The following is a 57,671-nucleotide window of genomic DNA, read 5'->3' on the forward strand; positions in this document are numbered from 1 at the left end:
ATCTCGCCTTTTTCAACCTGGCCTACCACCGCCAATTTAAAGGCCAGGGAATAATCTCGCTGACTCCTCCGCCTCTTCGTGTTCATAACACCCTCCACAATTTCCAGTGAGAAGGTGTAAACCTTATTCAGGACGGGTCAATGCCAACAAAAAAGCCGGAGGGGATAACCTCTCCGGCTTTTTCATGCCCGTATCGGCAACATCAGTACTTATTCTGCCTTTGAGAACAGGTGCGTGACGGTACTGAAGCCGCTCGCAATCCGGTTCTTCTCGCCCTGGTTCTTGCGACCTTTGGCCACATACAGGGGCAGCATTTCACCATACAGGCTGGTACTGATGGTTCTCTGCTCATCCTCAAGACGATCCCGGCGCAGCGTAATGCCGTACTTGCGCAGTTTGGGCTCCAGTTCGTCTGCCCGCCGGAGCAGATCTCGGCGGGTCATCTGATAGGCGTGTTCACACACCATACGGCGACTCTGGAAGCTGAACACGTTTGAGAAAAACAGCTTGGCATCATCCCGGGTAGGTTCAAACAGCAGTATGTCCTTATCGGGATAATCACGGGTATATTGAGCAATACCCGACTGCATACGGGAATAAACCATGGTCCGGAACATCTGGGACAACAGATTCGGCATTCCGGAACGGGTGAGCTCTCCCGGCTTCATGGTACCGGCGCGCACTGCGGCGCTGGCATCGATGGGCACCTGGGGGTTGACCGCCAACACCAGATCCGCACCATCTTCAAAGGCGACAGAGGCATGCAGCCCCTTTCTCAGAGTGCCATCCACGTAATAGCGACCATCAATTTCGACCGGTACGTACAGACCTGGCGACGAGGTGCTGGCTTGAACCGCCCGGGATATCGGGACGTGATCGTACCCGGGCGCCCCAAAGCAGACAGCCTCCGTGCTCTCCACGTCTGCAGCAACCACATACAGGCTGCGCTTGAGCTGGCGAAAATCATTGGTGCGGCCAAGCATGGTGAAGGCGCGTTTCAGGTACTCGTGCAACCCCTCGTTATCAAAAAGTCCGGCCGGTGCCGCCTGGGCCAGAATGGTCATGGCTTCGAGCAGGCTCTGATCGTAAGGGTTGTTCACGAACCGGCTAACCGCCGTTGAAAGCAGGCCCGGCACGGCGAGCAGCCGGCGCCCGATCTCACGCAAGGCAGGACGATAGAAGACCTCAGGATGGAACGGATGAACCTCAGCTTCGTTCCGTACGAAGATGCGGCAAAGCTGGGCCGTGGTCATCTGGTTTGCCAGGTTGGCAGCCACAAAAGAGCCAGCGTTTACGCCTACATAGACATCGATATTATTAAAATCGAGACCATCCAGAGCTTCGTCCAGAGCCCGCAGGGCACCGATCTCGTAAATGCCACCCAGAGGGCCACCACCGCCAAGGGCGAGGCCGATTCTCGGTGCTGGCTTGAGCTCGGTCGCTGTCTTCATTGCCTGTCCTTATCGGAGACTGCTGCAGGATTTCAGTTATCCAACAACCTAACAAGGGAATTTAGAGTGCGCACACTATAACCCTCACAATGCTCAGGAAACGGCCTGTTCTGCCAGTGCTGCTGACGAGGTACGGGCTGGACGCAAGTAGCGACCAAACCCGGCATTGCGTAACGCCAGATCAACACAGCTCTTGATGACATGGGGCGAATCCAGCAACAACACATCTTCCAACAGTTGAATGGCCCATTCCCGCCCCACGCTGCGGATTACGGACTTCACTTTTGGCAAACTGGCCGCGTTCATCGACAGGGAGTCATAGCCCATGGCCATCAGCAACAGAGCGCCGCCCGGATCGCCCGCCAGTTCGCCACAGATACCCACCGGCTTGCCCACCGAATGGGCATCCTGCGCCACCCGCACCAGTGCCTGAAGCACCGCCGGATGATAGGAGTGATAAAGCTGCGCTACCCGAGGATTGTTGCGATCTACGGCCAACAAGTATTGGGTCAGATCGTTGGAGCCCACTGACAGGAAATCCACCCGCTCGGCCAGCTCACGAATCTGGTAAACCGCGGCCGGGATTTCCACCATCACACCCACCTTGGGCATATGGATGTCGTAACCTTCCTCACGGACTTCGTGATAGACCCGATAGATCAGGTGCAGGGACTCCTCCACCTCAGAGATATTGCTGATCATCGGTAACATGATCTGCAGGTTGTTCAAGCCTTCGCTGGCCTTGAGCATGGCCCGCACCTGAACCAGGAAGATCTCGGGGTGGTCCAGCGTTACCCGGATACCGCGCCAGCCCAGGAACGGGTTTTCTTCCTGAATGGGGAAATAGGTCAGCGCCTTGTCACCGCCAATATCGAGGGTTCGCATGGTGACCGGATTGGGGGCAAAGGCCTCCAGCTGTTCCCGGTAGTATTCCCTCTGCTCCTGCTCGGACGGGAACCGGTCCTTGATCATGAATGGCACTTCGGTGCGGTACAGGCCGATACCCTCGGCACCATGGGAAAGAGAGCGCACAACGTCGGTCATCAAACCGGTGTTTACCAGCAGGGAGACCCGGTGACCATCTGTGGTCTCGCAGGGCTTGTCACGCAGCGCTTCAAGGCCCCGAACCAGCTCGTCTTCTTCGTCGCAGATAGCCTGAAAAAAGGTCCGGAGATCGGCCGAGGGAGACGCGAAAATCTGCCCCTCGAAACCGTCAACAACCAGCTCCCGGCCGTCGAGCTGGTTAACCGGGATATCCACCAGCCCCATTACGGTGGGAACACCCATGGCCCTGGCCAGGATGGCCACATGGGAATTGCTGGACCCCTTAACGGAAACCAGGCCGACCAGCTGCCCTTTGGGCACTTCACCGAGCATGGCCGGTGTCAGCTCTTCACTGACCAGTACGGTGCGTTCGGGATATTCCAGATGTTTCTGTTCACCTTCCTGAAGGTGCGAGAGCAGCCGGCGGCCCAGATCACGGATGTCGACCGCGCGCTCTTGCAGGTACAGATCATCCATCATCTCGAAATGACGAACATACTGCTGAACCACCTGTTTCAAGGCGCCCTGAGCCCAAACGCCTTCCCGGATTCGATTCGCCACCTCACCCGGTAGCGCCTCATCTCCCAGCATCCGCAGGTAAACATCGAACAACGCCTGCTCTTCCGGCCGGAGCTGGGACGCCAGGCGGTTGGCAACGCGTTCGATATCTTCCCGCACCGCCGAAACAGCTGAACGAAAGAGCTCGAGCTCCTGGCCAATGTCTTCGGTCGGCTTTTCCGGAACCACGTCCAGATCGGCAGCAGGATAAACCACCACGCCCGTTCCAATGGCGACACCCGGCGCGCCGGGAACACCACTAAAACTCACATCCCGCGCTTCCTCACCCGTCAGCGACAGGCCACTGATGGCCCCTGTCGCCTCGCTGTGGGCAATCACACCTGCCAATTGAGCTGAAACCGTGACCAGAAAAGCTTCTTCACCTTCATCGAAGCAACGGGAACTCTCCCGCTGCTGCACCACCAGCACGCCCATTACCCGGCGATGGTGGATAATCGGCACCCCCAGAAACGAGCGAAAGCGCTCCTCACCGGTTTCCGGGAAGTAACGATAGCGCGGGTGGGATGGTGCATCCTCAAGATTGATGGGTTCTTCACGTGAACCCACGAGACCCACCAGACCCTCGGAATAGGCCAGGCTGACCTGGCCCACGGAGTCTTTGTAAAGGCCTTCAGTGGCCATCAGGATATAGCGATTGGAGGCGGGATCCAGCAGATAAACCGAGCAGACTTCTGTGCCCATGGCCTTTTGCACCCGCGATACAATGATTTCCAACGCCTCCTGGAGATCGCGGGCGCTGTTTACCTCTTGTACTAGACTTCGCAGGATGCTCAGCATGGAGTCAGTCCGTCATTTCTGATGTTCCTTCATACGCCGTGGGTTCTCGGCCCGGTGCCACTGCTCCATGTTATGAAACAGTCTTGGAGCCAGCTCCCTCAACGCGCGCCTGTATACTTCTCGTTTGAATGAAACCACCTGCCCCAACGGATACCAGTAGCTCACCCACTGCCAGCCGTCGAATTCCGGTGAATCCGTGCCATCCACGCGTACGTGCGCGTCTGGCGATAACATCCTCAGCAGGAACCATTTCTGTTTTTGCCCCACGCATACGGGGTGCGAGTTATGGCGTACCATCCTCCTCGGAAGCCGGTAACGCAGCCAGCCCCGGGTGCAGCTGATGATTTCCACATCGCTGGCACACAGGCCGATTTCCTCTCCAAGCTCCCGGTAGAGTGCATCCTCGGGGGTTTCGTTGTGCTTGATCCCACCCTGAGGAAACTGCCAGGAGTCCTGCCCTATTCGCCTTGCCCAGAGAACTTCTCCCCTGTGGTTGGCCAGAATGATTCCGACGTTGGGTCTGAAACCGTCTGAGTCGATCACGGCACAGTCCTCGTAGTAGTCGGCTGCCGGTTATTTTTTAACCGGCGAAAATTGTCCAAGTTGCTCTCATTCTTACAGAAACCCAAGACTTCGGCAAACGGAGCTGTTGGCGGCACGTTACTGGCGTGCCGTGGTAGACTGTCGCCTTTGCCATAAGGCCTGTACGGATGGGAGGGGAAGGCTTGACGCTCGCGATTTTTGATCTGGATAACACTTTGCTGGCCGGGGACAGCGACCACGCCTGGGGCGAATTCCTGGTGGAAGAGGGCATGGTGGATGCGGAGGAGTACAAGCGGGCCAACGACCGCTTCTATCAGGAATATCTGAATGGAGAGCTGGATGTTTTCCATTACCAGCGCTTTGTACTGGCCCCCCTCACCCGCCACAATCTGGAAGAGCTTGAAGGCTGGCGGGCTGCTTTCATGGCCAAGAAGGTGCAGCCGATGATGCTGGACAAGGCGGTGAAGTTACTCGCGGATCATCGCGAGCGGGGCCACACGCTGATGATCATTACGGCAACCAGCCGTTTTATTACCGAACCTATTGCCGAAATGCTGGGAGTGGATCATTTGATTGCCACTGAGCCAGAGCTGGTGAACGGGAAATTCACGGGTGAAGTGGCGGGCACACCGAGTTTTCAGGAGGGCAAGGTGGAGCGGCTGAATGACTGGCTGACTGCCCACGGCGAGAGCCTTGAGGGCGCCTGGTTCTACAGCGATTCCCACAATGATTTGCCGCTGTTGCGGAAGGTGGATAATCCCGTGGCGGTGGACCCGGACCCTACCCTGGAGAAAACGGCAATTGAGAATGGCTGGGCGGTGATGTCTTTGCGGGATTGATCTGGGCTGGTGCTACCGGACCGGCCTGGGGCAGGGAGGGTTCTTCCGGGATACGCTGTGAATACATCCATGTACGCTCGACAAAATCATCCATGATTTTGACGATCCCGGAAGAACCCTCCCTACCCAAGGCCTAAGCTTTTATCGGGTCTGGCAACTCACAGAAATCCAGTCAACGACCGCACAAAGCAGGACTTGATATAGTCCGTCTCCGGAATGCCCGGTACGATCGGATGATCCGGCGCCTGGTGACCCTGTTCCAGCAACTGCACAAACCGATCGATCTTACGTCCGCTGCTACGAATAATATCGATCAGCTTTTCCTGGGAAAGGTGCATGGAACAGGAGGCCGACACCAATAGTCCGTCGCGCTCCAGCAGCCGGAGCCCCAATTGATTCAACCGGGCATAAGCCTGCTCACCGGCTTTCTGGTCCCGGCGGCGGGGAATCAGTGCGGGCGGGTCCAGCACCACGATGTCGAATTTTTCCTTTTCGTCCGCCAGGGCTTTCAGGGCATCAAAGGCATCGCCTTCAATGGTATCCACGTTTTCCAGCCCATTCAGTTTGGCGTTGTGGTGTACCGCATCTACAGCGGCTGAGGATGCATCCACACAGGTCACCTGGGATGCGCCGGCGCAAGCGGCCTGAATGCCCCAACCGCCCACGTAACTGAATACATCGAGAACTTTTTTGCCGGGCGCGTAGGCTTGCAGGCGCTGTCGATTCATGCGGTGGTCGTAGAACCAGCCGGTTTTCTGGCCGCCCGCCAGGGGCACTTCAAAGCGGGCGCCGTTTTCTTCCACCACCACAGTGTCGGCTTCCGGACCGTGGGCAAACTCCACGTAAGTATCCAGCCCTTCTACTTTGCGCATTTTGCCATCGTTCTTCAGCACGATGATGCGGGCATGAGCCAGGCGCTGGACGGCACGGACAATAGCCTCCTTCATCTGCTCCATGCCGGCGGTGGAGATCTGCACTACGACGACATCATCGAACCGGTCTACTACCAGGCCAGAAAGACCATCGCTGTCGCCGAATACCCAGCGATAGAAGGGTTTATCAAACAATCGCTCCCTCAGACTCAGGGCCGCCTCCATGCGATCAGTCAGCCGCTTGGGCGTCATGCCGTGAGCAGCATCACGACTGATCAAACGACCGCAGATCAGGGCATGGGGATTCACAAACGCCACCCCCATCGGTTTGTCGTTCGATGCCCGAACCTGCACCTGCGCGCCGGGCTGAAACTCCGTCAGCGGGCTGCGGCGGGTATCCACCTCGTTGCTGTACACCCACAAGTGACCGGCCCGGAGACGACGTTCTGCGCCTTTGCGCAGGTAGAGAACGGGAAAATCCATCAACGATTATTCCTCAGCGGCCACGTGTTCAGCGTAGGCAGCCGCATCCATGAGGCCCTCCAGCTCGCCTTCGTCGGCCAGCTTTACCTTGAACATCCAGCCATCGCCGTAGGGGTCTTCGTTCACGATTTCCGGCTCGTCTTCCAGCTTTTCATTGATCTCGATGACCTCGCCGGTTACCGGGCTGAAAACGTCTGAGGCGGATTTCACGGATTCTGCCACGCCGGCTTCTTCGCCGCCGTTTACCGTTGCGCCCGTTTCCGGCACACCGATGTAGACCACGTCTCCCAGCTGCTCCTGGGCAAAATCGGTGATGCCCACGGTGGCGGTGCCGTCAGCGTCAACGCGCACCCACTGGTGAGTTTCGATGTACTTCAGATCAGAAGGGATTTCACTCATGATTTGTGTGTCCTGTGATAATTTTCCGCGCAGTTTAACCGAAGAGACTAGTTCCAGCGAATGCTGCGGGCCAGCTTCACGAACGCGTTCAGATAATCCACCGCCTCGTCACGCTCCCGGAAACCCAGAAAAATCTGTTTGGGCATACCTTGTTGACCGAGTTTCAGGGCTCTGATGGGCATGTTCCGGGCATAGTCATCCACCAGCCAGCGTGGTAACGCACTCACCCCTCGCCCTGCAGCAACCATCTGCAACATGATATCGGTGGTCTCAATGGTCTTATGGCGTGCCGGTGCGGTATGCGCCGGCAGAAAAAACCGCGTGAAGATGTCCAGACGCTCTACTGCCACCGGATAAGTAATCAGCGTTTCTTTTTCGAGTTGATGCGGCTCTACCCATTTTTCATCGGCAAGCGAATGATCTTCCGACACCACCAACACCTGTTCATAATCGAACACGGGCTCAAAACGTACACCGGGCTTATGCAACGGGTCCGGGGTAACCAGCAAGTCGATATCATGACCAAACAACGCGCCCATGCCGCCGAACTGGAACTCCTGTTTCACATCCACATCGACATCCGGCCACTGCTGCAAGTAAGGGCCTACTACTTTCAGAAGCCATTGATAGCAGGGGTGACACTCCATGCCAACTCGCAAGCTGCCGCGCTGACCTTGGGCAATCTGGTGAATCTGCATCTCAGCGTGTTCAAACTGCGGCAGCAACCGGTTGGCCAATGCCAGCAACTGAACGCCAGCTTGGGTAAAACGCAACTGGCGCCCCTCGCGGAGCCAGACCGGCGTGCCCAGTTGCTGCTCCAGCTTGCGAATAGCATGGGACAGCGCCGACTGAGTGAGGTGTAGCTGTTCCGCCGCCGCCGTCAGTGAACCCTGGCGCTCCACGGCTCGCATAATCTCCAGATGGTGCCGCTCGACCATGGCCTCTCCGTGAATTTTTCTCATGATTTGGTGAAATAATACCATTTTTATTCATGTAAAAGCCCGCTTAACCTTGAGACCTCATTCAACGCACAAGATTCAAGGACTCGATCATGGCAACCACACATAACCTCGGTTTCCCCCGTATCGGTGGCCAGCGCGAACTGAAATTCGCGCTGGAAGACTATTGGGGCGGCCGGCAAACCGAACAGGAACTGGCCATTACGGCGGCCGATCTGCGCCGGCGCCACTGGCAGCAACAGGCCGGGCTCGACTATGTGCCGGTGGGCGACTTTTCCCTTTACGACCAGGTGCTGGATATGTCCGTCACTCTGGGAAACCTCCCCATCCGGGCCGCCAGCAAAGAAGGCTCGGAGCTGGATGCTTACTTCCGTGCCGCACGTGGCCGGGGTGCCAATGATAGCCCCTGCTGTGCCACTGCCGCTGGCGAGATGACCAAGTGGTTTGACACCAACTACCACTATATTGTGCCGGAGCTGACAGCTGACACTCACTTTGAACTCAATCCGGAACGACTGTTAACACAACTGTCCGAAGCACGGAAACAGGGACTCAACGCAAAACCCGTGATTATCGGCCCGGTGACCTATCTCTGGCTGGGAAAAACCTCGGATGGAAGCAATCCTCTGGATTTGCTGGAGCGCCTGCTACCGGTGTACTCCCAACTCCTGGAAGCCCTGGCGGATGCCGGTGCGGAATGGGTTCAGATTGACGAACCTGCCCTGGTCACGGATCTGGACGCCAACTGGCGCTATGCCTTCAATCTGGCTTACCACCAGCTCAAAGCGAACCGCCCGAAACTGCTATTAGCCACCTATTTCGGCGAGCTCAGGGACAATCTTCAACTGGCGTGCGAATTGCCCGTTGCAGGCCTGCACATTGATGCTATCAGCGCCCCGGCTGAAGTCAGTCGCGTGGCGGACTGGCTACCTAGCCACAAGGTGCTTTCGCTCGGGGTGGTCAATGGTCGCAACATCTGGAAATCGGATCTGAACAGCACTCTGGGCTGGTTGGAGCCCCTGAACGAAAAACTGGGCCAACGTCTGTGGCTGGCACCGTCCTGCTCGCTCCTGCATGTCCCTGTCGACCTCTCCCGGGAACAGGAGCTTGATAGCGACATCCGCAACTGGCTGGCGTTTGCGGTTCAGAAACTCGACGAACTGCAGATTCTTGCCAGAGCACTGAACGAGGGCCGCAGCAGCGTGCGCGCCGAGCTGGCAGACAATCAATTGGCCATTGATAGCCGCCGAAACTCCCATCGCGTGACCAATCCGGAGGTTCGAAAGGCCGTTGCAGCCGCCACATCTGAGCTTGGCAATCGCCAGAGCCCCTACCCTCAGCGAATCGCCCGCCAGCGGGAGAGACTAAACCTGCCCGCCTTCCCGACCACGACTATCGGATCTTTCCCACAAACCCGCGAGATTCGACAGGCGCGGCTGCAATTCCGTAAGGGCGAGCTGAGCGAACAGGCTTACATCGAACAAATGCGAGCAGAAATTGTTCGCTGCGTGGAAGCGCAGGAAAAGCTCGGACTGGATGTTCTGGTACACGGCGAACCGGAACGTAACGACATGGTGGAATACTTTGGCGAGCAACTGGACGGCTATGCCTTCACGCGCTTCGGCTGGGTTCAGTCTTACGGTTCGCGCTGCGTGAAACCGCCGATTCTGTTTGGCGATATCCGCCGACCCCAGGCCATGACCGTGGAATGGATCCGCTATGCCCAGTCGCTGACGGACAAACCAGTGAAAGGGATGCTGACCGGCCCGGTGACGATTCTGAACTGGTCTTTCGTGCGGGATGATCAGCCTCGCAAGGATTCCTGCCTGCAACTGGCCCTGGCGATTCGCGAGGAGGTTCAGGATCTGGAACAAGCCGGCGTGAACATCATCCAGATCGACGAAGCCGCTCTGCGCGAGGGCCTGCCGCTGAGACAGTCGGACTGGGCAACGTATCTGGAGTGGGCGATCAACAGCTTCCGCATCGCCGCCAACGGCGTGGATGACAGCACCCAGATCCATACCCATATGTGCTACTCGGAGTTCAACGACATCATCGAAGCCATTGCCCGTATGGATGCCGATGTCATCACCATCGAGACCTCACGGTCAGACATGGAACTGCTGGATGCTTTCCGGAGCTTTGAATACCCCAACGACATTGGACCGGGCGTATACGACATTCATTCGCCCAACATTCCGGACAAGGAACACATCATCAACCTGATGACTCTGGCGGCTGAACGTATCCCCGCAGAACGGCTGTGGATTAACCCGGACTGCGGCCTGAAAACGCGGAAATGGGAAGAAGTGACGCCGGCACTGGAAACCATGGTGGCGGCAGCGAGGGAGCTCAGAAACTAGATTTTACAAACTGCAATCTGCGGGTGCGGCCAGGAAAACGCACCCGCAGATTTAGCGGTGCGACTACCACTTGTCGAGCTGCAGGCCATGCTCTTCCAGGTAATCGCCATGCTCTTCCAGATAAGATGCTGTGGCACTGGCAAAGTCATCGGGGTCACCATCAACCTCAGTGGCTGATACACGCATCACCTCCACTGCGTTACTTCGCTGGCTCATCATCCACATTACGACCTGGCCGCCGGGGGCCAGCCCAAGTACCAGTGAGCTCCGAGGCCTCAAGCCGGTTGTTCCGTCCGGATATGAGTGTGCGGCTGGCTTACGCATCTTGTCTTGAAGACCCTCCGGAACACGAATCAACGAGAAATAGAATTTTTGCTCTGCAAATGAAAACCAATGAAGGGCGATCAGGCTGGGGAAGGGAGACATTTCGCCACCGCCAACCCGGCGGGGGCCAAATTCCCCAATCCAGCAACAAGAAACTGAACCAACAGGGTACCACCAGCTCCTTTCACCAGGTTTTTCCAATTGCAGATGCACAACCCGCATCTGGTATTGCTTAGGTGCGGCGACACCAATGTATAGCGGAGACTCGTCTTTCGTCCAAGTGGAGCAGCCGGCAATAGCAAAGGCTAGTGCGAGCATTAATGCAATCCTTAGCAATCTACACATTACGAAATCTCTCAATTGTTGGGATGGATGGTTCGCTTTCCAGAGTCTGCCGGCGCATTTGGGCTAAAGTGTCGTCCGAGACGAAAAGTGGCTACGAGGCCCTTCACCATTGTTCGAAGGGGATTATAGTTCGCTGAATAGTGAGTATATCGCTGACGAATCAGTGCGCGCTGCTCTGTGCTTAGCGAAGGGCTGTCGGAACCGGAGGCAACCTGATCAAGAATTGTTTCAGCAATTGACTCCAAATCCTCTGGCAATTTTGCCCCGTCGCTACTATTGATATCACGGAATGGGACACCGGCTTCCTTTGCCAGTTCACACATTACTTTTAACGCTATAAGTGAATACTCTCCCCGAACCTCACGAATCATTCGCAACGCCAATTCAACCCGACCGTCAGGCGCCGGATGAGATGAGACTTTTTTGTAGATTCCCAAGTAGGAATCCGCCTCAGCGCCAAACCCAGCGGTCGCTGAGTCATATCTTTCGGACAATTGATCTGGTGAACTACGCTCTCCAACCCAGCCTTCTGAGACAATTGTCGACCTGAGTTCCTCCAGATTATCCCACTGCATAGTCTGTTCCGGCCAACGATGCCGACTGGTTGGAATCAAATGGTATGGGGTCAGGAGGACATCCTCGCGTTGCGCATCTGGATAACCTCCTCCGATATCTGAATGTACACCAGGCAAAGATATTTCACGGAATGCCTCTGGCAGACTCCCATCAGCATTACGTAGGCTATTCAGGGAAAAGTTTTTCCTGACTTCGTCGGCGGCAACAATATGCACAGCGCGCTCAACATGTGCCGGGTCGAGGGAGACCCTTACAGGTTCATTCAGACTATTGCCGGGCGCAAAATCCAGCAATAACGGATTCACGATAGCCGCAACCGTATCGAATAGCCCAACAAAGCGAATTTTTGTTTCTTCAGGCCAATCAATACCCTCTTTTCGAAATGCCTCACCCAGCGCCCCACTCTGCCCCTTCTGTATTTCGTATACGGCATGACGCGCGGATGCCGCTCCGCGACTAAATCCGAACAAATCAACCTTCAGAACTCTAATCTGTCCAGGAAGCTCCAGCTCACTAACTCGGTTCGCAGCATTGGCGAAAACATCGCGAACCTGACTAACTATACCCGTCTCACCCATTCCTGAAATCGATCCAACCAGCGAATCACCTTCGCCAGTTTTAGTACCAATTCCAGGTGCATAGACCCATAGCCGATGGATTACTCGATTCCCAGACTTATCTTTAGTTTCGGCATAATGAGTAGCCAGTTTCGCCACATTACTCGGCGCATTGCCATAACTCCCACCCATTGCCAGAGACAATCGATACTCACACTCCTCCAGGGAAATATCGCCGCGCTCAAAGGCCTCAACGCACTCGGTCGCCACGCGCTCCTCCAGTTCCCTGGAGTTTTCAGCATTGTTGAGGGTGCCATCAGTAAAGATGCCGATTTCGAGATGGATTTCCGGAGGTGCTTCGGTGGTGGAAGATTCGGTCGTCTTGGTCAATGAAGACACAGGCAAGACGTTATTCGAAAATAAACTGGCTGCGCCGCCGGGTTGAACGTCTTGCCGCAAAGCCTGCTCGCGCTGTTTAAGACGATACTCCATGGCGAAAGAGCCTGAAGGCAGGCTTCCCACACCCATACTGCCCTGAGCACTCAAATCTCCCGGAGTAATACCGTGCTGATTCAGAGCGTTTACTCCGGCGATGATTTCGGGATCGACTCCGGCCTCTGTCACTTGCCAACGACCCTCGCCTCTCTCCCCCTCACGCCAACGCACGACGGGTGAGGATGGTGCTCCATCAATACTGTCAAAAACCAGAAGAAGTCGCCCATCCCGTATTTCCCGGAGGACATTTTCGATATGCGTATTGCGCTGTTCCTTAAACGCACGTGCTCCCAGACCGTAAGTTGCCGGCCGTCCAAGCAGACGCTCAAGGTTCAGGTTGGGGTCGTTCTGAATAAAACTGCGGGCTTTCTCTAAGGCAAAGAAGGGCGATTCCAGCCCTGGCAGATCTGCAGCCTGCAGATCCTGAGGTTGTATGATTTTCATTGTGTGTCATCCGTTGACGGGTGCTGATCTTCCCTGTGAAATCCCCTTCACAGGGTTGTCATATTATCAAAGCCGTCAACGTAAACCGTGATCTGCCTTCAGTCAGGCCCGAATCAGTACCCGGTACTCTTCTCATCCAGGTCAAACTCGAAACTGTCCGCTCGGCGGACTTCCGTTTTGAAGCATCCCGAGGGGTCAAGTTCCAGCCAGCGATAGCCGGGGGCCAAAGGCTCCACGGCGAAGTCGCTGGAGCCTGTGGCGAACTGGATGCAGGTGGAGGGTGTGGCCAGCAGGCAAGCACCGTTGCGCTGCTGTTCAAGCTCTTGATGGATATGGCCCCACAGCACTACCCGAACCTGCGGATGCCGGTCAATCACCTGCCAGAAGGCCTCCCGGTTTTTGAGCCCGATTTTTTCCATCCAGTCTGAGCCGATATCCACCGGGTGGTGGTGCAGGCTAACCACAGCAGGCATCTCTGGTTGCTCGGACAAAGCCCTGTCGAGAAAACTCAGCTCATCGGCCGAAAGCTCTCCAAACACCTTGCTGTGTACCGAGGAATCGAGCATGACAAACTGCCAGCCGCCCTGGATCCATTGTTTCTGATCAGAGCCGGACTCCGCCGCAATGGAAGATAAGAGCGCGGAATCGTCATGATTGCCAGCAATCCAGAGCGAGGGGCAATCAAACGCCTTCAGTTGTTCAGCGAAATAGCGATACGCCTCCGGCGATGCATCCTGGGTGAGATCTCCGGTGGCAAGAATCAGGTCGGGCTGGCCGTGATTGCGAAGCACTTCGTCAATCACCGCCGCCAGGCTGTCACGGGTGTTGACTCCCAGCAAGGCGCCATCCGCAGACGCCATCAGGTGCGGATCGGTAAGCTGCAACACATTGAGTGGGCGCGCCGTTGTGGGTTTGGTCATGCCAGGCCTGTTCTGTTTTCTGCAAGCAGTTGATAATCCAGACAAGTGTACGATGGCTTAGTTCAGATTGATTGTTCACGAATGGAAGGTGGATCACATTCTGACCAGCGGCACGCTATATTTTGCAGTATTTGACAACCCTGCCACAGGTCCGACAACCGGCTTTATAGACTTTCGGCGAACTGAGAAACCGTTCAGAGATGAGGGTTTTCAATCGATGCCTTCGCCCGCAGACCAGGCTGCATGCTCCATCGGCAGGTGCCCGAAACGCAGGCAGTAGTCCAGCCAATCGGCCAGGAAGCCGTTCACCTGAACCTTTTCATCCGGGTGATGCATAAACCGGTTCGGATAGTCATTCACGGGCGCAATCTGTCGCTGCCGGTAGCAGCTGATTACTTCGGCCATCAGGGCGTCGTGGTATACGCGCACTGTCATCCGCGGGTTATTCAGCCACCGACCACTATTGTGAACTTGTTCCAGCAACAGGGTTTCGGTGAATCTGGCCGTCTGCAGTACTTCAATCCGCACCCGGCCCAGGTACTGGTTCTCCCGGTGCAGTTCGAACTCACATACGGGCTTGCCATCCACCTCAAGCTGGCGCAGCTTGCGCAGGCGCTGATAGTTGCCGTCGCAGAGTGCCCCCAACTGGCGCAGGTCCGGCACATACTGCCTGGGCCGTTTTACCCACTCCGTCATGCTTGCCACTCCCGCCGCAAACGCTCCCGGTTCAGTTGCAGCCACTGGATGGCAATAATCGCGGCGGCGTTATTGATGCGGCCATCAGCAATCATGGCAAAGCATTCATCCGCTGACACCACGTGGCTGAGAATGTCCTCGTGCTCATGTTCCATACCGAAAACACCACCAGCCTCGGCGGTGCTGATCTGACCGCAATACAGGTGGATCATTTCCGTGGTACCGCCTGGGGACACCAGGTAATCGCAGATCTTGTCCAGGCGACTGAAACTCAGCCCAGCCTCTTCCTGACCTTCTCGCTGGGCCACCTCTTCCGGACTCTCACCATCCTCGTTCATGCCAGCAACAAGTTCCAGTAACCAGGGGGACTGGTTACGGTGGAGCGCCCCCAAACGAAACTGCTCCAGAAGTACAACCTCGTCGCGCGCCGGGTCGTATGGAAGCACGCAGGTGGCATCACCCCGGATAAACAGTTCCCGGGTAAAGACGGGCATGTCGCGACCATCGAAGCGCGGATGCGTCAGCCAGAGTTTGTCCATTCGGAAGAAGCCCTGGAACACGGTTTCACGTTTTTCGACTTTGACGTCGCTGGCGTTGAACTGGAATGGTTTTGGCATTACTTCACCCGGTTGCGCATTCGGCCTTGAACGATAGCCGGAGCCACGGCGGGGTGCAAGTTAACACCCCGCCAGGCTCGGATTCACGCCATCATGGAACCAAGTGAATGCGGGTCAGATCTTGTCGTAGATCTTGCTGCCCGATTCCACAAACTCCCGTGATTTCGCCTGCATACCGGCATCAATCGCCGACACCTCATCGATACCGTGCTCTGCCGCGTAATCCCGGACCTCCTGGGAGATTTTCATGGAGCAGAACTTGGGGCCACACATGGAGCAGAAATGCGCCACCTTGGCCGATTCCTTGGGAAGGGTTTCGTCGTGGTAGGCGCGGGCGGTGTCCGGGTCCAGGCCGAGGTTGAACTGGTCTTCCCAGCGGAACTCGAAGCGGGCCTTGGACAGCGCGTTGTCGCGGATCTGGGCGCCTGGGTGGCCTTTGGCGAGATCGGCAGCGTGGGCGGCGATTTTGTAGGTGATGATGCCGGTTTTTACGTCGTCTTTGTTGGGCAGGCCCAGATGCTCTTTCGGGGTGACGTAGCAGAGCATGGCGCAGCCATACCAGCCGATCATCGCCGCGCCGATGCCGGAGGTGATGTGGTCATAGCCCGGGGCAATATCCGTGGTCAACGGGCCGAGGGTGTAGAACGGCGCCTCGTCGCAGCATTCCAGCTGCTTATCCATGTTTTCTTTGATCAGGTGCATGGGCACGTGGCCGGGGCCTTCGATCATGCACTGGACGTCGTGTTTCCAGGCAATTTTGGTCAGCTCACCCAGGGTTTCCAGTTCGCCGAACTGGGCTGCGTCGTTGGCGTCGGCGATGGAGCCGGGGCGCAGGCCGTCGCCAAGGCTGAAAGAGACATCGTAGGCTTTCATGATTTCGCAGATGTCTTCGAAATGCTCATACAGGAAGCTTTCTTTGTGGTGCGCCAGGCACCACTTGGCCATGATGGAACCACCCCGGGAAACGATGCCGGTGGTGCGTTTGGCGGTGAGGGGCACGTGGTGTAAACGAACACCCGCGTGGATGGTGAAGTAATCCACGCCTTGCTCGGCTTGTTCGACCAGGGTGTCCCGGAAGATTTCCCAGGTCAGGTCTTCCGCAACGCCGCCCACCTTTTCCAGCGCCTGATAGATAGGCACGGTGCCGATGGGAACCGGGGAGTTGCGGATGATCCATTCGCGGGTTTCGTGGATGTTCTTGCCGGTAGACAGGTCCATCACCGTATCGGAACCCCAGCGGATCCCCCAGGTCAGTTTTTCTACTTCGTCTTCGATGGACGAGGTCACCGCCGAGTTGCCGATGTTGCCGTTGATTTTCACCAAAAAGTTGCGACCGATGATCATCGGCTCGGTTTCCGGGTGGTTGATGTTGGCGGGAATGATGGCTCGGCCGCGGGCCACTTCGTCCCGAACAAACTCGGGAGTGATTTCAGGCGGCAGGTTAGCACCGAAGGACTGGCCGGGGTGCTGGTCCGCCAGCAAGCCGTTGGCCCGGGCTTCCTGCAGTTTCATGTTTTCCCGGATGGCAACGTATTCCATCTCCGGTGTAATGATGCCCTGGCGAGCATAGTGCATCTGGGATACGTTTCGTCCGGGCTTGGCGCGCAGTGGCTTTCGCTCGTCCATAAACCGAAGGGGATCAAGCTGAGGGTCTTTCATGCGGCGGCGGGTGAATTCGGAGGTGTAGCCGTCCAGTTGCTCTACATCGCCCCGTTCGGCAATCCAGGCGGCACGAACCGGCGGCAAGCCCTTACGCAGATCAATAGTGGCTTCCGGGTCTGTGTAGGGCCCGGAGGTGTCGTACACCACCACTGGCGGGTTCTTTTCGCCACCCATTTCAGTGGGGGTGTCGCCCACGGTAATTTCCCGCATTGGCACCCGCAGATCAGGTCGGCTACCCTGCACGTATATTTTTCGTGAGCTTGGTAATGGTTTGATTGCTGCGGAGTCTACTTTTGCGGAGTCGCTGAGGTATGCTGGTAAGTCCGTCATGAAATGCTCCCGGTTGCTCTTGTGGTATCGGGTCGCGTATGACGGAGTTGCGACAAATAGCCCTACAGGCATGGTGTCGCGGTTCATCTGGCCTTAATCCCTACGCCGGTATTATCCGGATCAGGTCGCGGGTTCTGCGTTGCAATCTCAGCCGATCGCCAGTTTATGGCGAATCAGCACCCCGTCAAGACGCGATTCTGAATTGGTTTGCCCACAAAATACGTGGACTTAGCAAGTCTAGAGACGGGAACGATTATTGTCCATAATGGTCAACCAATACCTTTGGGTCATTGCCGGGCAGATTCCCGGAGTCAGTATTTCAGGAGAACCAATGAAAAAACGTTTACTTCCAGGATTGATCACCCTGCTCGCAGCCCAGCCTGCGCTTGCTCTGGATCTGATGGAAACCTACGAGAAAGCCCTGTCTTATGACTCCGGCATTGCCTCTGCCATGGCACAGTTCCAGGCACAGCAGGCAACCAGCGATGTCAGCAAGAGCGCCCTGCTGCCCAAAATCTCGGCGGTTGGGTCAGCAAGCTACACACGTTTCGAGCCCAGGAATATACCCGGGGGGGCAAACGCCGATGAGCTGACGCGGCAACTCTTCTCGGGAGACAGTTATCGAACCTACCGCTACGGCGTCGAGCTGACCCAGCCACTGTTCCGGGCTCAAGACTGGTTCAGCTACGAAGCCAGCCAATTCCAGGCCGAGGCGGCCGAGGCCCAGTACAACCTGGCCCAGCAACAACTGATTCTGGATGTGGCAACCGCCTACTTCGATGTCCTGCGCGCCAAGGACACCGTCACAACCGCAAAAGCGACTGAAACGGCCATCCAGCGCCAGTACGAACAGGCCCGGGAACGGTTTGACGTGGGGCTCATTGCCGTCACCGAAGTCTATGAAGCGCGTGCCAGCTACGACGATGCCAGGAGCCAGCGCATCGCCGCCGACAACGACCTGAATGTGGCCAGGGAACAACTGGCCCGGTTAACCGGAGAATATCCGGACGCCATGGAAAATCTCAGGCAGAATTTTCCGCTCGGGCGCCCGGAGCCCATGGATCCGACTTCGTGGGAAGCAACCGCGGTGGAGCAAAACTGGTCTATTCAGGCGGCCCTGAGGCAACTCAATGCCAGCGAAGCCAGCCTGAAAGCGGCAAAGTCCGGTCATTTGCCAACCCTTGAGCTGAGCGCCTCCTACCAGGAAACCAGTCTGGAGAACGCCCTTTTTACCCAGCAGGAGCGCAGCCAGTCCGTTGCCTCACTGTCACTGACCATCCCGCTCTACACGGGCGGCGGCACCCAGGCCGGCGCCCGGGAACAGCGTTCGCTGGTCACCGCCGCCGAACAGGACCTGAATACGGTGCGCCGGGATGTACAGGTGAACACCCGCAGCCTGTTCCTGACCGTGAACAACAACGTGGAGACAGCCTCTGCCCTTGAGCAAACCATCATCTCCCGCCGCAGTGCACTGGATGCAACCCGCGCCGGCTATGATGTAGGTACCCGGAACATTGTGGAAGTGCTGGATGCAGAACGTGCGTACTACGTGGCGCTGCGGGATTACGCCAACGCCCGCTATGACTACGTGATCAACACCCTGCAACTGAAGCAGGCGGCAGGCACCCTGAGCCCGCAGGATCTGATTGACCTGAACAACTGGCTCAGCGAAGGCGCACGGGGCATTGAAGCCCTGGCCGAAGAAGGAAAGACACTGGACGATCCGGTGCAGTAAGTCGGGCAGCTTGCAGAATATTCCGGGTGCCAGTGCGGCACCCGGAGTTACAACCGCTCCGTAATACCCTCCACGACCTTATCCAGCGCACCCCGGTTCTTGTTGACCACCGCCAGAGCCCGCTCACCGTATGCCTTCAGCGCCTCCGGGTCGTCTATCAGTGAACAGATCGCCCGCGCCAGCTCATCCGCATTTTCGACCAGCTGGACACCCTGATCATCCAGTAAGCGCTGATAGATTGTCTCGAAATTAAACACATGAGTGCCGGAGAATACCGGAATGCCCCAGGCCGCAGGCTCCAGCGGATTGTGCCCTCCCCGCTCGATCAGTGAGCCGCCCACGAAGGCGAGGTCACTGGCTCCGTAAAGCATCATCAGCTCTCCCATGGTGTCGCCAAGATACACCTCCGCACCAGCGGGAGATGCTCCTGTTGACCGGCGAACCACGGAAAAGCCCTCGCCTTGAGCCATCTCAGCTACCGAATCAAACCGCTCCGGATGCCGGGGCACAATGATGAGTAAGGCATCGGCGTGCTGAGCCAGAATCTGGCGATGAGCCGCCAGCAATTGCTCGTCTTCTCCGGTGTGGGTGCTGCCGGCAATCCAAACGGGGCGCTCACCCAGGGATTTTCGGAAGCTGACAGAGGCCGCACGGACATCATCAGGAATATCCGCATCGAATTTTACGCTGCCGGTGACCTCAACATTACCCGGAGCCACTCCGATGCGGCGAAACCGCTCTGCGTCTTTTTCGGCTTGCGCAGCCACCCAGCTGATGCTTTTGATAATAGGTGCTGCCACGCCCCGAACCCGTTCATACCCCCGGGCAGATCGTTCAGACAGACGGGCATTGATCAGAAAAACAGGCACATGACGGTGTCGGCACTGGCGAATCATATTGGGCCAGATTTCCGTTTCCATGATCACCAGGATGCGGGGGTTAACCCGATTCAGGAAGCGCCGAATAGCCCCGGGCGTGTCGTAAGGGGCGTAGGCATAGGCTACCCTGTCACCAAACATCTTCCGGGCCTGGGCCAGCCCGGTATCAGTCATGGCAGTCATCAGGATGGTCGCACCCAGGTTACGGGCCAGCAGGCGCCGGACCATGGGGCCGGCGGCAATGGTTTCACCCACGGAAACTGCGTGAACCCAGATAACCGGCCCGTGCATCTCGGGCACCAGTCCCAGCCGGTGCTGCCAGTTCTGCCTCAAGGCCGGCGCCTTGCGGCCCTGCCACCAGAGCCGGACAAGGATAAACGGCAGGGCGAGCCGGATCAGCAGGGAATAGATAAACTGGAACACGCAGGACTCCCGGCAAAACAGTGCGTTATCATAGGGATAAATTTGTTGTGGACGGGCATCTTGCCCCCCGGTAAAACGTTTGTCGATGCAGGATTCACGATTTTGAAAAAGAAGTACCGCAAACTCCCCAGAAACACCGATTACTCAGCTTACCGCCATCCCCGCTGGTGGCCAACCTGGCTGGGCATTGCGGTGATGTGGCTGGCTGCGCAGTTACCTATCCGCTTTCAATGGTGGCTGGGAAAGATGATCGGCCTGGTTGCCTGGAAACTGGCGAAGAGCCGGCGACATATTACCGAAACCAACATCCGGCTGTGTTTTCCTGAGCTGAACAAGCACCAACAGGACGCACTGGTGCGCAATGCCTTTATCGCCAACGGTATTGGTGTGATGGAACTGGGCATTGCCTGGTTCCGAAACCCGGCCAAACTTACCGGCATCACGCAGGTGCATGGTGTGGAGCATCTTGAGAAGGCACTGGAAGGCGGCCACGGCGTGCTGCTTCTGGGCGGCCATTACAGCACGCTGGACCTGGGGGGCAGCCTGGTTACCGAGTTTATTGAAGCGGACGTGATGCAGCGGGACCACAACAACCCGCTGATGAACGCGGTGATGACCCGTGCCCGGGGCCGGCGCTATGGCACGGTGCTGGGCGCCAAGGACCTGCGCGGCTTGTTCAAGTGCCTGAAGCAGAATCACGCGGTGTGGTACGCCACCGACCAGGATTACGGCCGCAAAGACATCGTTTTTGCCCCTTTCTTCGGCATTCCGGCCGGCAGCATTACCGCCACGTCCCGGATTGTGGAGCGCAGCAAATGCAAGGTAGTGCCGTTCAGCCACTTCCGCCGCGAAGACAAACCGGGCTACGACATCTATTTCCAGCCGGCGCTGGAAAATTTCCCGACCGGCGATGACCTGCAAGATGCTACACGCATCAACGCCATTATCGAACAGGAAATCCGCAAGGCGCCGGATCAGTACCTTTGGATGCACCGCCGCTTCAAAACCCGGCCGGACAAAGACGACCCCGGCTTCTACGGCCGCAAACGCAAGAAAAAAGGCTAGTCCCTTGGAAGACGATGCGCAGGCGCCGGTCATCTGGCTGATTACCGACAACAAACCCGGCCACCGCAGCCAGTTGCGAGGCCTTGCCGGGCGTTTGCGCGCACTAACGGGCGCAAAGCTGTATTGGTTAAACGCTGCGGATTACACCGTGCCGCTCTGGCGGGCTTTGCTCGGGCTGGCTCCCACTATGGACAAGGCCTTGCCCCAACCTGACCTGATTGTTGCGGCGGGTTCCGGCACTCACCGGCTGCTACTGGCCCTGCGCCGGTACCGCAAGGCAAAAACACTGGTACTGATGAAACCAGCCTTTCCCCTTAACTGGGTAGATGGCGCCATCATTCCCGCCCACGACGACGTAAAACCTTCAAAAACCGTGCTGAACACGGAGGGCGTCATCAATGCAATCACGCCGCTGTCCGAACTGACCGGCAAGCCGAACGCACTCATACTCGTCGGTGGTCCCTCGGAGCACTTTGACTGGAACAACGACACAATCACCTCGCAGATCAGCGACCTGATTGCCCGATACCCCCGGTGGCACTGGACCATCAGCGATTCCCGCCGCACACCGGAGGCTCTTTACCGGAGACTGACGGAACTTCAAAACGAAAACATCTTGGTTGTTCACCACAGCCAGACCTACGACGACTGGCTGAAACACCAGCTGGAAACCTCCCGGGCTGTCTGGGTAACGCCAGACAGCATGTCCATGGTGTGTGAAGCCGCCACCTCTGGCGTTCCTACCGGCATTTTCGACCTGCCCCCCCAGGCGGGTAGCCGGGTGGTTAATGGCATTAGCCGTTTAGCCAGGCTCGGGCTGGTCGCCCACTGGAGCGACCATGCCAGTGTAATGGCAGAACACCAGCCACAACACCCGAGGCTATGGGAAGCCGATAGGGCAGCGCGCTGGATCATCGAGCGCTTTCCCCGCCTTCTCCAGTCCGGACAAAACAAGGAGCAACGACCGTGAAAATACTGCAGGCCTTACCCGCCTTGTACAGCGGCGGCGTGGAACGTGGCACCGTAGAGTTTGCGGCAGAACTGGTCAAACGTGGCCATCAGTCATTCGTGGTCTCCAACGGTGGACCAATGGCCGAACAGGTTCGCGGCCAGGGCTCGACTCATATCCACATGCCAATTCACCGTAAAACACCCGCCTCGTTCGGGCAGGTTTTACCAATGCGCAAACTGCTGCAAGAGCTCAAGCCGGATATTGTGCACGTGCGCTCAAGGATGCCCGCATGGATTATCCACCTGGCCCTGAAAACACTACCGCAACATGAGCGCCCAGCCATTGTCTCCACCTTTCACGGTATGTATTCCGTAAACCCCTACAGCGCCATCATGGCCAGGGCAGACCAGGTGATAGCGGTTTCCAATTGTGTCCGGGACTACGTACTGGAAAACTTTCCTGTTCCGGAAAACAAACTGACAGTAATCCAGCGCGGCGTAGACATTGACGCCTTCCGCAACCGCGCCATCAACGACCAGTGGCTTGATATCCTGCTATCGCGGTTTCCACAACTGGCTGGCAAGAAGATCATCATGATGCCCGGCCGGATTTCCCGCTGGAAAGGCCAGCTGCATTTCATGGAAGCCATGGCCAGAATCGTACGCCAACGGCCGGATTGTCACGGCATCATCGTTGGCGGCGCAGAGCCCGGTAAGGAAAGATTTCTGCAAGAGCTGGAAAAAGAACGCAGCCGCCTGGGCCTGACCGACAAGGTCACCTTCCTGGGGCAGCGCAATGACATGACCAACCTGTACCTGCTGGCCGATGTGGTGTGCCATATGTCCACCAAGCCTGAGCCGTTCGGGCGGACAGTAACCGAAGCCCTGGCGTCCGGCACACCGGTGGTGGCTTACAACCGGGGTGGCGCCGCAGAAACCCTGCAGGCCTGTTTCCGCGAGGGACTGGTTACGCCGGATGATACAGGGGCTTTCGCCAGTGCGGTGCTGGGCCTGCTGGATAAGCCCCGGCCGGAGATTGAGTTGCCGGAGCGGTTTTTGTTGCGGGCGCAGACGGAGGCCACGCTCGCCATCTATCAAAAACTGATGGCAGCGCGGCAGGATCTCACCCCGTGAATATTCTGATGCTGATGCTCTCGGACAATCCAGATACCGGCGGCATGGAAAAACACGCCCGTGAACTCTCCAGCGAACTGGCACGACTGGGGCACACGGTGACGTTGGCGGCTGCATCACAGCATCTCTCGGACCTTGAACCAGCGGTAAAAACGCGAGCATTGGATACAGGTGGCTCACGCAACTCTCCCTTTTTACTGCTCACCGTCCTTCGTCTAATCAGAGCCAACGGTTTCGATGTTATTCATGCACAGGGCACGAAAGCGGCCTTCGTTCTTCAGCGGCTGACACCTTTTACGAGAAGCCTGATGCGAGTAGCGACCATTCACGGCTTCAAGTCGCGCTACCCTAAAGCCGCTGCGTTTCACCAACTGATCGCCGTCAGTCAGGCCCTTGCAACGGACATCGCCCAACCGGGCGTTACGGTCATCTACAATGGCGTATCGGTTATTCCTCAGGCGCCAGCCCTGCTTCCCAAGGAAACAGAACGGCCGGTTTGGCTGGCCGTGGGCAGATTGGTGTCGGTCAAAGGCTTCGACTTTCTCATCAGAACCTTTCAGTATTGCCCGGGAACCCTGCTCATAGCGGGTGACGGGCCTGAGCGGCAGCGACTTGCGGATCTCATCAGCTCAACCCATCAGTCTGAGACGGTGAAGTTGCTTGGCTTCCGCTCAGACGTTCCCGCACTGATGGCTGCGGCAGATGGGGTGGTGATCAGCTCTGAAAGAGAAGGGTTTTCTTATGTGTGTGCAGAAGCGCTCTTGCTCGGTAAGCCCGTCATTTCAACCGACGTACCGATAGCCAACGAAATCTTGCCTGAAAAACACATCTTTCGTGGTGAAGACCCAAAGCGGTTTGCTGCTTATCTAAGCCAAGACACTTCAACATTGGTCGCCGAGCAGGCAGAAGCACAAGCATTTGCTGCTGATCAACTATCGCTTTCCAGCATGGCTAGCCAAACGCTGAATGTCTATCAGAGAGCTATCGCTAACCTTGTTTCAATACACTAATAATCTTCGCCGCAATCCGTTCATGCCCTGCGGCTGTCAGGTGAGTACCGTCCTCCATGAGAGTGAGGTCGCGATGCGCCCAGATATCCTCATAAACATCCACGTACATCACATTATCGTGGGATTCCGCAATCCTCGCTAATGCTTCGTTGTAGACTTTGATCCTTGGGTTGCGTGGCTCATCCAGGTTGGGCGCCGTTGCAACAAGAATAAAACGGGTCTTGGGCGCCGATACAATCACCTGATGAAGGTTATCCACGTATTCTGATAACGGTACCTGTTCAACAGCCCCCAAACGCTTTTGCAGCTGCCATACACGCGCCAGTTTCTTGAGCTTCTTAACCAGCTTTCTGGCCAGTTTACGCAAGGGGAAATCAGGGTAATAAAGCACATAGGGTGCCCCGCGAAACGTTAGCCAGGAGTCCACCAGACCATACTGGACAAAAGCAACAGCGTACTGTGACGCGGGGAAAGCACGATTGTACTCAAGCAGTTCACGAGTCGTGCTCATAGTGTGTCCGCAATTGGTCAGCTCAAGCGCTTCCGACTCACAAACAATCTGTGGCCATAAAGGGAAACATTCACCTTTAAGCCCTTCTGTGTTGCAATCCCCGTATGCTATTGCCCGATTCACTCTCTCGCCTCAACTAATGAAACCATGCTAGACCTGTCTGACAAGTTGCCGTTCGCGCAGGGCTACAATCGCCTGTGTTACGAACACCCGTTAGATTCAGCCCGCTGCCTGAAGATCGTTCGCCCCGAAAATATTGCAGCCCGCACCCAAAGGCAATCACGCCTCAAGCAGCTTTTAGGAACCAATCGGCTCAACGATAACACCCAGGAGATCATCGCGCACAATCAGCGTGCCATACGAGAACTGCTCGCTAAAGGTCGCGAAGATCTTGTCTGGTCGCATCTGCCAAGGTTCTATGGAAGCGTGCAAACTTCCCTTGGCGAGGCCAATGAAAGCGAACTGATTCGTTGTGCTGATGGCAATGTTGCGCCAACGCTCGAAACACTGATGCAAGACCATGGCCTGACACCGGAACTGGAAACAGGCATCAGAGAATTTCTCGACTGGCTGAAACAAACCCGAATACTCACCAGAAACCTGCTCCCTCATAACCTGGTCGTCACGGATCGGATTGGCCGCACTCAATTGTTTCTGGTGGATGGTCTCGGGGCGCCAACGATCCCCCAGGCGCTGGCGCCGCTACCGGGCTGGAGTTCACATTACATAGATAGAAAGATCGACAGGTTCAGAAAACGACTGGCCTGGGAACAAAACGGCGAAGGTCTATCCTGGGAAGATTTCCAACGCCTAAGATAAAACCGTTAAGATCTGCGTGTTAACATATAGTGTCAGTGATTCTTAGCCGAATTGGCAACAATTCAACACCCTGGAGCGCGCACATGATTCACCCCGTCATTATGGCCGGAGGCACCGGCTCTCGCCTTTGGCCGTTATCCAGGCAACTGAACCCCAAGCAGTTCCTGAAACTGACGGACCAACATCTATCCATGCTGCAGCTGACCGTGGCGCGGCTGGATGGTATGGAATCCGCCGATCCACTCCTGATCTGCAATGAAGACCACCGTTTTCTGGCGGCTGAGCAAATGCGCCAGGCGGGCTACAAAGATGCCCGAATTATTCTGGAGCCTTGTGGACGCAACACGGCACCGGCCATCGCTCTGGCAGCCCTGCAACTGGTCAAGAACATCGATGAAAACCAGAACCCGCTGATGCTGGTTCTGGCCGCAGACCACCTGATCAAAGATATCGCTGCGTTCCAGAGCGGCATCCAGAAAGCCATACCCCTGGCTCAGCAGGACAAGCTGGTGACCTTCGGCATAGTACCCGGCCATGCGGAAACCGGTTACGGCTACATCCAGCAAGGCCCGAAATTGGCGGACGACAGCTTCAGCGTTAGCCGGTTTGTAGAGAAGCCCGACCAGACTACCGCGGAAGAATACCTCGCATCCGGTGATTACCTCTGGAACAGTGGCATGTTCCTGTTCGGCGCCCGCACCTACCTTCAGGAACTGCAGAAACACCGCCCGGACATTCTTGCGATCTGCCAGGCAGCGCTGGACGACGCCAGCGAGGATCTGCACTTCACCCGCGTGAATGAAAGCGTATTCGCCGAGTGCCCGGAAGATTCCATCGATTACGCCGTGATGGAAAAGACCGATAACGCCGCCGTGGTAGCGCTCGATGCCGGCTGGAGCGATATCGGCTCCTGGTCCGCCTTGTGGGAAGTTTCCGAGAAAGACAGCTGCGGAAACGCATTCAGCGGTGATGTCATTGCCCATAACACAGAGAGCACTCTGGTCCGGGCAGACAGCCGCCTTGTGGCCACGGTTGGCGTGAAAGATCTGGTGATCATTGAAACCAAAGACGCCTTGCTGGTCGCCCATAAAGATCAGGTCCAGGATGTCAAAAAGGTGGTTGAACGCATCAAGAATGATGGTCGACACGAGCACATGAATCACCGGGAAGTCTACCGGCCCTGGGGTGTATATGATTCCATCGATAATGGCCACCGCTACCAGGTGAAACGCATCACCGTGAAGCCCGGCGCCAAGCTGTCTGTCCAGATGCACCACCACCGGGCAGAACACTGGATTGTCGTCAGCGGCACCGCAAAGGTAACCAATGGCGAGGAGTCGTACCTGGTGACCGAGAACCAGTCCACTTACATACCGGTCGGCCAGATCCATTGCCTTGAAAACCCCGGCGTTATTGATCTGGAACTGATTGAAGTGCAGTCCGGATCCTATCTGGGCGAAGACGATATTGTACGATTCGAGGACCGGTACGGCAGATCATGAGCAAATTCAAGTATTACCTGATTGCCGGCCTGTTGCGGATGGTTAGCTATTTACCCCTGGGAGCCGCACAGTTCATCGGCAAATGGCTGGGGCTCCTGGCCTGGAAACTGGGCGGCAGGCCAAAGAAGATCACCGACATCAATCTGGACATCTGCCTGCCGGAACTCACCGAAGAGCAGCGCAGGGACCTTTCCAGAGACTCCCTGGCCCACACCGGCATGACGGCCCTGGAAATTCCGCTGATGTGGGAGTGGCCCGTAGATAAGTGCCTTGGGTTGATCAAGGAAACGGAAGGCCTGGAGCTGGTTGATGAGGCCCTGGCGACCGGCAAAGGATTGATCTTGCTCGCGCCCCACCTTGGCAACTGGGAGCTGGCCGGCCTGTTTTTCTCTTCCCGCTATAAGATGGCCGCGCTATATAGCCCTCCGCACATCAAGGAATTCGAAGATTACATGATTCGGGTGAGGGGGCGCCTGGGCTCCGAACTGGTACGCGGCGACCGTAAAGGCCTGATGCGCCTGATGGGCATTTTGAAGGAAGGTGGCGTAGCCGGCATTCTTCCCGACCAGTCTCCCCGGGGCAAAACCAACGCCTACGCGCCCTTTTTTGGCATGGACGTGATGACCATGACCCTGGTCGGCAAGTTGGTACAGAAAACCGGGGCCAATGTTCTGGTGACCTACGCCGAGCGCCTGCCCAACGGCGAAGGCTTCAAGATTCTGGTCACTCCGGCGGAGCCTGGCATTGGTGCCGATGATGCAGTGGCCGGCGCCACCGCATTGAATCAATCCGTGGAAAAGGTGGTACGAATGGCCCCTGAACAGTACCAGTGGGAGTACAAACGTATGCGGCACCGGCCGCCGGGGAACCCGAATCCTTATAAGCCCGGGCAGATTTGCGACTAACCGCCCGGCTGCCAGGAACTACCTTAGGATTGCAAGGTTGCGGAGTAGAGTCCCAGGTAACGCTCCGCTACCGACGCAGGGCTGAACGCTGTTAATCCAGCCTGGGCAGCGTCTGCGAAAGCGGCGGCCTGCTCTGGGTTATCGAGGATAAACTGAATCGCCGAAGCCAAAGCCTCCGGGTCACCCGGAGATACCAGAAGACCATTCGCTTTATCGGAGATCAGATCAGGAATGCCTCCGGCTTTGGCCCCAACCACCGGCACACGATGTTGCATGGCCTCAAGAATCGTTGAGCCAAGCCCCTCGGAGAGTGAGGGGAACACGAAGACATCCAGAGCTGCCAACCAATCCCCGACGTTATCTTTATGCCCCAGAAAACTGACGTTGGGCAAACCCTGTGCCTGGGACTTGAGCCACTGTTCATCTGGCCCTTCTCCCAGGAAAATGAACTGCACGTCTGGCCTGAGGCTGCCCAGCAAACGCGCTGCCTCAATCGTGATGTGATAACCCTTGTGCTTCAGGAGGCGCCCCACTTGGCCAACCAGGCGTTTGGCGGGATACTGCTGCCGGATAGCTTCGACGGCGTCTGGTGCGGCGGGAAAGCCTGAGAAACTCGAGGGAATGATGACAGTGTCCACGCGGCCCAGTCGCTGTTGTACAACTGATTCAATGGCCGAACTCAGGCAGACGACGGTCGCGGCTCCGCCATAGGCCGCAGACGTCAGGCGCCCGGTTCCGATGGGATTATCGACTCGCCGTGTTACGACGTAAGGCGTTCTACGCAGGCGGGACTCGATCCAGGCCCAGTAGACTGATTTACCGTCGTGGCAATGAACGAGGTCCCAATCCCCCTTGCCGTGGCCCAGCAGAAAATGTGCAGTCTCTCGCCTACCGAGCGATTGGATGCTTTCCAGCTCAGCCCATAGACGACTCCCCGGCCGGGCCACCAGCGATTGCTGAATGCCACGCTTCGCCAGCTCCCGAATCAGGTTTACGGTCTGTCGCTCACCGCCGGAAAAACCTCCGGCCAGATTTACGTGGCAAATGTGCATACCAACTCGGCCCCGTCGATGTTTTAATGGCGGCAGTGTAAGAGATCGACCATGAAAAGGACATAACACTGTGAAGCTACTTGTAATCAGCTCCTATGTAGATACCTGGAACTCTGTTCGGCCAGAAGCCGAAATGCTGATCGGGCTGGCAAAATTGGGTGTCGAAGTTGAGCTGATGACACAACCGGATGCGGAGTACCGCTCCCGATTTGAAGAAAACGGCATCAAGGTACACGGTTTCCATCCCCGAAAGAAAATAGAGCCTGAAGCCATTCGTCGAATTCGTCACCTCCTGATCGAAGGCAAGTTTGACGCCGTGTACTGCTTTAACAACAAAGCCATCGCTAACACCAACCTTGCGGCAATCGGCCTGCCAGTCAAAGTTATGACCTATCGAGGCCAAACCGGCAATATCAGCCGCTGGGACCCAAGTGGCTACCTGACCCACTTAAGCCCACGGGTGGATCGAATTATCTGCGTTTCCAAAGCAACCCGCGATGACCTACAAAAGCACGTCTGGGGCAACAAAGACAAAGTTTGTACGGTCTATAAAGGCCACGATCTCGACTGGTACCAGGATACTCCGGTAGACCTCAAACAATTCGGCGTACCGGATGGCGCCTTTGTGGTTGGGTCGGTGGCAAATATCCGCCCCAGAAAAGGACTGCCAATTCTGCTGAAAGCCACACACCTTTTACCCGCGGACAGCAACATCCACCTATTGCTCGTGGGCCGGGGAATGGACAATCCAGAGGTTCAGGCTCTAATCCAGGCCAGCCCGATGGCCGACAGAATTCACCTGACTGGATTCAGAAAAGACGCGCCAGCCATCATTGCGTCCTGCCAGGTATCCGTGCTGGCTTCGACCAAACGCGAGGGGCTTCCAAAAACGGTGATTGAAGCTATGGCCTATGGCGTTGCACCAATCGTCAGCGATACCGGAGGAAGTGCGGAGCTCATTGAAGATGGCGTTTCCGGCATACGCGTAACGCCCGGTAGCGCTGAAGAAATTGCTGCAGGCATTCAGCGGCTGCATGAATCCCCAGAACTATGCGCAAATATGGGCCAAAGCGCTCGAGATAGAATCGCCTCGCACTTTCACGTACAGCATTCGTCTGAAGCCCTTTTGAAGGTGCTGAGGGAAACCGTCAACGGCGAGTTTTAATCCAGAGTGCTGCGTATTTGTTGAAGGCATAAATGGCGGTGGTGACGGCCAGCAAAAACCCATGCCGGCCGTCCAGAAAACCCCTTTGAAGCAGATACTTCCGGACAAATGCGCCTAAACTGTGGGTGCAGGCGGAAAACAGTGAGGCTTTCTTGCCACGGCGGGCCCGCCCCTCGGCCCAATCCTCCGCATAGCGGACGGATTTCGCCATGTAATCCGGGAAATTGGTCGCGGTATAGTGCAACAAATCCCCGTCAAGCGTTTCTACGCTGGCATCGGGACAGTGCACCTTTTCATGCACCAGAGCATTGTCATACCCGTATTCTTCACGGCGGTACAACCGGACCACTTTGTCGGGATACCAGCCAGAGTGCCGGATGAAACGACCAAAAAACCACGACAACCGCTTTACCTGAAACACCTTCTTCGCCGGAGCCTGTTCGATGGCGCGCTGAATGGAGGAGGCCAGTTCCGGGGTGACCACTTCGTCGGTATCGATCCAGAACAACCACTCGCCCTGCGCGTGGCTTTGGGCCCTCTGACGCTGCGGACCAAAGCCTGGCCAGTCGTCCGATTGGAAAATGCGCGCGCCGAATCTCTCGGCGACAGACAACGTATCGTCTGTCGAACCGGAATCCAGAATCACAATCTCATCGGCGAACGCCAGACTCTCAAGGCATTTGGCAAACTCAGGCCCTGCGTTCTTAGTGATCAGTACCGCGCTCAGTTTCACTGGCACGCCTCCAGAACCCGCTGCACGGAAATACCGGTCAAGCAGTTGTAATGGCCAAAACGGCAGGTTCGCTCAAAGCAGGGACTACACTCCACCGGATGCCGGACAATCGTCGCCTTATCCGTCAGTGGCGGTGTGAAATCCGGGCTGGTGGAACCGTAGATGGCAACCACATCAGCACCAGAAGCGGCGGCCACGTGCATCAAGCCGGAATCGTGACTGACCACTTTGCGGCAATGACTGAACAGGTCCACGGTATCTTCCAGGCGGGTTTTGCCACAAAGATTGAACACGCCCTCCTGACCATTGGCAATCTGCTCACCCGGCTCCACATCTTTCGGACCGCCCATAACCCAGACCTGAAAGCCCTGCTGCACCAGTTTTTCAGCGAGCGCCCGGTGGTTTTCAAGAGGCCACTGCTTTGCTGGGCCGAACTCCGCACCGGGGCAGATGGCAATGGCGGGGCGTTCCGGGTCCAGGCCCAGTTTACCCATCACGTCGTTCAGGTTCGCTTTGTCAATCGTCAGTGACGGTTGTGGCACATCAAACTGATAGTTCTCGTAATCCGCCTTGCTGGCCCCAAGCCCCATGTAACGCCACACGGTTTTGTCGGTGATGATAGAGCCGTCTCGGGTCGGGCGTCTGCGCCGGGCATCGGTCAGTAGAATCGAGCGCCCTTCCCCACTGAAACCAACTCGCTCGGGAATGCCTGCAAAGAAAGGGATCAGAGAGGACTTGAACGAACGCGGCAGGACAATCGCTTTATCGTATCCTTTCAGCGTTCGGGCCAATCGCCACTGGGCCTTCAGGGCCAGCTCACCACTTTTCCAGGGTGCCGCGATGCCTGTGTTGACCTCAGGCATACGGGCGATGATCGGGAGCGACCACCCGGGAGCCAGCACGTCGATTTTTGCTTGCGGGTCCTGTTGTTTGAGGGACATGAACAGCGCCTGAGCCATAACCATGTCACCCACCCAAGACGGGCCAACCACCAGATATTTCATCGATCCAGCCAAGCCAGGTAGGCCGCTACACCATTGGCAACGTCGGTGAACGAATCGGTATAGCCCGCATCACGCAACGCACTGACATCCGCCTGGGTAAAGCTCTGATAACGGCCTTTCAGCTCATCCGGGAAAGGGATGAACTCCACCTTGCCCTTACCGTGGTATTGGATGACCGCCTCGGCCACCTCCAGGAACGACTGGGCACGGCCAGTGCCCAGATTGAAAATGCCGGACTGGTCCGGATTATCATAGAACCACAGGTTCACCTTGCACACGTCGTCTACATATACAAAGTCACGCTGTTGCCCACCGTCAGAATAGCCATCCCAACCTTGGAACAGCTTGGGATTCTGGCCAGCTTTGATCTGTTCGTGCAGGTGATAGGCCACGGACGCCATCTTGCCCTTGTGCTGCTCTCTGGGGCCGTAGACGTTGAAGTAACGGAAGCCGACAATCTGGCTACGGGCAGACGGCAGAATCGTGCGCACGTACTGGTCAAACTGCCACTTGGAATAGCCATAGACGTTCAGTGGCCGTTCGCACTCGCGCGCTTCCCGGAACTCATCGCTGGCGCCGTAGACCGCCGCACTGGAGGCGTAGAGAAAAGGCACTTTGTGGTCCAGGCACCAATGCAGCAACACCTTGGAGTAGGTGTAGTTGTTCTCCATCATGAACTTGCCGTCCCACTCGGTGGTGTCTGAACACGCCCCTTCGTGGAAGATCGCCCGGATGCCCACCGGCAGGTCATTCGCCTTAACCCGCTCCAGGAACTCGCCTTTGTCCATGTAATCGGTGATATCCAGTTCCGCCAGATTACGGAAATAGGTGCCGTCGGTCAGATCGTCAACAACGAGAATGTCTGTCTCGCCACGCTGATTAAGTGCGTGGACAATGTTCGCTCCGATGAAACCGGCACCGCCAGTGACGACAATCATGGTAAGGCTCCTGAAAATTCCGTGCGGGCGGGCCTGACAACGGCCCGGAATATGGCTGCCATCTTAACCTCTTTTACCCATAGCTAAAACCGCCAAAACCATTCACATCAGTGGCGAAGAACACTGTGAACACTGCATTAACAGCCGTTTAGTACGGAAAAAAGCATATGGGACGCCTTAAGCCACCATGGTACACTTTGCGCCTTCTAGCCGGTGCCGTGAAACACCGGCGCGCCCAGATGAAAGCTAACACCGGAGGCTCCCATGTCCCAGCCAAGCAGCTACCTCGCCACTCTGGAACGGCACCGCAAAACCTTTGCAGTGATGGAAGAACACCAGGAAGCCGTCGAGCAACTGTTGGAGCTGACGCGCCAAAGCCTGAAACTGGGCGGCAAGATCATTTTCTTGGGCAACGGCGGCAGTGCTGCAGATTCGCAGCATTTGGCGGCCGAGTTTATGGTCCGCTATAAAAAAGAGCGCGGCCCCCTGGCCTCCATCGCCCTGACCACAGACACGTCCATTCTGACAGCACACCCGAACGACTACGAATTCGAGACCGTATTTGAGCGACAAGTTCTGGGCCTGGGAAAGCCTGAAGATCTGGTGATCGGCCTGACCACCTCCGGCCAGAGTGAGAACATCAACCGGGCCCTGAAAGCTGCCAACGACATGGGCGCCGCAACCGTTGCTCTGACCGGCCGGGATGGCGGCAAGGTAAAAGACATCGCCAGGCTGTCCATCATCATCAACAGTGACGAAACCGCCCGCATCCAGGAGGCCCATATGTTCATCGGCCACTGGCTGTGTGAAGCAATGGATGAGGTGGTGCTGTCGGGAGGCCTTGACTGATGCTTGATCTGGCCCGGCTGGACCAGCTTCAGAACGCCTCTGTGCTGGTGATTGGCGATGTCATGCTCGACCGCTATTTCATTGGTGACACCAACCGCATTTCACCGGAAGCACCGGTGCCGGTGGTACGTGTCGCCCACACAGAAGACCGGGCCGGCGGTGCCGCCAACGTTGCCAGAAACATCGCCCACCTTGACGGCCAGGCCGCCATTCTCGGAATCATCGGCAACGACACAGACGGTCGTTTGCTGAAAGATCTTCTAGTCAAGGAAAAGGTCCATTCCGAGCTCCTGGAACTGGACGACGCACGCACCATATCCAAAACCCGTATTATCTCCCGCCATCAACAGATGGTTCGGCTAGACATGGAAGACACCTTTCCCGTCGCCCAGGCCGAAAGCGTCAAGCAGCGTTACGGCGAACTGGTTGAGCAATACAATACCGTCATCATCAGCGACTACGCCAAAGGCACCCTCGCCTGTGTTGGTGACCTGATCCAGGCTGCGCGAAAGGCCGGCAAGCAAGTGCTGGTGGACCCGAAAAGCAAAGACTTCTCACTGTATCGTGGCGCAACCGTCATCACCCCGAACCTGACCGAATTCAAGGCGGCCGGTGGGGATGCCTCGTCCGATGAAGCGATGCTGAGTTCTGCCCGCGCCATGCTGGCCGAAGCGGGTATCGATACCATGCTGCTGACCCGTAGCGAACAAGGCATGAGCCTGATAACCCAGACTGAACATCACCATTTCCCGGCGGAAGTCCTGGAAGTGAGTGACGTCACCGGTGCCGGTGACACCGTGATCGCCACTCTGGGCACCTTGCTGAGCGCCGGGTTTGATCTGAAAGACGCCGCCTGGCTGTCCAACCTTGCGGCTGGCATTGTGGTCGCCAAACTAGGCGCCGCAACCGTTTCCCCGGAGGAACTGGCTGCCCGCGCCAGCCACCAGTGGTCGGCCAAGACCAGCGGCTACCACCCCAGTGTCGAGCAGAGCCTGCTGCACATTGATTACGCCCGACAACAGGGCGAACGGATTGTCTTTACCAACGGTTGCTTCGACATCCTGCACGCCGGCCATGTGCGCTACCTGGCCCAGGCCCGGGCGCTCGGTGACAGACTGGTTGTCGGGCTGAACTCCGATGCCTCCGTGCGTCGCCTGAAGGGCGAGGAGCGCCCGGTGAACTCGCTGGAAGACCGGATGGAAGTGCTATCCGCCCTGGCCTGTGTGGACTGGGTCATCCCCTTCGGTGACAACACTGAGGAGAACGACACCCCGGAGCAACTCATCAAACGGGTGAACCCGCAGGTGCTCGCCAAAGGCGGCGACTACTCAATCGACACCATCGTCGGCGCGGACTTTGTTCAGGAAAACGGCGGTGAGGTTGCCATTCTGCCCACGGTTGAAGGCCGTTCCACCACCGGGCTGATCAAGAAAGTTCGAGGCTGATTTGTCTGCGCCACGCTCCATCTGCCTGCTGCGCCTGTCGGCCATTGGTGACACCTGCAACGCCGCTGCAGTAGTTCATGCTATCCGGCAGCATTACCCGGAAGCTGAGATCACTTGGGTGATCGGCAAGGCTGAAGCCGCACTGATGGCGGGCATGGACGGCGTCAACTTTGTCGTGTTTGACAAGAAGCAGGGCATGGCCGCGTACCGCAACCTTCGACGCCAGCTCCAGGGCAAACAATTTGACGCCCTTCTACTCATGCAAGTCGCCCTGAGAGCGAATCTCGCCAGCTTGTGTATTTCCGCCAAGCGACGAATCGGCTACGACAAAGCCAAAAGCAAAGAGCTGCACAGCCTGTTTATCAACGAACGGGTTGAGCCGACCGACAAGGTGCATGTGTTAGATAATTTTCGACAGTTCCAGAAATCGCTGGGCATTCCTCTTGAAGCCCCCGCCTGGAACATTCCGGTGAATGCGAAAGACCGGGACTGGGCCAAAACCCAGCTCGACCCCGGTACCCGCAAACACCTGATCATCACCCCCGCCGCCTCGAACGCCGAGCGGAACTGGCTGCCTGAGCGCTACGCGGCCGTTGCCGACCACGCCGCCAGCCTGGGCTTTTCGGTTTATCTTTGTGGCGGCCCGGGAGAGCGTGAGAAGGAATTGGCTGCCAACATTCAGGCCCACGCCAAACACCCCATACGCAACATGGTTGGCCTGTCGAGCCTGAAGCAGCTGTTCGCCCTGATTGGCGAAGCAAGCCTTGTACTGGCACCAGACACCGGCCCCGCACACATGGCCGTTGCCGCCGGCACGCCGGTTATTGGCCTCTATGCCCACAGCAACCCGAAACGCACCGGCCCCTACCTGTGGCAGGAATACGTGGTAGATGCCTATACCTCCGCACTGAAGCAGATGCGAGGGGAAACGCCGGAACAAAGCCGCTGGGGCCAGAGGCTCAAGGGCGCAGAGTTGATGGAAAACATCACGACAGAACAGGTTATCGACATGTTGGACCGCTGTATTCAGGAACAGAACCTATGACCAACAAAGCCGTATTTCTGGACCGCGATGGCGTGATCAACGTGGATCACGGCTATGTTTATCGCAAAGAAGATTTCGAGTTTGTAGACGGGATTTTTGAAGCCTGCCGGCATTTTCAGGAAAGGGGCTACCTGTTGATTGTCGTCACCAATCAATCCGGCATTGCCCGAGGTATGTACTCCGAAGCCCAATTCCAGGAACTCACAGATTGGATGGTGGAACGCTTCAAGGAACAGGGCGTGACCATCTCCAAGGTTTATCATTGTCCGCATCATCCGGATTTCGAACCTGCAGGTGAACGAGACTGTGACTGTAGGAAGCCGAAGCCGGGGATGATATTGAGGGGGATTGAGGAGTTTGAGCTGGACCCGGCGGAGTGCATTATGGTCGGGGATAAACCAAGTGACGTTGCAGCAGCGGAACGAGCCGGTATCGGCACAAAGGTAAGGGTGTTGACCGGCAGCCTCTTTGTGACGTTGCCGAACAACGAGGCCTCACTATCTCTGCTAACGCATGTTGACCAGATTATCCACGATAGATCATCGGTCTAGTGTGATTACATAAGACCAAATAGAAAGCTAAGGAGCGGGAATGCTACATCAGCCTTCAATTGAGATTTCTGGCAATTCGGGATGCACCGTAAGGCTGCTTACTCATGACCAGCGAATCATGGTTGAAAAAGAATGCGCACTCCCGTCGTATATTCCGCGTCTCCAGGCACAAATTCGCAAACAAAACGACTTCCGACACGCACTTACGAACCCTGCCATAATAGTCCCAGAACTCTATGATGAAGCGGATAATCCCGGCCTCTATTCCGCACGAATGGAATTTCTACCCTACCTGAACTTCATCGACTTCCTTGGCGTTTGTTCCGTACCTGCGTTAATGCAAAGTATCAAAGCAATCGAAGGCTTCATCGATCACAACCTGCGAACCGACTACCAAACAGTTAATACGTCGGCTTTGTTAAAGCTGGATGAAATCTCTCGCAACATTTCAGGGGAGCCTCAAAAACAAGAGATCGACCAGCTCTTCGGGAATAAATTGCGAGACCGATTAACAAAAAAAGAAATTAATATTCCGAATGGTTGGTGTCACGGCGATTTTACCCTGTCCAACATCGTTTTTTCTGCCAATGGTAATTGCATCGGCCTATTCGATTTCCTGGACAGCTATATCGACTCCCCAATCATGGACCTAGTCAAGCTCCGGCAGGATACGCACCTTCACTGGTCTCTCACCAAGTCCAAAAAACCGATCTCTCATCTTCGAGTCTGCCAAGGGCTTCGGCAGTTGGATATATTCGCAAAACGTAAGCTATCAGCTCTCGGAATCTCCGGGAAAGAGTACAACATACTCCAATCTGTCAACGTTCTAAGAATTTTGCCATACGCCAACGACACAACCACTTTAAATTTCATTCAAACATCCCTGAAGACTCTGGAGGACTAAATGCATCTAATTCTACCAGTTGCTGGAAGCTCATCACGGTTCCCAGACATGAAACCCAAATGGCTCCTTACTCACCCAAGGGGCCACATGATGATTGTTGAAGCAATCAAAAAACTGGATCTGGATAAATTTGAAAGTATCAACTTGATCTGCTTACAGGAGCATGAAGACAAACATTCCGTAAGAGTCGCGATTGAGACTCAGTTTGATGAAATTGGCCACAGAGACAAACTTCGTTTTATCATGCTGGAAGAACGCACACGGAACCAGCCCGAGACGGTTTATCAAGGACTCAAGGCTGCGGGCATCAACGGTCCAATATTCATTAAAGACTCTGACAACCAGTTTTCTGCTCCCGTTAAGGAGGGAAACCACGTCTGCTGTCTGGACCTCCACGAGCTAGAAACCGTTAATGCACGAAACAAAAGCTATATAGACATTGATGAGTATGGCTTTGTGCAAAATATTGTTGAGAAAAAGATCGTTAGCTCAACATTCTGTGTGGGAGGCTACGTTTTTGAGTCAGCCCAAACCTTTATGGACACTTATGAAAAGCTGAGCAGCGACTCGCCCGACCTTTACATATCTAATATTATCTATCAGATGCTCCTGGACGGCCATACGTTCAACGCCCTGCATAGTGAAGATTATTGTGACTGGGGAACGATTCGCGAATGGAATCAATATAAGGCTCAATACTCTACGCTCTTCGTAGACCTTGATGGAACCTTGGTAGAGAATTCGGCTCAATACAACTCACCGTATTGGGGTGAAACCGATGGCATAACAAAGAACATTCAGGTCCTGAACAAACTTCACAAATCTGGAAAGGTCCAGATAATTATCACTACATCGCGGAAGGAAAGCTTTCGGGAAGCAACCATCAAGCAACTTGAGCGCCTAAATATTCCTTACGACGATATTATTTTTGGCCTGGTGCATGGCCGAAGAATCGTAATCAACGATTACGCCCGAACAAACCCTTTCAAGAGCTGCGACGCGATAAATATCAAACGTAATAGCGACGACCTAAAAGAAATGCTTGAAGAGTCTATTGGCTTTGATATTGGCATATAAAACCTGATACGAGCATTCGAATGAGCGACTTTTCTGACATTAGCGTGGTTGTCCAAGGCCCTGTGCAGAGCTTTCAGGACCGTGAACAAGAACCAGGCATTACCCAGAAATGCCTGGAGTCAGTTCGGCAGCACCTTCCTGGTAGCACGCTGATTCTCTCAACATGGCCCGGCCAGGAACTCGCTGGGCTCGATTACGATCGGCTCGTCATATCTGAAGATCCCGGGTCTAATGTCAGGTTTTTTGGAAGGGACGGCGCGCCACATCGCTTCAACAATAACAGGCAGATAGTATCAACACGTGAGGGCTTGAGAGAGGTCACCACGAAATACGCGGTCAAATTACGTAGTGACAACTATCTGACGGGAAACAACTTCGTAGCTCTGCAACGTGAATACCCCAAAAGAACCTCAACGCATTGCTTTCTGAAAGAGAGAGTTGTCGTCTCAAACGTATTCACCAGACAGTACGCTAAAGGATTCCGGGTACCCTTCCATCTCTCTGACTTTTTCTATTTTGGCTTAACCGAAGACCTGAGAACCCTTTGGGATCTCGATCTTTTTGAGGATGCCCAAGACCCTATTCACGATAATGAAGGTGCCCTGTACAAAAGTTATCCGCCCGATTGCACTCAGATGTTCTGGATAAAGGCCCTGCAGAAATTTGACACTTCAATACATGTCAACGAGTTACTTGATCGATCAGCCAGCCGGCTGGAGCAGTCTGACCTTTGTTTCGCCAACAACCTGGTAATAGCCTCCCCTGCCGACCTCGGCTTGGGGCTTTGCCAGAAGTTTCTCGGAACCGCCCGAATCTCACGTACCAAAGGGCAATGCGCCCAGTGGCAACACTGGGAGTGGCAAGAGATTTATCGCCGTTACTGCGACCCGGATTTCCCTAAAGCACCGGCTTCAGTGAAGGCAAACCTGTTTCTGAAACGCTTGGTCCATGTGCATCCTGTCAAGCTGGAGACCATCGTCAAGCTCTACAAAAACAGACGCAGCAGTGAGTCAGGCGGCATCAAATGACCCCAGCACAACATGGCCTGGCATCCGCCCTCAAGTATTTACTGCTTATCGTCATTGGCACCTTCCCTGCACTCAGCGTCATCGTTGATGGATACGGCAGTGCCCTTTGGTATCTTTTGGGGCTCGCCGGAATCGTCTCATTTGCGATCAGCGCCAACGTTCGCAGGAGACTTTGCTTTGAACCAAAGGCCCTGCTATTCGTTGCCGCACCTTTTCTCTTCTTTATGTGGTCAATCATTATTTACTGGCTCGTTGATCCCAGCGATTTCGCAAAATCCCGTGTGGAGCGACACGCCCTGCTCTTGATCAGCATTCCTGTCATCGCACTCCTGTTTCACGCGCGGTTCCGGGCAAAGGATCTGTTACTGAGTTTTTCGCTGAGCGGTCTGGTGTTTCTGGCGTATTGGATTGTGCACGACGGCGAGGGCAGGTTAGACGGACTGGTTCATGCCATCCATTTTGGCAATATCGCCCTTATTACCTTGATACTCTGCGTTGGAGGATTACTCACCCAGAGCAAGCGTCACTGGTATGTGATAGCCGCGATGGGAAGTGTTGGCGCACTGATAGCCTTTATGGAGTCCGGATCCCGGGGCGGCCTGGTTGCTTTGTTTCTGGCACTTCTCGCCATTGGATTCTGGTTCAGTGTTACCCGAAACCAAATCCGTTACTTTGTCATTACACTCGCTCTCGTCGCTTCGGTTGCCATCGTCTCAGTCAAATTTGTTGACCCAATATCCGAACGATACGAGTTAACCCTGAATGAGATTGATAAGTTCTCAGAAGGTCAGATGTATACCTCCATGGGAATGCGCCTACTCATGTGGGATGCCGCGATGAACGTTGTCACCGAGGCCCCTTTTATTGGCTCAGGTTTCTCGGGATACCGAACGGAAATCCTGACCCGGATTTCCGAAGGGCAACTAAAACCACTCATGTCAGATTTCTCTTCCGAGCCACACAATCAATACCTGTATCAGCTTGCCTCTCACGGCCTGATAGGTCTGTTTCTTCTACTTTTGATTCTGACCCTTCCCTTGTTCTACTTGGCCACACCTCGCCCTGGCAGCCATCTGAACCACCATATTCTGCGTGTTACGCTGGCTGTGATTTTTCTATCGTTCATCTTCTTTGGACTTACCATCACTCTGTTTGATCAGAGGAGAATTCTTCAGAACTTTGGGTTGTATTATGCTGTCGCAGCCTGGTTCATCTGTAACACCTATAGGGAGCGTCCACATTGAGAGCCATCATCGCTATCAGACAAATCCAAAGACACACCGGTGCGGTTAGGTGCGTGATTGAACATTGCAAGTACCTCAAGGCTATGGGCTATGACATTACGATTATTGCAGAACGCTATAACCGGGAAATCCTGGATGAGTGTGGAGCGGATTTTGTTCGCATCATGCGGTGGCCCATCAAAGGCGCCTATCGCCGAACCTGGTTTGATAAGCGTGTACAACACTGGCTGAGAGCAAACCCCTACGACCTCTTTTTCAGTCATGGTGACAGCCACAGCAATGACATCCTGGTGATGCACAACTGTGTCAGATTGCATGAAGAAACATGCGGCACACCTGAACTTGATGTTGCAGCATTCCATGACTCCGTCATCTCGGCAGGAGATTATCGGGCGCTCATCACCAACTCCAAGCTTATGGCCGATGATTTCCAGCAGCGATATTCAGTGCCCAACGACAAACTACGAGTTTTCTATCAGGGCGTTGACACCAGTCTGTTCAACGTGTCTGACAAAGAAGCACTCCGGTGTAAAGCTCGCCGAGAACTGCAGCTCCCTGAAACATCCAAGGTTGTTGGACTGATCACCTCCGGAGACTTTACCAAACGAAACGTTCGTTTCTTTCTGGAGGTCGCCGGATTTCTTGCAGCAAACACATCCTTTCCGATTGAATTCCTTGTCGTGGGGAAATCCAACAGTACTCGTTTTGCCGACCAGATATCAGTAAACGGCCTGCAGTCCCGGATTCGATTTATCGACCCGGTACCAAACGTCCACGAACTGTTTCATGCCTTGGATTTGCACATATTCCCCGCCTTACTGGAAGAATATGGCCGTGTAGTTCTGGAGGGGCTGGCCTGTGGAGTGCCTACAATCGCAAGTGACAACGTCGGCGTCGCTGAGTTGATGCAGGATCACTCAGTGCCAGAGGTAATCAGTGGCTACAACCTGGAGGAGTGGGGTAAAGCCGCGCAGAACATGCTGACAGACCCTGACGCAGGAAAGCGAGCTAGTCAGGCGGCGGCAAGTCTTGCCCAACAGTATTCAATGGTAAACCAAAAACAGGCTATGGCGGATCTATTGAGCTCTCTCATCAAACGTTAGTGGAGGCGTTGTACCCCTCAAGGAAAAACTGCCATTCACGCTCCAGCTCTTCGCCATAAGCCTTATTCAGGGAACGCTTCAACCGATCTAGCGTATTACCTTTCCAGGAAGTCCGATAAGGGGTTCGGGAGCGCAGCTCACCTTTATCAAAGTCTATCAGGTGGGTTGAAGTCTCTCCGACCAGGATGTTGAAACAGTTCAAATCCGCGTGATACAAACCCGCATCATGGAATTGACGAATCACTTGCCCGATTTCGCGCCAACGGGTTGCGTCCAGGGACAGAGCAACATCCCCTAATGGGCGAACACCTTGCAAGCGTTCGATGATAATGGCCGAGGAGTAAAGTACCCCCTTGCGCTGGTACACAACAGCCACGGGCTTAGGAACAGGAAGCCCCAAAACACGGAGCTGGACTAACAGTCGGAATTCAACGAACGCGCGCACGCGCACCTCGCCTGCGTATAGGTACCGATCACGTATCAGCTTTCCGACCAATCCTCCCCGACGGTAATGGCGAAGCACCCAATGTTCCGGGCTGCGCTCAACAAACCAGGCACTCCCACGCCCTCCCGACGAAACCGGCACCGCGCGCTCACCCCAATAATCAGGGTCAAACCAATCAGGGTCGAACTGGTCTGCCCACTCGGGCGCCACTAGTGCGTTGATGCCATCGCGTTTTATGTGCACTTCCGTATCTGAGCCCACCACAGAACCTCTCACAAGGCCATTCACAACAACTCTAATAAAAAAGCCGCCCCACTGGAAACTTGGGGCGGCTCCTTCACTGATCCAACACGATTACCCGGTTAGCGAACTGCCGTCAGCCACTCCTGGTGCGCAGCCAGCTTACCCTTCACCGCATCAAAATACATACTCTGCAGCTTCTCGGTAATCGGGCCACGCTTGCCTTCGCCAATCTGACGTCCGTCCAGTTCACGGATTGGCAGCACTTCAGCGGCGGTGCCGGTGAAGAAGGCTTCTTCAGCAATGTACACTTCGTCGCGAGTGATGCGGCGTTCTTTCACCACCAGGCCAAGGTCTTTGGCGAAGTCGATGATGGTGGCGCGGGTGATGCCGGCCAGGCAGGAGGTCAGTTCCGGGGTGTGCAGCTCACCGTTGCGAACGATGAAGATGTTCTCGCCGGAGCCTTCCGCCACGTAGCCTTCGTTGTCCAGCAACAGGGCTTCTTCAGCGCCGCCGGAAATGGCTTCGTTCAGGGCCAGCATGGAGTTGATGTAGTTGCCGTTGGCCTTCGCCTTACACATGGTGATGTTCACGTGGTGGCGAGTGTAAGAAGAAGTGCGCACCTTGATGCCCAGCTCCTTGGCTTCTGGCGACATGTAAGACGGCCAGCTCCAGGCGGCAACCATCACGTGCACCTTCAGGTTGTCGGCACGCAGCCCCATACCTTCAGAGCCCAGGAATGCCATCGGGCGCAAGTAAGCTTCATCAAGATTGTTTTCCCGCACCGCGGCACGCTGGGCTTCATTGATCTCGTCCTTGGAGAACGGCATCTTCATGTTCAGGATGTGCGCTGAACGGAACAGGCGGTCGGTGTGTTCTTTCAGGCGAAAAATTGCCGGGCCATTCGCGGTGTTATAGGCACGCACGCCTTCAAAGCAACCCAGGCCATAGTGCAGGGTGTGGGTGAGGACGTGGGTTTTGGCTTCCCTCCAGGGAACCATTTCACCATCCAGCCAGATAAGGCCATCGCGATCAGCCATCGACATTCTGTTCTGCTCCTGAGTAAGCGGTTTTCGGGGAACTGGCATTCTAGCAGCAAACGCTGCCCGAAATAAATTTAGCTTGCTACTCAACCATGACTTTTTTCCACATACTTTGGATGTAGTCACGCTCTTGCGTGAAGGCTCCGCCCTCGACCTGGCTGTTGAGATTCTGCAAAGCTCTCCGGTGTATGGTAGAACGCAGTGTGATGAACACCTCGCGCAGACGCTCGGTGTCTTCCACCGGCAAGACACCTGCGCGGCCCAATTCTTCCAGCTGGCGGATATTGTCACTCCACTGGGTCAGCTCAGGGTGCTCAGAACACCAGGCCAGCATCAAGTACTGCACCATGAACTCGACATCCACGATGCCACCGTTGTCATGCTTGATGTGAAAAACCTCATTCTGCCGGGCCTCGGGCGTTCCGAGGTTGCTGCGCATTTTCTCACGCATATCAACCACCTCCTGCCGAAGCGACGCCTTATCCCGTTGTCGGCACAGTATCTGGTGGCGAATATCCTCGAACGCTTTGAGCGTATCGTCGCAACCAGCCACCCCCCTGGCGCGGGCCAGGGCCTGATGCTCCCAGGTCCAGGCGTCCTCCTGCTGGTATTTCTCGAACGCCTGCAAGGTACTCACCAGCAAGCCGGAGTTACCGGACGGGCGCAACCGCATATCCACTTCATAAAGCTGGCCTGAGGGCGTCTGGGTGCTGAGAATGTGCACAATGCGCTGGCCCAGGCGGGTGTAGAACACCGCGTTGTCGATGGGCTTGTCACCATCGGTGGCCAGTTGCGGATCGGCCTGGTGCACAAACACCAAGTCGAGGTCCGAGGTGTAACCGAGTTCGATACCGCCGAGCTTGCCGTAACCGATGATGGCGAAGTCTGTGTCACACGCCGAACCATCCGCCCGCCGCGGATAACCATGACGGCTGACCAAGTTGGAGAAAGCCACATCCACCACATGGTCCAGCACCACTTCGGCAATCCAGGTGAGGTAATCGCTCACCTTCATCAGGGGCAAAGTTCCCTTCAGCTCAGAAGCCGCCACTCGCAACACATGGGCCTTCTTGAAGTAACGCAGCGCCTCCATCTGCTCTTCCAGGTCTTCATAGGGAATGCGCAGCATCTGCTGGCGCAGGTCGTCCTGCAGTTCTTCCTTGGCAGGCGGGCTGTACAGGCTCTCGGCATTCAGCAGTTCGTCCAGCAGCAGCGGGGTTTCTGCCAGCTGGCGGGCAATCCAGGGGCTGTCGCTACACAGGCGCACCAGCTGCGTAAGCGCGCCGGGGTTTTCCACCAGCAGCACCATGTAGGCGGTGCGGCGCAAAATGGCCTCGACCAGCTGCAATACCCGGTCGAGGGTTTCCGACGCATTCTCAACATCCATCAACGCGTTCAGCAATAACGGCATGAACTGGTTGAGGCGTTTGCGGCCTTGGGTTTGCAGGGTCTGCACCGTTCGGCTGTCCCGCAGGCTCGCCAGGCGCTTGTAACTGTCTTCCGGGTTTTCGAAGCCCTTTTCCGCCAGCCACTCTACAGCGGCAGGCTCTTCCATTTCTGCCAGCCAGAGCTCGTAACAGCCGTCATCAACGCCGTTTTCGGAATCGCCTTCCTCGTCCTCGGTCGCAATGATATTGGCGAAGTGCCGGGCCACGCGGTTGCGGTGTTCATCCAGCACATGCTGGAAGGCGGCCCAGTCATCAAACTCCATAATGCGCGCAACCCGGGCCTGCGACAGTTCATCGTCTGGCAGAACCTGGGTCTGCTTGTCTTCCATGCCCTGCAAGGCATGCTCCAGGTTGCGCAGAAACACGTAGGCTTCACGCAGTTCCTTCACAACGGCGGATGGCAGCAGCTCCAGCTCTTCCAGTTCCTTGAGGATGTTCAGCAATTCCCGCTGTTGCAGCTCCCGGTCACGCCCGCCCCGGATTAACTGGAACGCCTGCACCACAAACTCGATCTCGCGGATACCGCCACTGCCCAGTTTGATATTGTTCTCCAGCCCCTTGCGGCGCACTTCCCGGCTGATCATTTCTTTCATGGTGCGCAGGGACTCGAAGGCGCTGAAATCAATGTATTTCCGATAAACAAAAGGCTTCAGGCTTTCCATCAACACCTGCCCTGCCCGCTGGTCGCCGGCCACCACCCGGGCCTTGACCATGGCATAGCGCTCCCAGTCCCGGCCCTGATCCTGGTAGTAGGTTTCAAGGGCGGCAAAACTCAGTGCCAGGGCACCACTCTGGCCGTAAGGCCGCAGGCGCATGTCCACCCGGAACACAAAACCATCCGCCGTAATCTGGTCCAGCGCCTGAATCAGTCGCTGGCCAAGGCGGATGAAAAACTGCTGGTTATCCAGGGCACGCCGGCCGCCCTGGGTTTCGCCTTTTGAGGGAAAGGCAAAAATCAGATCAATATCGGAGGAAACGTTCAGCTCCCGGCCGCCGAGTTTGCCCATACCAAGCACCACCATTTTCTGGGGTGCCTCTTGCCCGGTTATCGGATCAGCCCCCATGGGGGTACCGAACTCTTCACAGGCTCGCTCGTAGAGCCAATTCAAGGCACCATCAATGGCGGTATCCGCAAAGGCACTGGTGGCGGCCATGGTTTCATGCAGATCGGCCCACTTCATCAGATCCCGCCAGATAATCCTGAACTGCACTTCCCGCCTGTACTGGCGAAGTGCTGCATGCAAGGCCGGCTCAGAGTCAACGTTCTGGAGGTAATCCCGCCAGCGATCAGCCAGCCAGGCCTCTGTGGTTGGTTCAGTCAAAGGCCGGGCAGCAACGGCGGGCCGAATCTGCTCCGGATGTCGTTCAAGGGTTTGCCGGAGAAACAGGCTCCGGGAAACAGCCTCTGCCACATCGGCCTCGGAGACATGGTCACCGGCCAGCCAGCCCGGCAGCCCCTCCGGGAATACCGATGGCCAGCATCCGGAAATCTCCTCCTTGAGCACTCCCGGCAGTGAAGCCCATGGCTCAGACATAACGCAACCCTCTGTCTCTCTGATATATTTCAGGTACTGTATAACGAACTCGCCAAGGACTGAACAGGCACCCGCTCTCCATGATGCGAAATAGACGCCCTCTGAACCCGGAGCACACCCAATCTCACCTCCCTATGGGCGGGCTCATCCGAAGCCGGATAAACCGACTCTTTACTATCCTCGGCGGACTCGTTGTCACGCATACGCTGATCCTCTGGGCAGCAGAACCGCTCTCATTCTTCGAAGCCGTGTGGCTCACCATGACGACACTGGTTACCGTTGGCTATGGTGACTACTCGCCGGTAACGCCCGTTGGCCGCATCAGCACCATCCTGCTGATGTTTATCTCCGCCATTACGCTACTGACCCTGATCGTCAGTGATTACATCGAATACCGTTTCTACCGCAGAGAACGCATACTGACTGGACGCTGGATTTACAAAATGAAAGACCACATTGTCATCATCAACACACCTCGAAGCGGCGGCGAGCAGTACTTCATGCGATTCGCCTCGCAGATTCGCTCGGTCCCTGAGTACCACACAGTGCCGATTATGCTGCTTACGCGGCAATTTCCGGGAGGGCTGCCAGCAGAACTGTCCGACTGCGGCGTCGTTCATTTTCACGGCGCAGGGAACGACCCGGAAGCGCTGAAGTCCGTGCATGCTGGCAGCGCCAAGCACATCATCGTGCTGGCAGCCGACGAATCAGACCCTATGTCAGACAGCCTGACCTTCGATATCGCGCACCGGCTGGCAGAGTCCAACCTTGGCGGCAAAACCACCGTGGAATGCGTGAGTGATGCCAACCGGGATCGCTTCAAGGCCCTGGGGGTGAGAACCATCATCCGGCCGGTTCGAACCTATCCGGAAATCATGGTGCGCGCGGTGGTGGCGCCGGGTTCAGAGAAAGTGCTGGAAGACATGTTCAACTACGAGCGTGACCACCCCCACCGCTACGACCTGGGACTGGACGACCTGACCTGGGCTGACATCGTCAGCGCCCTGGTTCGCCACGGTATTGGCACCGCACTGGCCTACATCGATCACGACAATGAAGTGATTTGTCACCCTCCCACCAACGAAGAGGTTGAGGGCAAGGGACTGATTGTGCTGGTCCGATCAACCGACACCCCATCTGTATCTGTGGTTGAGGAGGCCCTGGACCGGTACAGGGAATTCCTCAAGCAGTGGCGAGACCTGCACAATCACAACGAGCAGACAGCCGAAACAATGACTCCGAAAGAGTAAGGTAACGCATGTCATACCTGGACTCCGAATTCTATCAACCCCTCTTTGAGGCGATCGCCACCGGTGACGAAGCGCAGATTCAGGCCGCGGCGGCCACCTTCAATGCCGCCGACCTCGCGGAGTTTGTTGAGGAAAATCCGGATAACGAGGAAGGCATCCGCCTTCTTCGGGCCCTGACAACAGAGCAAAGCGCCAAGGTATTCGGTTATATCGGCCCCAACACCCAAACGTTGATCGCGGAGCTGTTGCCCACCCAAGACCTGGCTGAGCTGGTAACCGCCATGCCCTCGGACGAACGGGCCGACTTCTTCAACCTGCTGGATGAGAAGCGCCAGCACACCCTGTTCCAGTCCCTCGCCAGCAAAGAACGGGAAGACCTTCGGCGCCTGGCAAGCTTTGAGGAAGGCACCGCCGGCGCCCTGATGAGCTCGGAATACGGGTGATCAGCACCGGCATGTCCGCCAGCGCGGCGATTAACCTGCTCCGAAACACCGCGCCGGATAAAGAAACCATCTACCAGGCGTACGTGATCGATGACCAGCACAAACTGGTGGGTGCAGTTTCCCTTCGGAACCTGATTACCGCAATGCCTGGCACGCCGGTGGACGACCTGATTGCTACGGGCCTGGTGACCGCCAGCACCGACACCCCCCAGGAAGAAGTGGCCCGGCTGATATCACGCTACGACTTGCTGGCATTGCCAATTCTGGATCAGGACGAACGGCTGGTGGGCATCGTCACCTACGATGACGCCATGGACGTAGCGGAAGAAGAAGCCACCGAAGACATCCACAAAGGCGCCACGGTGGGCAAACTTGAAACCGGCCTGAGGGATGCAACACCCTTCTCGCTCTACCGCTCGCGGGTGCAATGGTTGGTAATTCTGGTGTTTGCCAACATCTTTACCGGGGCCGGCATTGCCTATTTTGAAGACATTATTTCCGAACACATTGCCTTGCTGTTCTTCATGCCGCTTCTGGTCGCCAGCGCCGGTAATGCCGGGGCTCAGTCAGCCACGCTTATGGTACGGGGTATGGCTACTGGTGATGTTACCGTCGCCGACTGGGGCAAATTGCTGGGTAAAGAAACCCTGGTAGCCAGCGCCCTTGGCGTTACCATGGCTGTTGCAGTGATGGTGGTTGGCTTTATGCGCGCCGGGCCGGAAATTGCCTTTGTGGTAGCCGTTACCATGATCGCCGTGGTGATGGTGGGCAGCCTGATCGGCATGCTGCTGCCTTTCCTGCTGGACAAGCTGAAGTTTGACCCGGCAACGGCCAGTACCCCGCTGATTACCACCATTGCCGATGTCAGCGGCGTGCTGATTTACTTCAGCGTGGCCACGGCCCTGCTGGGGCTCAGTTAGTGGCAGACGCTGCCGCCAGCGCCAACTGAAGCGCGCCAAGACGGGGCGCTTTTTCTATCAGTTCTGGCACGGCGTGTTGGCCTGTTATTGGCTGGATTTCATCCCACAACACTTGCACTCCCGCTTGTATAGCCGCGTTTTTTACCTGCAGCAGAGCAGCCTCTGGGCAATTCAGCGGTTTTTGCAGAAGCCAACTGAGACTGAGTTGTTGGAGAAACTCCGTGACAGACAACTCGCCAGGAGCCTGGTCCGGTTCCGGTCGATAGATTCCGGCCAGGTAGTATCCCTGCTCGGCTTTGCTCACCAGATTCAGAAACACTGGCACTTCATCTGCCAACATCCGTGCCCAGGAAATCAGTGCTGCTGGGTTTCCGGATTTCAGCTCGAACTCCACTTCGTGGAGGGCTCGGGATTGTCCCCCACCCACAATCTCGCCGGAGTCCACGGCCACTTCAACAAGCGCATCCGCAGTTTCCAGCATGACCACCTGGCGGGCGAAGTTGGTTTCAAAGGCCACCTGGAGTTGCTGAAGATCCAACTGCTTTTTCAAGGGCGTACTTTCGAGCAGCGACAGATCCAGCTCAGGCCCTAGCAGCGGCCACTCCCACTCCTGCCGGCGATGGGCGCCATCAACAAATTCGCCCTGGGTTTTCAGGGTCTGGATGTAGCGATTTCCGGATTGCCTCACCCTAAGTGCCGCCCTGGCCCTGTTGAGCGCTGCGTCCGGCGTATCGTAGTAGCGATTCACCAGGAGTTTTTGACCACCAGGCTTGGCCTCAGGCTGCGCAAGCAACCACTCCAGGGCTTGCGCCTGCGCCCGTTCCGATAGGGTCAGTTTGATTTCAAGTTCGACGGCCATGACAGACTCCAAAAAACGGGCCCCTGAAAATACAAAAACCGGTGACCTGAGTCACCGGTTTTTGAGACTACTTGATTAGCTGGTTAGCTGATCAGAAGTAGTAAGTTGCACCAACGGCTGCAACAGAGCGTTCGCTCTTGTCAGCAACGCCGTATACGCCGTCGTCACCGCCACCGAGGTAGCCTTCGACATAGACATACATGTTGTCAGACAGGTTGTGCAGCGCCTGCAGGGTAACAGTATCCACATCCTTGTCTGCCAGACGAGCGGCGTCGTCTCCAGCATACTTGTCATCATACTGAACCAGCTCATAGGCGAGTGCAAACTGGTTTTTGCCCAGAGTGTAAACACCCATTACGCCAAACTTGTCCTGAGCATCTTTGGTGGTATGGAACTCACCTGTCAGGCGCAGATTGTCCAGGTTGTAGCTGGCACGCAGGCCGTAGGTGTTCTCGTTGGAAGAACCGGCACCGTCGTTGGAGTCAACAGCGAAGGCCAGTTCCAGAGCATCAACTGCATACACTGCTGAGAGCTGCCATGGGTAAGCTTTCTCGCCGCTAGTTTCAACATCGCTGAGCTCGCCAGTTACTGGGTCAGCCACTTGGCGAACGCTAGTTTCTCCATCACCTTTGAACTGAACAGCTGCGCCCAGAGTCAGACCACCGAAGGACGGGGAGCGATACTGAATCAGGTCGCTTTCGCCAGTCTGGTAACCCGGAGACAGGCTCAGAGTTGCAACTTCGAAGAACTGGTTGATTTCGTCAACAGCTGTCTCGTAAGTTGAATCGTCCTTACCTACCAGATCTGACCAAAGTTATCGCCACGAACACCTACATAAGCTTCGTCGATCTCATAGATGCCAGAGCCAGCGTCGTTGTTATCGTCAGCATTGAAGTGGAATTCGGCTTTGAAGAAACCTTCAACACCCGGAGCGACCTGGTGGTCGTGCAGCACGCCAATGGTAGAACCATTGTCGAAATGCTCAACTTCGGAACCGCCACCGTCGACGTTATCATGGGTAACGGCCAGCTGGATGTTACCGTAGATAGTCGGCAGGTTGCTTTCCTGGGCCAGAGCAGCGCCAGAGAAGGTTGCAGCTGCAATAGCAGAAGCAAGAATCGTTTTTTTTCATGTTGCGTCTTCCTTTTTGAGTTAACTCAGGTTTTCGACGGGTCTAAATCCCGATTTTTATTGGCCGGCACAACGCTTGGCTCTGCCTGCCGGGTATCTGACTGCCCCTGTCATTCCTGTGGGAACAGCTTTTCTTCTTTTTATAAGACAAGCACGCTTGCCTTAGATCTCAACCACTTACACAGCTTTATTAAAGCTCTGCGTGATGAACCTGCTTTAATACAATGTTCCATTTTTTGCAAATTTTTAATGGCCATTTTTTAGCCCCATTTGCATTCGTAACCTTTGTCGTTAGATCAGCCTGGACTAACAACCTCTCCCGTTTCCACAACAAATTCAGGGCCAGATAACGAAAAAAATCCACAAAACAACCGGTTACCTTCCAACCGAGGCCTTCACATTCTGAGGCCACAAAACAATACCCCAAATCACGCACTTTCGTGAGGCACTGTTGGCAACTGCGTCACATTTTTGTGCACTACCCTCTCCGGGCAGACTCCAACATAAAGGTAACCGGGCCATCATTGATCAGTGCCACTTTCATATCTGCACCAAACTTCCCCGTACCTACACGCTCGACGCCTAGCTGGCTACTTGCTTCAGCCACAAAGTCACCATAAAGCCGGTTCGCCAGCTCCGGTGCGGCCGCCAGGGAAAAACCCGGGCGCGTGCCAGAGGACGTGTCAGCAGCAAGCGTAAACTGAGGGACTACAAGTAATGAGCCACCGGCATCCTGAACATTCACGTTCATCCGGCCCTGCTCATCGGGGAAAACCCGATAGGAGAGGATTTTTCGGCACAGTTCCTTTGCCTCATTCAGTGTATCGTTCCTTTCTACGCCGAGGAGCAAGAGCAACCCGGGACCAATACGGGCAATCGTTTCACCATCCACGGCTACACTGGCTTCCGAAACGCGCTGGATCAGTCCTTTCATTCATTCCCTTGAGCGTTAACACCGAGGGTTAAATTTCTGAAACGCGAAAAGTGTATAGAGCCCGCAAGACCACCGCAACCCTGTCAGATCAATAAAAAGTCGCATTCTCAGCCAACAGAGGGAAGACTTCTGGCAACCACATTCTCAACGCCCCGCATCAGGGCATCCACAATTGCCGGCTCGGATGCCGAGTGGCCAGCATCCCGGATAATCTGAAATTCCGCCTCCGGCCAGGCCTTACTCAGCGCGAGGGCATTATCCAGCGGGCAAACCATGTCATAGCGGCCGTGAACAATCACGCCCGGAATGTCCTTTAGCCGCGAGGCATCACGCACGATCTGGTCGGGCTCAAGGAACGCATGATTCATGAAATAGTGGCATTCAATCCGGGCCAGCGCGATGGCCACATGAGGGTGGCCAAAATGCTCTACTACTTTGGGATTGGGATGCAATGTGGCGCACCGCCCTTCCCAGACGGACCAGGCTTTCGCGGCCTGAATCTGCACCAGCTCATTGGCACTGGTCAGGCGCCGGTAGTAGGCCGACACCATATCATTCCGCTCCACCTCCGGAATCTGGGCAAGGTAGTCCTGCCAGTAATCCGGGAATACCCGGCTGGCGCCGTCCTGATAAAACCAGTGAATATCCTGGGGCCGGCACAGAAAGATACCTCTCAACACCAACCCCAGAACCCGGTCTGGATGGGTTTCGGCATAGACCAGGCTTAGCGTGGAGCCCCAGCTTCCCCCAAACAGCAACCAGCGATCGATGCCGAGAAAATGCCGAACCGCCTCAAGATCCTCAACCAGTTTGTCTGTGCTGTTACCCTCCAGCTCGGCCAACGGGGTCGATCGTCCGGCGCCCCTCTGATCCAGCAAAATAATCCGGAAACGTTCGGCGTCGAAAAAGCGCCGGTGGTAATCCTCACAACCGCCACCCGGCCCGCCATGAACGACAATCACCGGAATTCCGTCCGGATTGCCGGATTCCTCGAGGTACAGCTCATGGGGATGATCCACCGCCAGTCGGTGGCGTGCGTAGGGCTCGATTTCAGGATAGAGGGTCAGCATGGAAAACTCCGTTTCGGGGATAACGGCAGTCTAGCTGAGACGGGCGAGGAAAATACAGGGGCCAGGAAAACAGACGGAAGCGTTTACTGCCTCACAACGATTTCCTGGCCCCGGAAGAGTTACTTCTTGTTAGCGCGCTTACGCTCGTTTTCGGTCAGGAGCTTTTTGCGCAGACGAATGGACTTGGGCGTTACCTCAACCAGTTCGTCGTCGTCGATAAACTCCAGCGCCTGCTCAAGAGTGAACTTGATAGGCGGCACCAGGCCGATCACTTCGTCCTTACCGGAGGCACGCATGTTGTCCAGCTTCTTGCCCTTGGTGGGGTTAACCACCAGGTCGTTATCACGGCTGTGGATACCGCACAGCTGGCCTTCATAGATTTCCTGGCCAGGGTCCAGGAACAGCTTGCCCCGGCTCTGCAGGGTTTCCAGCGAATAGGTCAGCGCAGTACCGGTGGCCATGGAAACGATGACACCGTTCTGACGGCTGGTTACGTCGCCCATCTTCACCGGGCCGTAGTGGCTGAAGGTGGAGGTCAGGATGCCGGTACCGGAAGTCATGGTCAGGAAGGTGTTCCGGAAACCGATCAGGCCACGGGCCGGAATGGTGTATTCCAGGCGGATACGGCCCTTGCCGTCCGGGATCATGTTAGTCATGTCACCTTTGCGCAGCCCCATCTGCTCCATAATCGGGCCCTGGTGCTGCTCTTCGATATCAATGATCACGTTTTCGTACGGCTCTTGCTTCTGGCCGTCGACTTCCTTGATTACCACCACCGGCCGGCCCACGGCCAGCTCGAAGTTTTCGCGGCGCATGTTCTCGATCAGAACCGACAGGTGCAGCTCACCCCGGCCGGATACCTTGAACTTGTCGGCCGAGTCGCCTTCTTCCACCCGCAGCGCTACGTTGTGCAGCAGCTCTTTTTCCAGGCGTTCCTTGATGTTCCGGCTGGTCACATACTTGCCTTCTTTACCGGCAAACGGTGAATCATTTACCTGGAACGTCATGGATACGGTGGGCTCGTCAACGGTCAGCGCCGGAAGGGCTTCTACGTTGGAGGGATCACAAAGAGTGTCAGATATGAACAGCTGGTCCAGACCACTCACGCACACAATGTCGCCAGCCTGGGCTTCCTCAACTTCCACACGCTGCAGGCCAGAGTGGCCCATGATCTTCAGGATACGACCGTTACGCTTCTTGCCGTCGGCACCGATAGCCACCACCGGGGTGTTGGTCTTCACTTTACCGCGCATAATGCGACCGATACCGATGACACCCAGGAAACTGTTGTAGTCCAGCTGGGAGATCTGCATCTGGAACGGGCCATCCAGATCAACCGAAGGCGCTGGCACATGATCAACAATGGCCTGGAACACGGCGTCCATGTTGTCGTCCAGATTCTCATGATCCATGCCGGCGATGCCGTTCAGCGCACTGGCATAGACTATCGGGAAGTCAAGCTGCTCATCGGTGGCACCAAGGTTGTCGAACAGGTCAAACACCTGATCCACCACCCAATCCGGGCGGGCACCCGGACGGTCAATTTTGTTCACGACCACAATCGGGTTCAGGCCCGCTGCGAAAGCTTTCTGAGTCACGAAACGGGTTTGCGGCATGGGGCCATCGATGGAATCCACCACCAGCAGCACACTGTCTACCATGCTCATCACACGCTCTACTTCACCACCAAAGTCAGCGTGGCCCGGGGTGTCTACGATATTGATGTCGTAGTCTTTCCATTTTAGAGCAGTGTTTTTTGCCAGAATGGTAATGCCACGTTCTTTTTCCTGGTCGTTGGAGTCCATTACGCGCTCGTTTTCGAGCTCTTTCCGATCCAGCGTGCCAGACTGGCGCAGCAGCTGGTCAACCAGGGTGGTCTTGCCATGGTCAACGTGGGCAATAATGGCAACGTTTCTAAGCTTATCAATCACAACGGGTATCCTGAAGAAATTAGCGGCGCGCAGTATATCGAAAAGTCCATGGCGATAATATGAAGATTAGTGCCTAATATGTAACCAATCGGGGCTTGCACCATAATTATGCGTTATCAGCGAACTCGCACCATCATGGTGCGCCGCAATGGTGCAACAGGCGCCCTCTTCGACCAAGGAGCTGCGCCACATTAGCCCGAAAGCCTTGTCGCTGCGCTGTTCTGGCGCAGCCGACAAAAACTGGCAAGCCGATTGCTTATACCAAAGCAGCCGCATAGTGAGGGTAAGGGCCACAAGCTTCTGGTAAGCTTCCCTGACCTGAAAAAAGATCGGGCCTCAGAACACTGAACGATCCGGCACAACGAACATGTAAAACCTTACGGAGCATGCACAATGTCCAAGACGATTGATTTGATCAAAGAACACGAAGTCAAGTGGATTGACCTGCGTTTCACCGACAGCCGTGGTAAAGAGCAGCACGTGACCCTGCCCGCCACCGAGGCGGACGAAGACTTTTTCGCTGACGGCAAGATGTTCGACGGCTCCTCCATTGCCGGCTGGAAAGGCATCAACGAATCCGACATGATCCTGATGCCGGACGACGAAACCGCCGTTCTGGACCCGTTCACCGAAGAAACCACCGTCAACATCACCTGCAACATTGTAGAGCCTTCTACCATGCAGGGTTATGAGCGCGATCCCCGTTCTGTTGCCCGTCGCGCCGAAGAATACCTGAAGTCCACCGGCATTGCCGATGGCGCCCTGTTCGGCCCTGAGCCCGAGTTCTTCGTGTTCGATTCCGTTAAGTGGAACGTCGACATGCAAGGCGCCTCTTACCACATCCATTCTGAAGAGGCCGCGTGGGTTTCCGGTGAAGATTTCGACCGCAACAACATTGGCCACCGCCCGGGCGTAAAAGGCGGCTACTTCCCGGTTCCGCCGGTCGACAGCCTGCACGACCTGCGTGGTGCCATGTGTGCCGCCATGGAATCCATGGGCCTGGAAATTGAAGTTCACCACCACGAAGTGGGCACCGCTGGCCAGTGTGAAATCGGTGTTGGCGCCAACACCCTGACCCGCAAGGCAGACGAAGTTCAGATCCTGAAGTACTGCGTGCACAACGTAGCTCACGCCTACGGCAAGACCGCCACCTTCATGCCCAAGCCGGTTGTGGGTGACAACGGCTCCGGTATGCACGTTCATATGTCCCTGAGCAAAGACGGCAAGAACCTGTTTGCCGGCGACAGCTACGCGGGCCTGAGCGAAGCTGCCCTGTACTACATCGGCGGCGTGATCAAGCATGCCAAGGCCATCAACGCCTTCACCAACCCGGCCACCAACAGCTACAAGCGCCTGGTTCCAGGCTATGAAGCACCGGTTATGCTGGCCTACTCTGCCCGTAACCGTTCTGCCTCCATCCGTATTCCGTACGTGAACAGCCCGAAAGCTCGTCGTATTGAAGTGCGCTTCCCGGATCCGGCCGCTAACCCGTACCTGGCCTTTGCCGCCCTGATGATGGCCGGCCTGGACGGTATCCAGAACAAGATCCACCCTGGCGATGCCATGGACAAGGATCTGTATGACCTGCCGAAGGAAGAAGCCCTGAACATTCCGAAGGTTGCCGAGACTCTGTCCGAGGCCCTGGACTGCCTGCAAGCAGACCACGAGTTCCTGACCCGTGGCGGCGTGTTCACCGAAGACATGATCAAAGGCTACATCGACCTGAAGCGTGGCGAAGTCGAGCGTCTGAACATGACCACTCACCCGGTCGAGTTCGATCTGTACTACTCCTGCTAAAGCTCCGCACCAATTCGGTGCAGACTATGCAGTCCATAAGCCCCGCCCCGTGCGGGGCTTTTTTGTGGCCTCAATCCCAGTTCTGAACCAAGACCCACGCCCTTAACGATATGTAACCAAGGAAGCAGGCCACAACATTGAAATGACCTTGCCCGCAATCGATAATCAAAGCAGTTCATTACCACAGGTTATCGCCATGAAAGCACCGTTCGTACTCGCCGCTGGCCTGCTGATGCTGGCTTCGACCACAGCATACAGCGAGGTCTACCGCCACGTTGA

General features: G+C 56.0%; 52 protein-coding genes and 1 riboswitch (1 of these 53 running past the window's edge). Of the genes, 25 read left to right on the top strand and 27 right to left on the bottom strand.

What is annotated here, in order from left to right; translation table 11 throughout:
• Positions 1-209: 209 nt before the first annotated feature.
• From JIF53_RS11480 to JIF53_RS11490, 3 genes are all read right to left on the bottom strand, one after another.
• Positions 210-1,451, bottom strand: coding sequence for a patatin family protein (locus JIF53_RS11480; RefSeq protein ID WP_199452527.1), 1,242 nt, complete (start codon positions 1,449-1,451; stop codon positions 210-212).
• A 93-nt stretch (positions 1,452-1,544) separates the two neighbouring features.
• Positions 1,545-3,851, bottom strand: coding sequence for a phosphoenolpyruvate--protein phosphotransferase (gene ptsP, locus JIF53_RS11485; protein ID WP_153741315.1), 2,307 nt, complete (start codon positions 3,849-3,851; stop codon positions 1,545-1,547).
• A gap of 12 nt (positions 3,852-3,863) precedes the next feature.
• Positions 3,864-4,394: an RNA pyrophosphohydrolase gene (locus tag JIF53_RS11490; protein ID WP_011784333.1), complete on the bottom strand. Its 531-nt coding sequence runs from the start codon at positions 4,392-4,394 to the stop codon at positions 3,864-3,866.
• A gap of 182 nt (positions 4,395-4,576) precedes the next feature.
• On the opposite strand from JIF53_RS11490, the gene JIF53_RS11495 reads away from it, so the two are divergent.
• The gene (locus JIF53_RS11495) at positions 4,577-5,233 is read left to right on the top strand and encodes an HAD family hydrolase (RefSeq protein ID WP_041656166.1); all 657 of its coding nucleotides are present in this window, start codon (positions 4,577-4,579) and stop codon (positions 5,231-5,233) included.
• Positions 5,234-5,391: 158 nt separating this feature from the next.
• On the opposite strand, the gene JIF53_RS11500 is transcribed toward JIF53_RS11495, so the two are convergent.
• Genes JIF53_RS11500 through JIF53_RS11510 form a run of 3 tightly spaced genes read right to left on the bottom strand, consistent with a single transcriptional unit; the run spans position 5,392 to position 7,925 of the window.
• A complete protein-coding gene (locus JIF53_RS11500; protein WP_199452528.1) occupies positions 5,392-6,588 on the bottom strand; it encodes a class I SAM-dependent rRNA methyltransferase in 1,197 nt (398 codons plus the stop codon).
• 6 nt (positions 6,589-6,594) lie between these two features.
• Positions 6,595-6,987, bottom strand: a complete 393-nt coding sequence (gcvH, locus tag JIF53_RS11505) for a glycine cleavage system protein GcvH (RefSeq protein ID WP_022992066.1) — start codon at positions 6,985-6,987, stop codon at positions 6,595-6,597.
• Positions 6,988-7,034: 47 nt separating this feature from the next.
• Entirely contained in the window at positions 7,035-7,925 is an 891-nt protein-coding gene (locus JIF53_RS11510) for a LysR family transcriptional regulator (protein ID WP_023007627.1), read from the bottom strand.
• Between the two features lie 113 nt (positions 7,926-8,038).
• On the opposite strand from JIF53_RS11510, the gene metE reads away from it, so the two are divergent.
• Positions 8,039-10,309, top strand: coding sequence for a 5-methyltetrahydropteroyltriglutamate--homocysteine S-methyltransferase (gene metE, locus JIF53_RS11515; RefSeq protein ID WP_199452529.1), 2,271 nt, complete (start codon positions 8,039-8,041; stop codon positions 10,307-10,309).
• Between the two features lie 63 nt (positions 10,310-10,372).
• Here metE and JIF53_RS11520 read toward each other — a convergent pair whose 3' ends face one another.
• From JIF53_RS11520 to thiC, 6 genes are all read right to left on the bottom strand, one after another.
• Positions 10,373-10,951 (bottom strand): DUF2931 family protein, encoded by a 579-nt coding sequence (locus JIF53_RS11520; protein WP_199452530.1) that lies wholly within the window; start codon positions 10,949-10,951, stop codon positions 10,373-10,375.
• A gap of 38 nt (positions 10,952-10,989) precedes the next feature.
• Complete coding sequence (locus JIF53_RS11525) at positions 10,990-13,050, bottom strand: T6SS phospholipase effector Tle1-like catalytic domain-containing protein (RefSeq protein WP_199452531.1); 2,061 nt, start codon at positions 13,048-13,050, stop codon at positions 10,990-10,992.
• Positions 13,051-13,163: 113 nt separating this feature from the next.
• The gene (gene cpdA, locus JIF53_RS11530) at positions 13,164-13,970 is read right to left on the bottom strand and encodes a 3',5'-cyclic-AMP phosphodiesterase (RefSeq protein WP_199452532.1); all 807 of its coding nucleotides are present in this window, start codon (positions 13,968-13,970) and stop codon (positions 13,164-13,166) included.
• Between the two features lie 210 nt (positions 13,971-14,180).
• The gene (locus JIF53_RS11535; RefSeq protein ID WP_023010963.1) at positions 14,181-14,666 is read right to left on the bottom strand and encodes a DUF1249 domain-containing protein; all 486 of its coding nucleotides are present in this window, start codon (positions 14,664-14,666) and stop codon (positions 14,181-14,183) included.
• Positions 14,663-15,283: an NUDIX domain-containing protein gene (locus tag JIF53_RS11540; protein ID WP_199452533.1), complete on the bottom strand. Its 621-nt coding sequence runs from the start codon at positions 15,281-15,283 to the stop codon at positions 14,663-14,665. The genes JIF53_RS11535 and JIF53_RS11540 overlap by 4 nt, the downstream gene beginning before the upstream one ends.
• A 114-nt stretch (positions 15,284-15,397) precedes the next feature.
• Complete coding sequence (gene thiC / locus JIF53_RS11545) at positions 15,398-17,275, bottom strand: phosphomethylpyrimidine synthase ThiC (RefSeq protein WP_199452534.1); 1,878 nt, start codon at positions 17,273-17,275, stop codon at positions 15,398-15,400.
• A gap of 80 nt (positions 17,276-17,355) precedes the next feature.
• A riboswitch (TPP riboswitch) is annotated at positions 17,356-17,469 on the bottom strand.
• Positions 17,470-17,606: 137 nt separating this feature from the next.
• Here thiC and JIF53_RS11550 point away from each other — a divergent pair.
• Entirely contained in the window at positions 17,607-19,010 is a 1,404-nt protein-coding gene (locus tag JIF53_RS11550) for a TolC family outer membrane protein (RefSeq protein ID WP_199452535.1), read from the top strand.
• 47 nt (positions 19,011-19,057) lie between these two features.
• Here the strand turns inward: JIF53_RS11550 and waaA are convergent, their stop codons facing one another.
• A complete protein-coding gene (waaA, locus tag JIF53_RS11555; protein ID WP_153741304.1) occupies positions 19,058-20,311 on the bottom strand; it encodes a lipid IV(A) 3-deoxy-D-manno-octulosonic acid transferase in 1,254 nt (417 codons plus the stop codon).
• A gap of 102 nt (positions 20,312-20,413) precedes the next feature.
• Here waaA and lpxL point away from each other — a divergent pair, with 102 nt between their 5' ends.
• The 4 genes from lpxL to JIF53_RS11575 are packed head-to-tail and all read left to right on the top strand — an operon-like array spanning position 20,414 to position 24,471.
• On the top strand, positions 20,414-21,376 hold the full coding sequence (gene lpxL, locus JIF53_RS11560) for an LpxL/LpxP family Kdo(2)-lipid IV(A) lauroyl/palmitoleoyl acyltransferase (protein ID WP_199452536.1): 963 nt from the start codon (positions 20,414-20,416) through the stop codon (positions 21,374-21,376).
• A gap of 4 nt (positions 21,377-21,380) precedes the next feature.
• Positions 21,381-22,346, top strand: a complete 966-nt coding sequence (locus tag JIF53_RS11565; protein WP_199452537.1) for a mitochondrial fission ELM1 family protein — start codon at positions 21,381-21,383, stop codon at positions 22,344-22,346.
• Positions 22,343-23,461, top strand: a complete 1,119-nt coding sequence (locus tag JIF53_RS11570; RefSeq protein ID WP_199452538.1) for a glycosyltransferase family 4 protein — start codon at positions 22,343-22,345, stop codon at positions 23,459-23,461. Before JIF53_RS11565 ends, JIF53_RS11570 begins: the two co-directional genes overlap by 4 nt.
• Positions 23,458-24,471: a glycosyltransferase gene (locus JIF53_RS11575; protein WP_011784316.1), complete on the top strand. Its 1,014-nt coding sequence runs from the start codon at positions 23,458-23,460 to the stop codon at positions 24,469-24,471. Before JIF53_RS11570 ends, JIF53_RS11575 begins: the two co-directional genes overlap by 4 nt.
• Here the strand turns inward: JIF53_RS11575 and JIF53_RS11580 are convergent.
• Positions 24,449-25,105: an SGNH/GDSL hydrolase family protein gene (locus JIF53_RS11580; protein ID WP_011784315.1), complete on the bottom strand. Its 657-nt coding sequence runs from the start codon at positions 25,103-25,105 to the stop codon at positions 24,449-24,451. The two genes, JIF53_RS11575 and JIF53_RS11580, sit on opposite strands and share 23 nt — an antisense overlap.
• Positions 25,106-25,129: 24 nt before the next feature.
• Here JIF53_RS11580 and JIF53_RS11585 point away from each other — a divergent pair, with 24 nt between their 5' ends.
• The 3 genes from JIF53_RS11585 (at position 25,130) to JIF53_RS11595 (ending at position 28,208) form a co-directional block, all read left to right on the top strand.
• Positions 25,130-25,801: a YrbL family protein gene (locus JIF53_RS11585; protein WP_011784314.1), complete on the top strand. Its 672-nt coding sequence runs from the start codon at positions 25,130-25,132 to the stop codon at positions 25,799-25,801.
• 83 nt (positions 25,802-25,884) lie between these two features.
• Positions 25,885-27,303, top strand: coding sequence for a mannose-1-phosphate guanylyltransferase/mannose-6-phosphate isomerase (locus tag JIF53_RS11590; RefSeq protein ID WP_011784313.1), 1,419 nt, complete (start codon positions 25,885-25,887; stop codon positions 27,301-27,303).
• The gene (locus JIF53_RS11595; RefSeq protein ID WP_011784312.1) at positions 27,300-28,208 is read left to right on the top strand and encodes a lysophospholipid acyltransferase family protein; all 909 of its coding nucleotides are present in this window, start codon (positions 27,300-27,302) and stop codon (positions 28,206-28,208) included. Before JIF53_RS11590 ends, JIF53_RS11595 begins: the two co-directional genes overlap by 4 nt.
• 23 nt (positions 28,209-28,231) lie before the next feature.
• On the opposite strand, the gene JIF53_RS11600 is transcribed toward JIF53_RS11595, so the two are convergent.
• Positions 28,232-29,260: a glycosyltransferase family 4 protein gene (locus JIF53_RS11600; protein WP_199452539.1), complete on the bottom strand. Its 1,029-nt coding sequence runs from the start codon at positions 29,258-29,260 to the stop codon at positions 28,232-28,234.
• A 70-nt stretch (positions 29,261-29,330) separates the two neighbouring features.
• Here JIF53_RS11600 and JIF53_RS11605 point away from each other — a divergent pair, with 70 nt between their 5' ends.
• Positions 29,331-30,425 carry a glycosyltransferase family 4 protein gene (locus JIF53_RS11605; RefSeq protein WP_113880419.1) on the top strand — a complete coding sequence of 365 codons (1,095 nt, stop codon included), beginning with the start codon at positions 29,331-29,333 and terminating at the stop codon, positions 30,423-30,425.
• On the opposite strand, the gene JIF53_RS11610 is transcribed toward JIF53_RS11605, so the two are convergent.
• Genes JIF53_RS11610 through rfaD form a run of 3 tightly spaced genes read right to left on the bottom strand, consistent with a single transcriptional unit; the run spans position 30,409 to position 33,100 of the window.
• Complete coding sequence (locus JIF53_RS11610; RefSeq protein ID WP_199452540.1) at positions 30,409-31,158, bottom strand: glycosyltransferase family 2 protein; 750 nt, start codon at positions 31,156-31,158, stop codon at positions 30,409-30,411. The two genes, JIF53_RS11605 and JIF53_RS11610, sit on opposite strands and share 17 nt — an antisense overlap.
• Positions 31,155-32,162, bottom strand: coding sequence for a lipopolysaccharide heptosyltransferase II (gene waaF, locus JIF53_RS11615; RefSeq protein ID WP_199452541.1), 1,008 nt, complete (start codon positions 32,160-32,162; stop codon positions 31,155-31,157). Before waaF ends, JIF53_RS11610 begins: the two co-directional genes overlap by 4 nt.
• Positions 32,159-33,100 (bottom strand): ADP-glyceromanno-heptose 6-epimerase, encoded by a 942-nt coding sequence (gene rfaD / locus JIF53_RS11620; protein WP_022989914.1) that lies wholly within the window; start codon positions 33,098-33,100, stop codon positions 32,159-32,161. Before rfaD ends, waaF begins: the two co-directional genes overlap by 4 nt.
• A gap of 264 nt (positions 33,101-33,364) precedes the next feature.
• Here rfaD and JIF53_RS11625 point away from each other — a divergent pair, with 264 nt between their 5' ends.
• The 9 genes from JIF53_RS11625 to JIF53_RS11665 are packed head-to-tail and all read left to right on the top strand — an operon-like array spanning position 33,365 to position 42,346.
• A complete protein-coding gene (locus JIF53_RS11625; RefSeq protein WP_199452542.1) occupies positions 33,365-33,949 on the top strand; it encodes a D-sedoheptulose-7-phosphate isomerase in 585 nt (194 codons plus the stop codon).
• Positions 33,946-35,394, top strand: coding sequence for a bifunctional D-glycero-beta-D-manno-heptose-7-phosphate kinase/D-glycero-beta-D-manno-heptose 1-phosphate adenylyltransferase HldE (gene hldE, locus JIF53_RS11630; protein WP_416225938.1), 1,449 nt, complete (start codon positions 33,946-33,948; stop codon positions 35,392-35,394). Before JIF53_RS11625 ends, hldE begins: the two co-directional genes overlap by 4 nt.
• A 1-nt stretch (position 35,395) precedes the next feature.
• On the top strand, positions 35,396-36,439 hold the full coding sequence (locus JIF53_RS11635) for a glycosyltransferase family 9 protein (protein WP_199452544.1): 1,044 nt from the start codon (positions 35,396-35,398) through the stop codon (positions 36,437-36,439).
• Positions 36,436-36,990 carry a D-glycero-beta-D-manno-heptose 1,7-bisphosphate 7-phosphatase gene (gene gmhB / locus JIF53_RS11640; protein WP_199452545.1) on the top strand — a complete coding sequence of 185 codons (555 nt, stop codon included), beginning with the start codon at positions 36,436-36,438 and terminating at the stop codon, positions 36,988-36,990. Before JIF53_RS11635 ends, gmhB begins: the two co-directional genes overlap by 4 nt.
• A 40-nt stretch (positions 36,991-37,030) precedes the next feature.
• Positions 37,031-37,894 (top strand): aminoglycoside phosphotransferase family protein, encoded by an 864-nt coding sequence (locus JIF53_RS11645; RefSeq protein WP_199452546.1) that lies wholly within the window; start codon positions 37,031-37,033, stop codon positions 37,892-37,894.
• Between the two features lie 48 nt (positions 37,895-37,942).
• A complete protein-coding gene (locus JIF53_RS11650; protein WP_228285539.1) occupies positions 37,943-38,971 on the top strand; it encodes a hypothetical protein in 1,029 nt (342 codons plus the stop codon).
• Positions 38,972-38,991: 20 nt separating this feature from the next.
• Positions 38,992-39,999, top strand: a complete 1,008-nt coding sequence (locus JIF53_RS11655; protein ID WP_194841924.1) for a WavE lipopolysaccharide synthesis family protein — start codon at positions 38,992-38,994, stop codon at positions 39,997-39,999.
• Positions 39,996-41,243 carry an O-antigen ligase family protein gene (locus tag JIF53_RS11660; RefSeq protein ID WP_153741290.1) on the top strand — a complete coding sequence of 416 codons (1,248 nt, stop codon included), beginning with the start codon at positions 39,996-39,998 and terminating at the stop codon, positions 41,241-41,243. Before JIF53_RS11655 ends, JIF53_RS11660 begins: the two co-directional genes overlap by 4 nt.
• Positions 41,240-42,346 (top strand): glycosyltransferase family 4 protein, encoded by a 1,107-nt coding sequence (locus JIF53_RS11665; protein ID WP_153741289.1) that lies wholly within the window; start codon positions 41,240-41,242, stop codon positions 42,344-42,346. The genes JIF53_RS11660 and JIF53_RS11665 overlap by 4 nt, the downstream gene beginning before the upstream one ends.
• Here JIF53_RS11665 and JIF53_RS11670 read toward each other — a convergent pair.
• The 3 genes from JIF53_RS11670 to glnE all read right to left on the bottom strand — a co-directional run bounded on the left by JIF53_RS11670 (position 42,336) and on the right by glnE (position 47,057).
• Complete coding sequence (locus tag JIF53_RS11670) at positions 42,336-43,052, bottom strand: 3-deoxy-D-manno-octulosonic acid kinase (RefSeq protein WP_323127174.1); 717 nt, start codon at positions 43,050-43,052, stop codon at positions 42,336-42,338. The two genes, JIF53_RS11665 and JIF53_RS11670, sit on opposite strands and share 11 nt — an antisense overlap.
• Before the next feature lie 101 nt (positions 43,053-43,153).
• Positions 43,154-44,077, bottom strand: coding sequence for a branched-chain amino acid transaminase (locus JIF53_RS11675; protein WP_199452548.1), 924 nt, complete (start codon positions 44,075-44,077; stop codon positions 43,154-43,156).
• 79 nt (positions 44,078-44,156) lie between these two features.
• Complete coding sequence (glnE, locus tag JIF53_RS11680) at positions 44,157-47,057, bottom strand: bifunctional [glutamate--ammonia ligase]-adenylyl-L-tyrosine phosphorylase/[glutamate--ammonia-ligase] adenylyltransferase (protein ID WP_199452549.1); 2,901 nt, start codon at positions 47,055-47,057, stop codon at positions 44,157-44,159.
• 80 nt (positions 47,058-47,137) lie between these two features.
• On the opposite strand from glnE, the gene JIF53_RS11685 reads away from it, so the two are divergent.
• The 3 genes from JIF53_RS11685 to mgtE are packed head-to-tail and all read left to right on the top strand — an operon-like array spanning position 47,138 to position 49,670.
• Positions 47,138-48,307, top strand: a complete 1,170-nt coding sequence (locus JIF53_RS11685) for a potassium channel protein (RefSeq protein ID WP_199452550.1) — start codon at positions 47,138-47,140, stop codon at positions 48,305-48,307.
• An 8-nt stretch (positions 48,308-48,315) separates the two neighbouring features.
• Entirely contained in the window at positions 48,316-48,750 is a 435-nt protein-coding gene (locus JIF53_RS19445) for a magnesium transporter MgtE N-terminal domain-containing protein (RefSeq protein ID WP_228285540.1), read from the top strand.
• Between the two features lie 11 nt (positions 48,751-48,761).
• Positions 48,762-49,670, top strand: coding sequence for a magnesium transporter (gene mgtE / locus JIF53_RS11690; RefSeq protein WP_228285541.1), 909 nt, complete (start codon positions 48,762-48,764; stop codon positions 49,668-49,670).
• On the opposite strand, the gene JIF53_RS11695 is transcribed toward mgtE, so the two are convergent.
• The 6 genes from JIF53_RS11695 to typA form a co-directional block, all read right to left on the bottom strand.
• Complete coding sequence (locus JIF53_RS11695; RefSeq protein ID WP_199452551.1) at positions 49,663-50,529, bottom strand: CYTH domain-containing protein; 867 nt, start codon at positions 50,527-50,529, stop codon at positions 49,663-49,665. The two genes, mgtE and JIF53_RS11695, sit on opposite strands and share 8 nt — an antisense overlap.
• A gap of 91 nt (positions 50,530-50,620) precedes the next feature.
• Positions 50,621-51,331: a porin gene (locus JIF53_RS11700; protein WP_323127175.1), complete on the bottom strand. Its 711-nt coding sequence runs from the start codon at positions 51,329-51,331 to the stop codon at positions 50,621-50,623.
• Positions 51,325-51,648: a porin gene (locus JIF53_RS19645; RefSeq protein ID WP_323127176.1), complete on the bottom strand. Its 324-nt coding sequence runs from the start codon at positions 51,646-51,648 to the stop codon at positions 51,325-51,327. The genes JIF53_RS11700 and JIF53_RS19645 overlap by 7 nt, the downstream gene beginning before the upstream one ends.
• A gap of 490 nt (positions 51,649-52,138) precedes the next feature.
• Positions 52,139-52,594: a D-aminoacyl-tRNA deacylase gene (gene dtd, locus JIF53_RS11710; RefSeq protein WP_153741285.1), complete on the bottom strand. Its 456-nt coding sequence runs from the start codon at positions 52,592-52,594 to the stop codon at positions 52,139-52,141.
• Positions 52,595-52,701: 107 nt separating this feature from the next.
• Entirely contained in the window at positions 52,702-53,664 is a 963-nt protein-coding gene (gene pip, locus JIF53_RS11715) for a prolyl aminopeptidase (protein WP_153741284.1), read from the bottom strand.
• 119 nt (positions 53,665-53,783) lie between these two features.
• The gene (typA, locus tag JIF53_RS11720) at positions 53,784-55,595 is read right to left on the bottom strand and encodes a translational GTPase TypA (protein ID WP_011784289.1); all 1,812 of its coding nucleotides are present in this window, start codon (positions 55,593-55,595) and stop codon (positions 53,784-53,786) included.
• Positions 55,596-55,988: 393 nt separating this feature from the next.
• Between typA and glnA the strand changes: the two genes are divergently transcribed.
• Both glnA and JIF53_RS11730 read left to right on the top strand, forming a co-directional pair.
• A complete protein-coding gene (gene glnA, locus JIF53_RS11725; protein WP_011784288.1) occupies positions 55,989-57,392 on the top strand; it encodes a glutamate--ammonia ligase in 1,404 nt (467 codons plus the stop codon).
• A 196-nt stretch (positions 57,393-57,588) separates the two neighbouring features.
• Positions 57,589-57,671, top strand: partial view of a DUF4124 domain-containing protein gene (locus tag JIF53_RS11730; protein ID WP_153741282.1) — the beginning only. 442 nt of this gene lie beyond the right edge of the window; the window shows 83 of its 525 coding nt (coding positions 1-83); its start codon is at positions 57,589-57,591; the stop codon falls past the right edge of the window.

Origin of the sequence: Marinobacter sp. bablab_jr008, from assembly GCF_016464145.1 — a bacterium.
In the GTDB taxonomy this organism is placed as follows: Bacteria; Pseudomonadota; Gammaproteobacteria; order Pseudomonadales; family Oleiphilaceae; genus Marinobacter; species Marinobacter nauticus.

Excerpts from the sequence above, each read along its gene's own strand:
- JIF53_RS11480 (WP_199452527.1), bottom strand. The coding sequence starts at position 1,451 with ATGAAGACAGCGACCGAGCTCAAGCCAGCACCGAGAATCGGCCTCGCC.
- ptsP (WP_153741315.1), bottom strand. The coding sequence starts at position 3,851 with ATGCTGAGCATCCTGCGAAGTCTAGTACAAGAGGTAAACAGCGCCCGC.
- JIF53_RS11500 (WP_199452528.1), bottom strand. The coding sequence starts at position 6,588 with ATGGATTTTCCCGTTCTCTACCTGCGCAAAGGCGCAGAACGTCGTCTC.
- gcvH (WP_022992066.1), bottom strand. The coding sequence starts at position 6,987 with ATGAGTGAAATCCCTTCTGATCTGAAGTACATCGAAACTCACCAGTGG.
- JIF53_RS11510 (WP_023007627.1), bottom strand. The coding sequence starts at position 7,925 with ATGGTCGAGCGGCACCATCTGGAGATTATGCGAGCCGTGGAGCGCCAG.
- metE (WP_199452529.1), top strand. The coding sequence starts at position 8,039 with ATGGCAACCACACATAACCTCGGTTTCCCCCGTATCGGTGGCCAGCGC.
- JIF53_RS11520 (WP_199452530.1), bottom strand. The coding sequence starts at position 10,951 with ATGCTCGCACTAGCCTTTGCTATTGCCGGCTGCTCCACTTGGACGAAA.
- JIF53_RS11525 (WP_199452531.1), bottom strand. The coding sequence starts at position 13,050 with ATGAAAATCATACAACCTCAGGATCTGCAGGCTGCAGATCTGCCAGGG.
- cpdA (WP_199452532.1), bottom strand. The coding sequence starts at position 13,970 with ATGACCAAACCCACAACGGCGCGCCCACTCAATGTGTTGCAGCTTACC.
- JIF53_RS11535 (WP_023010963.1), bottom strand. The coding sequence starts at position 14,666 with ATGACGGAGTGGGTAAAACGGCCCAGGCAGTATGTGCCGGACCTGCGC.
- JIF53_RS11540 (WP_199452533.1), bottom strand. The coding sequence starts at position 15,283 with ATGCCAAAACCATTCCAGTTCAACGCCAGCGACGTCAAAGTCGAAAAA.
- thiC (WP_199452534.1), bottom strand. The coding sequence starts at position 17,275 with ATGACGGACTTACCAGCATACCTCAGCGACTCCGCAAAAGTAGACTCC.
- JIF53_RS11550 (WP_199452535.1), top strand. The coding sequence starts at position 17,607 with ATGAAAAAACGTTTACTTCCAGGATTGATCACCCTGCTCGCAGCCCAG.
- JIF53_RS11585 (WP_011784314.1), top strand. The coding sequence starts at position 25,130 with ATGCTAGACCTGTCTGACAAGTTGCCGTTCGCGCAGGGCTACAATCGC.
- JIF53_RS11590 (WP_011784313.1), top strand. The coding sequence starts at position 25,885 with ATGATTCACCCCGTCATTATGGCCGGAGGCACCGGCTCTCGCCTTTGG.
- JIF53_RS11595 (WP_011784312.1), top strand. The coding sequence starts at position 27,300 with ATGAGCAAATTCAAGTATTACCTGATTGCCGGCCTGTTGCGGATGGTT.
- JIF53_RS11600 (WP_199452539.1), bottom strand. The coding sequence starts at position 29,260 with ATGCACATTTGCCACGTAAATCTGGCCGGAGGTTTTTCCGGCGGTGAG.
- waaF (WP_199452541.1), bottom strand. The coding sequence starts at position 32,162 with ATGAAATATCTGGTGGTTGGCCCGTCTTGGGTGGGTGACATGGTTATG.
- rfaD (WP_022989914.1), bottom strand. The coding sequence starts at position 33,100 with ATGATTGTCGTCACTGGCGGTGCCGGTTTCATCGGAGCGAACATTGTC.
- JIF53_RS11625 (WP_199452542.1), top strand. The coding sequence starts at position 33,365 with ATGTCCCAGCCAAGCAGCTACCTCGCCACTCTGGAACGGCACCGCAAA.
- gmhB (WP_199452545.1), top strand. The coding sequence starts at position 36,436 with ATGACCAACAAAGCCGTATTTCTGGACCGCGATGGCGTGATCAACGTG.
- JIF53_RS11645 (WP_199452546.1), top strand. The coding sequence starts at position 37,031 with ATGCTACATCAGCCTTCAATTGAGATTTCTGGCAATTCGGGATGCACC.
- JIF53_RS11650 (WP_228285539.1), top strand. The coding sequence starts at position 37,943 with ATGAAACCCAAATGGCTCCTTACTCACCCAAGGGGCCACATGATGATT.
- JIF53_RS11655 (WP_194841924.1), top strand. The coding sequence starts at position 38,992 with ATGAGCGACTTTTCTGACATTAGCGTGGTTGTCCAAGGCCCTGTGCAG.
- JIF53_RS11660 (WP_153741290.1), top strand. The coding sequence starts at position 39,996 with ATGACCCCAGCACAACATGGCCTGGCATCCGCCCTCAAGTATTTACTG.
- JIF53_RS11675 (WP_199452548.1), bottom strand. The coding sequence starts at position 44,077 with ATGTCGATGGCTGATCGCGATGGCCTTATCTGGCTGGATGGTGAAATG.
- glnE (WP_199452549.1), bottom strand. The coding sequence starts at position 47,057 with ATGTCTGAGCCATGGGCTTCACTGCCGGGAGTGCTCAAGGAGGAGATT.
- JIF53_RS11685 (WP_199452550.1), top strand. The coding sequence starts at position 47,138 with ATGATGCGAAATAGACGCCCTCTGAACCCGGAGCACACCCAATCTCAC.
- JIF53_RS19445 (WP_228285540.1), top strand. The coding sequence starts at position 48,316 with ATGTCATACCTGGACTCCGAATTCTATCAACCCCTCTTTGAGGCGATC.
- mgtE (WP_228285541.1), top strand. The coding sequence starts at position 48,762 with ATGTCCGCCAGCGCGGCGATTAACCTGCTCCGAAACACCGCGCCGGAT.
- JIF53_RS11695 (WP_199452551.1), bottom strand. The coding sequence starts at position 50,529 with ATGGCCGTCGAACTTGAAATCAAACTGACCCTATCGGAACGGGCGCAG.
- dtd (WP_153741285.1), bottom strand. The coding sequence starts at position 52,594 with ATGAAAGGACTGATCCAGCGCGTTTCGGAAGCCAGTGTAGCCGTGGAT.
- pip (WP_153741284.1), bottom strand. The coding sequence starts at position 53,664 with ATGCTGACCCTCTATCCTGAAATCGAGCCCTACGCACGCCACCGACTG.
- glnA (WP_011784288.1), top strand. The coding sequence starts at position 55,989 with ATGTCCAAGACGATTGATTTGATCAAAGAACACGAAGTCAAGTGGATT.